The 54,799-nt window shown below is 72.2% G+C and carries 58 protein-coding genes and 1 pseudogene (2 of these 59 running past the window's edge); 39 read left to right on the forward strand and 20 right to left on the reverse strand.

Features of this window, described 5'->3' with window-relative positions; all coding sequences use genetic code 11:
- From typA to ACZ6ZI_RS31345, 12 genes are all read left to right on the forward strand, one after another.
- Positions 1-770, forward strand: partial view of a translational GTPase TypA gene (typA, locus tag ACZ6ZI_RS31290; RefSeq protein ID WP_469526450.1) — the 3' portion only. It extends 1,135 nt beyond the left edge of the window; the window shows 770 of its 1,905 coding nt (coding positions 1,136-1,905); the start codon falls outside the window, past its left edge; its stop codon occupies positions 768-770.
- 436 nt (positions 771-1,206) lie between these two features.
- Positions 1,207-2,826, forward strand: coding sequence for a peptide ABC transporter substrate-binding protein (locus tag ACZ6ZI_RS31295; protein ID WP_363053103.1), 1,620 nt, complete (start codon positions 1,207-1,209; stop codon positions 2,824-2,826).
- Positions 2,827-2,919: 93 nt separating this feature from the next.
- The gene (locus ACZ6ZI_RS31300) at positions 2,920-3,867 is read left to right on the forward strand and encodes an ABC transporter permease (protein WP_363053104.1); all 948 of its coding nucleotides are present in this window, start codon (positions 2,920-2,922) and stop codon (positions 3,865-3,867) included.
- A complete protein-coding gene (locus ACZ6ZI_RS31305; protein ID WP_469526453.1) occupies positions 3,860-4,816 on the forward strand; it encodes an ABC transporter permease in 957 nt (318 codons plus the stop codon). The genes ACZ6ZI_RS31300 and ACZ6ZI_RS31305 overlap by 8 nt, the downstream gene beginning before the upstream one ends.
- A 13-nt stretch (positions 4,817-4,829) precedes the next feature.
- Positions 4,830-5,885 (forward strand): ABC transporter ATP-binding protein, encoded by a 1,056-nt coding sequence (locus tag ACZ6ZI_RS31310; protein WP_469526456.1) that lies wholly within the window; start codon positions 4,830-4,832, stop codon positions 5,883-5,885.
- Complete coding sequence (locus tag ACZ6ZI_RS31315; RefSeq protein WP_469526458.1) at positions 5,878-6,924, forward strand: ABC transporter ATP-binding protein; 1,047 nt, start codon at positions 5,878-5,880, stop codon at positions 6,922-6,924. The genes ACZ6ZI_RS31310 and ACZ6ZI_RS31315 overlap by 8 nt, the downstream gene beginning before the upstream one ends.
- A 136-nt stretch (positions 6,925-7,060) precedes the next feature.
- Positions 7,061-7,999 (forward strand): GNAT family N-acetyltransferase, encoded by a 939-nt coding sequence (locus ACZ6ZI_RS31320; protein WP_469526462.1) that lies wholly within the window; start codon positions 7,061-7,063, stop codon positions 7,997-7,999.
- Between the two features lie 105 nt (positions 8,000-8,104).
- Positions 8,105-9,736: a peptide ABC transporter substrate-binding protein gene (locus ACZ6ZI_RS31325; RefSeq protein WP_469526465.1), complete on the forward strand. Its 1,632-nt coding sequence runs from the start codon at positions 8,105-8,107 to the stop codon at positions 9,734-9,736.
- Between the two features lie 31 nt (positions 9,737-9,767).
- Positions 9,768-10,691: an ABC transporter permease gene (locus ACZ6ZI_RS31330; RefSeq protein WP_363053110.1), complete on the forward strand. Its 924-nt coding sequence runs from the start codon at positions 9,768-9,770 to the stop codon at positions 10,689-10,691.
- Positions 10,684-11,697, forward strand: coding sequence for an ABC transporter permease (locus ACZ6ZI_RS31335; protein ID WP_469526469.1), 1,014 nt, complete (start codon positions 10,684-10,686; stop codon positions 11,695-11,697). Before ACZ6ZI_RS31330 ends, ACZ6ZI_RS31335 begins: the two co-directional genes overlap by 8 nt.
- A 15-nt stretch (positions 11,698-11,712) precedes the next feature.
- Positions 11,713-12,687: an ABC transporter ATP-binding protein gene (locus ACZ6ZI_RS31340; protein WP_469526472.1), complete on the forward strand. Its 975-nt coding sequence runs from the start codon at positions 11,713-11,715 to the stop codon at positions 12,685-12,687.
- A complete protein-coding gene (locus ACZ6ZI_RS31345; RefSeq protein WP_469526474.1) occupies positions 12,680-13,717 on the forward strand; it encodes an ABC transporter ATP-binding protein in 1,038 nt (345 codons plus the stop codon). Before ACZ6ZI_RS31340 ends, ACZ6ZI_RS31345 begins: the two co-directional genes overlap by 8 nt.
- Here the strand turns inward: ACZ6ZI_RS31345 and ACZ6ZI_RS31350 are convergent.
- Entirely contained in the window at positions 13,714-14,241 is a 528-nt protein-coding gene (locus ACZ6ZI_RS31350) for a DinB family protein (protein ID WP_469526475.1), read from the reverse strand. The genes ACZ6ZI_RS31345 and ACZ6ZI_RS31350 overlap by 4 nt on opposite strands.
- A gap of 335 nt (positions 14,242-14,576) precedes the next feature.
- Between ACZ6ZI_RS31350 and ACZ6ZI_RS31355 the strand changes: the two genes are divergently transcribed.
- From ACZ6ZI_RS31355 to ACZ6ZI_RS31390, 8 genes are all read left to right on the forward strand, one after another.
- Positions 14,577-14,771, forward strand: coding sequence for a hypothetical protein (locus ACZ6ZI_RS31355; RefSeq protein WP_045952243.1), 195 nt, complete (start codon positions 14,577-14,579; stop codon positions 14,769-14,771).
- Positions 14,772-14,794: 23 nt separating this feature from the next.
- Positions 14,795-15,697, forward strand: coding sequence for an N-acetyl-1-D-myo-inositol-2-amino-2-deoxy-alpha-D-glucopyranoside deacetylase (mshB, locus tag ACZ6ZI_RS31360; RefSeq protein ID WP_469526479.1), 903 nt, complete (start codon positions 14,795-14,797; stop codon positions 15,695-15,697).
- Complete coding sequence (locus ACZ6ZI_RS31365) at positions 15,694-16,074, forward strand: DUF6113 family protein (protein WP_469526482.1); 381 nt, start codon at positions 15,694-15,696, stop codon at positions 16,072-16,074. Before mshB ends, ACZ6ZI_RS31365 begins: the two co-directional genes overlap by 4 nt.
- A 208-nt stretch (positions 16,075-16,282) precedes the next feature.
- On the forward strand, positions 16,283-18,361 hold the full coding sequence (locus tag ACZ6ZI_RS31370) for a hypothetical protein (protein ID WP_469526483.1): 2,079 nt from the start codon (positions 16,283-16,285) through the stop codon (positions 18,359-18,361).
- Between the two features lie 166 nt (positions 18,362-18,527).
- Positions 18,528-19,475, forward strand: coding sequence for an ABC transporter ATP-binding protein (locus ACZ6ZI_RS31375; RefSeq protein ID WP_469526485.1), 948 nt, complete (start codon positions 18,528-18,530; stop codon positions 19,473-19,475).
- Positions 19,472-20,236, forward strand: coding sequence for an ABC transporter permease (locus tag ACZ6ZI_RS31380; RefSeq protein ID WP_469526489.1), 765 nt, complete (start codon positions 19,472-19,474; stop codon positions 20,234-20,236). Before ACZ6ZI_RS31375 ends, ACZ6ZI_RS31380 begins: the two co-directional genes overlap by 4 nt.
- 85 nt (positions 20,237-20,321) lie before the next feature.
- Complete coding sequence (locus tag ACZ6ZI_RS31385) at positions 20,322-21,419, forward strand: sensor histidine kinase (protein ID WP_469526577.1); 1,098 nt, start codon at positions 20,322-20,324, stop codon at positions 21,417-21,419.
- On the forward strand, positions 21,416-22,036 hold the full coding sequence (locus ACZ6ZI_RS31390; RefSeq protein WP_469526492.1) for a response regulator transcription factor: 621 nt from the start codon (positions 21,416-21,418) through the stop codon (positions 22,034-22,036). Before ACZ6ZI_RS31385 ends, ACZ6ZI_RS31390 begins: the two co-directional genes overlap by 4 nt.
- A gap of 193 nt (positions 22,037-22,229) precedes the next feature.
- On the opposite strand, the gene ACZ6ZI_RS31395 is transcribed toward ACZ6ZI_RS31390, so the two are convergent.
- Together ACZ6ZI_RS31395 and ACZ6ZI_RS31400 are read right to left on the reverse strand one after the other, a co-directional pair.
- Positions 22,230-23,024, reverse strand: coding sequence for a transglutaminase-like domain-containing protein (locus ACZ6ZI_RS31395; RefSeq protein WP_469526495.1), 795 nt, complete (start codon positions 23,022-23,024; stop codon positions 22,230-22,232).
- Positions 23,021-24,004 carry a GNAT family N-acetyltransferase gene (locus tag ACZ6ZI_RS31400; RefSeq protein WP_469526497.1) on the reverse strand — a complete coding sequence of 328 codons (984 nt, stop codon included), beginning with the start codon at positions 24,002-24,004 and terminating at the stop codon, positions 23,021-23,023. Before ACZ6ZI_RS31400 ends, ACZ6ZI_RS31395 begins: the two co-directional genes overlap by 4 nt.
- Before the next feature lie 116 nt (positions 24,005-24,120).
- Here ACZ6ZI_RS31400 and fdxA point away from each other — a divergent pair, with 116 nt between their 5' ends.
- Entirely contained in the window at positions 24,121-24,450 is a 330-nt protein-coding gene (fdxA, locus tag ACZ6ZI_RS31405) for a ferredoxin (protein WP_249767649.1), read from the forward strand.
- Between the two features lie 96 nt (positions 24,451-24,546).
- A complete protein-coding gene (gene dapC / locus ACZ6ZI_RS31410) occupies positions 24,547-25,641 on the forward strand; it encodes a succinyldiaminopimelate transaminase (protein ID WP_469526498.1) in 1,095 nt (364 codons plus the stop codon).
- Positions 25,642-25,725: 84 nt separating this feature from the next.
- Here the strand turns inward: dapC and ACZ6ZI_RS31415 are convergent, their stop codons facing one another.
- Together ACZ6ZI_RS31415 and ACZ6ZI_RS31420 are read right to left on the reverse strand one after the other, a co-directional pair.
- Positions 25,726-26,079, reverse strand: a complete 354-nt coding sequence (locus tag ACZ6ZI_RS31415; protein WP_469526499.1) for an ATP-binding protein — start codon at positions 26,077-26,079, stop codon at positions 25,726-25,728.
- A gap of 251 nt (positions 26,080-26,330) precedes the next feature.
- A complete protein-coding gene (locus ACZ6ZI_RS31420) occupies positions 26,331-27,329 on the reverse strand; it encodes a hypothetical protein (RefSeq protein ID WP_469526500.1) in 999 nt (332 codons plus the stop codon).
- An 87-nt stretch (positions 27,330-27,416) separates the two neighbouring features.
- Here ACZ6ZI_RS31420 and dapE point away from each other — a divergent pair, with 87 nt between their 5' ends.
- Entirely contained in the window at positions 27,417-28,496 is a 1,080-nt protein-coding gene (gene dapE / locus ACZ6ZI_RS31425; protein ID WP_363053126.1) for a succinyl-diaminopimelate desuccinylase, read from the forward strand.
- A 64-nt stretch (positions 28,497-28,560) separates the two neighbouring features.
- Positions 28,561-29,319, forward strand: coding sequence for an LOG family protein (locus ACZ6ZI_RS31430; RefSeq protein ID WP_363053127.1), 759 nt, complete (start codon positions 28,561-28,563; stop codon positions 29,317-29,319).
- 55 nt (positions 29,320-29,374) lie between these two features.
- Here ACZ6ZI_RS31430 and folP read toward each other — a convergent pair whose 3' ends face one another.
- Entirely contained in the window at positions 29,375-30,235 is an 861-nt protein-coding gene (folP, locus tag ACZ6ZI_RS31435; RefSeq protein ID WP_363053128.1) for a dihydropteroate synthase, read from the reverse strand.
- A gap of 76 nt (positions 30,236-30,311) precedes the next feature.
- On the opposite strand from folP, the gene ACZ6ZI_RS31440 reads away from it, so the two are divergent.
- Both ACZ6ZI_RS31440 and ACZ6ZI_RS31445 read left to right on the forward strand, forming a co-directional pair.
- Positions 30,312-30,695, forward strand: coding sequence for a DivIVA domain-containing protein (locus tag ACZ6ZI_RS31440; protein WP_469526501.1), 384 nt, complete (start codon positions 30,312-30,314; stop codon positions 30,693-30,695).
- Entirely contained in the window at positions 30,692-31,318 is a 627-nt protein-coding gene (locus tag ACZ6ZI_RS31445) for a DNA-3-methyladenine glycosylase I (RefSeq protein ID WP_469526503.1), read from the forward strand. The genes ACZ6ZI_RS31440 and ACZ6ZI_RS31445 overlap by 4 nt, the downstream gene beginning before the upstream one ends.
- Here the strand turns inward: ACZ6ZI_RS31445 and chcB are convergent.
- Positions 31,303-32,106 (reverse strand): 2-cyclohexenylcarbonyl CoA isomerase, encoded by an 804-nt coding sequence (chcB, locus tag ACZ6ZI_RS31450; RefSeq protein WP_469526505.1) that lies wholly within the window; start codon positions 32,104-32,106, stop codon positions 31,303-31,305. The two genes, ACZ6ZI_RS31445 and chcB, sit on opposite strands and share 16 nt — an antisense overlap.
- Positions 32,107-32,438: 332 nt before the next feature.
- Between chcB and ACZ6ZI_RS31455 the strand changes: the two genes are divergently transcribed.
- The gene (locus tag ACZ6ZI_RS31455; RefSeq protein ID WP_003966491.1) at positions 32,439-32,606 is read left to right on the forward strand and encodes a DUF3117 domain-containing protein; all 168 of its coding nucleotides are present in this window, start codon (positions 32,439-32,441) and stop codon (positions 32,604-32,606) included.
- Between the two features lie 178 nt (positions 32,607-32,784).
- On the opposite strand, the gene ACZ6ZI_RS31460 is transcribed toward ACZ6ZI_RS31455, so the two are convergent.
- Positions 32,785-33,447, reverse strand: coding sequence for an O-methyltransferase (locus ACZ6ZI_RS31460; protein ID WP_267012383.1), 663 nt, complete (start codon positions 33,445-33,447; stop codon positions 32,785-32,787).
- 167 nt (positions 33,448-33,614) lie between these two features.
- Between ACZ6ZI_RS31460 and sigE the strand changes: the two genes are divergently transcribed.
- From sigE to ACZ6ZI_RS31485, 5 genes are all read left to right on the forward strand, one after another.
- Positions 33,615-34,394: an RNA polymerase sigma factor SigE gene (gene sigE / locus ACZ6ZI_RS31465; RefSeq protein WP_469526508.1), complete on the forward strand. Its 780-nt coding sequence runs from the start codon at positions 33,615-33,617 to the stop codon at positions 34,392-34,394.
- Complete coding sequence (locus tag ACZ6ZI_RS31470; RefSeq protein ID WP_469526510.1) at positions 34,391-35,044, forward strand: zf-HC2 domain-containing protein; 654 nt, start codon at positions 34,391-34,393, stop codon at positions 35,042-35,044. Before sigE ends, ACZ6ZI_RS31470 begins: the two co-directional genes overlap by 4 nt.
- 153 nt (positions 35,045-35,197) lie before the next feature.
- Positions 35,198-36,664 (forward strand): S1C family serine protease, encoded by a 1,467-nt coding sequence (locus ACZ6ZI_RS31475; RefSeq protein WP_469526512.1) that lies wholly within the window; start codon positions 35,198-35,200, stop codon positions 36,662-36,664.
- 135 nt (positions 36,665-36,799) lie between these two features.
- Positions 36,800-37,258, forward strand: a complete 459-nt coding sequence (locus ACZ6ZI_RS31480) for a sec-independent translocase (protein WP_469526513.1) — start codon at positions 36,800-36,802, stop codon at positions 37,256-37,258.
- Between the two features lie 140 nt (positions 37,259-37,398).
- Entirely contained in the window at positions 37,399-38,130 is a 732-nt protein-coding gene (locus ACZ6ZI_RS31485) for a hypothetical protein (RefSeq protein WP_469526515.1), read from the forward strand.
- An 88-nt stretch (positions 38,131-38,218) separates the two neighbouring features.
- Here the strand turns inward: ACZ6ZI_RS31485 and ACZ6ZI_RS31490 are convergent, their stop codons facing one another.
- The 3 genes from ACZ6ZI_RS31490 to ACZ6ZI_RS31500 all read right to left on the reverse strand — a co-directional run bounded on the left by ACZ6ZI_RS31490 (position 38,219) and on the right by ACZ6ZI_RS31500 (position 41,366).
- A complete protein-coding gene (locus ACZ6ZI_RS31490; protein ID WP_469526517.1) occupies positions 38,219-39,379 on the reverse strand; it encodes an Mrp/NBP35 family ATP-binding protein in 1,161 nt (386 codons plus the stop codon).
- Between the two features lie 42 nt (positions 39,380-39,421).
- Entirely contained in the window at positions 39,422-39,928 is a 507-nt protein-coding gene (locus ACZ6ZI_RS31495; protein WP_363053417.1) for a DUF1003 domain-containing protein, read from the reverse strand.
- 166 nt (positions 39,929-40,094) lie between these two features.
- Positions 40,095-41,366: a magnesium transporter MgtE N-terminal domain-containing protein gene (locus tag ACZ6ZI_RS31500; protein ID WP_363053138.1), complete on the reverse strand. Its 1,272-nt coding sequence runs from the start codon at positions 41,364-41,366 to the stop codon at positions 40,095-40,097.
- Between the two features lie 199 nt (positions 41,367-41,565).
- Between ACZ6ZI_RS31500 and ACZ6ZI_RS31505 the strand changes: the two genes are divergently transcribed.
- Positions 41,566-42,441 carry a hypothetical protein gene (locus ACZ6ZI_RS31505; RefSeq protein ID WP_469526520.1) on the forward strand — a complete coding sequence of 292 codons (876 nt, stop codon included), beginning with the start codon at positions 41,566-41,568 and terminating at the stop codon, positions 42,439-42,441.
- 15 nt (positions 42,442-42,456) lie between these two features.
- Here the strand turns inward: ACZ6ZI_RS31505 and ACZ6ZI_RS31510 are convergent, their stop codons facing one another.
- Both ACZ6ZI_RS31510 and ACZ6ZI_RS31515 read right to left on the reverse strand, forming a co-directional pair.
- Entirely contained in the window at positions 42,457-42,969 is a 513-nt protein-coding gene (locus tag ACZ6ZI_RS31510) for a hypothetical protein (protein WP_469526521.1), read from the reverse strand.
- Between the two features lie 32 nt (positions 42,970-43,001).
- Entirely contained in the window at positions 43,002-44,117 is a 1,116-nt protein-coding gene (locus ACZ6ZI_RS31515) for a magnesium and cobalt transport protein CorA (protein ID WP_469526524.1), read from the reverse strand.
- Between the two features lie 388 nt (positions 44,118-44,505).
- On the opposite strand from ACZ6ZI_RS31515, the gene ACZ6ZI_RS31520 reads away from it, so the two are divergent.
- The 4 genes from ACZ6ZI_RS31520 (at position 44,506) to ACZ6ZI_RS31535 (ending at position 47,493) form a co-directional block, all read left to right on the forward strand.
- Positions 44,506-45,090, forward strand: a complete 585-nt coding sequence (locus ACZ6ZI_RS31520) for a suppressor of fused domain protein (RefSeq protein WP_469526526.1) — start codon at positions 44,506-44,508, stop codon at positions 45,088-45,090.
- 83 nt (positions 45,091-45,173) lie between these two features.
- Positions 45,174-45,830 (forward strand): DUF6758 family protein, encoded by a 657-nt coding sequence (locus ACZ6ZI_RS31525; RefSeq protein ID WP_363053143.1) that lies wholly within the window; start codon positions 45,174-45,176, stop codon positions 45,828-45,830.
- A gap of 103 nt (positions 45,831-45,933) precedes the next feature.
- Entirely contained in the window at positions 45,934-46,800 is an 867-nt protein-coding gene (locus ACZ6ZI_RS31530) for a PHP domain-containing protein (protein ID WP_469526529.1), read from the forward strand.
- A gap of 87 nt (positions 46,801-46,887) precedes the next feature.
- Complete coding sequence (locus tag ACZ6ZI_RS31535) at positions 46,888-47,493, forward strand: MarC family protein (RefSeq protein ID WP_363053145.1); 606 nt, start codon at positions 46,888-46,890, stop codon at positions 47,491-47,493.
- Positions 47,494-47,561: 68 nt separating this feature from the next.
- On the opposite strand, the gene ACZ6ZI_RS31540 is transcribed toward ACZ6ZI_RS31535, so the two are convergent.
- The 3 genes and pseudogenes from ACZ6ZI_RS31540 to ACZ6ZI_RS31550 form a co-directional block, all read right to left on the reverse strand.
- Positions 47,562-47,714, reverse strand: coding sequence for a hypothetical protein (locus ACZ6ZI_RS31540; RefSeq protein WP_249767672.1), 153 nt, complete (start codon positions 47,712-47,714; stop codon positions 47,562-47,564).
- Between the two features lie 95 nt (positions 47,715-47,809).
- Positions 47,810-48,670 (reverse strand): alpha/beta fold hydrolase, encoded by an 861-nt coding sequence (locus ACZ6ZI_RS31545; protein WP_469526533.1) that lies wholly within the window; start codon positions 48,668-48,670, stop codon positions 47,810-47,812.
- Between the two features lie 100 nt (positions 48,671-48,770).
- A pseudogene (locus tag ACZ6ZI_RS31550) lies at positions 48,771-51,058 on the reverse strand (DEAD/DEAH box helicase).
- A gap of 158 nt (positions 51,059-51,216) precedes the next feature.
- Here ACZ6ZI_RS31550 and ACZ6ZI_RS31555 point away from each other — a divergent pair.
- Positions 51,217-51,975 carry a ferritin-like fold-containing protein gene (locus ACZ6ZI_RS31555; protein WP_363053148.1) on the forward strand — a complete coding sequence of 253 codons (759 nt, stop codon included), beginning with the start codon at positions 51,217-51,219 and terminating at the stop codon, positions 51,973-51,975.
- Positions 51,976-52,097: 122 nt separating this feature from the next.
- Here the strand turns inward: ACZ6ZI_RS31555 and ACZ6ZI_RS31560 are convergent, their stop codons facing one another.
- The 4 genes from ACZ6ZI_RS31560 to ACZ6ZI_RS31575 form a co-directional block, all read right to left on the reverse strand.
- Positions 52,098-52,400: a hypothetical protein gene (locus ACZ6ZI_RS31560; protein ID WP_469526535.1), complete on the reverse strand. Its 303-nt coding sequence runs from the start codon at positions 52,398-52,400 to the stop codon at positions 52,098-52,100.
- A gap of 116 nt (positions 52,401-52,516) precedes the next feature.
- Positions 52,517-52,744 carry a DUF3107 domain-containing protein gene (locus ACZ6ZI_RS31565; protein WP_363053150.1) on the reverse strand — a complete coding sequence of 76 codons (228 nt, stop codon included), beginning with the start codon at positions 52,742-52,744 and terminating at the stop codon, positions 52,517-52,519.
- A gap of 120 nt (positions 52,745-52,864) precedes the next feature.
- A complete protein-coding gene (locus ACZ6ZI_RS31570) occupies positions 52,865-53,518 on the reverse strand; it encodes a TetR family transcriptional regulator (RefSeq protein WP_469526538.1) in 654 nt (217 codons plus the stop codon).
- A 147-nt stretch (positions 53,519-53,665) separates the two neighbouring features.
- On the reverse strand, positions 53,666-53,881 hold the full coding sequence (locus tag ACZ6ZI_RS31575; RefSeq protein WP_469526539.1) for a hypothetical protein: 216 nt from the start codon (positions 53,879-53,881) through the stop codon (positions 53,666-53,668).
- Positions 53,882-54,013: 132 nt separating this feature from the next.
- On the opposite strand from ACZ6ZI_RS31575, the gene ACZ6ZI_RS31580 reads away from it, so the two are divergent.
- On the forward strand, positions 54,014-54,799 hold the 5' portion of the coding sequence (locus ACZ6ZI_RS31580) for an alpha/beta fold hydrolase (protein WP_469526541.1). 198 nt of this gene lie beyond the right edge of the window; the window shows 786 of its 984 coding nt (coding positions 1-786); its start codon is at positions 54,014-54,016; its stop codon lies off the right edge, out of view.

Raw genomic sequence — 54,799 nt, forward strand, 5'->3', positions numbered from 1 at the left:
GTCCGGACGCCTGGGAGGTCCAGGGCCGCGGTGAGCTCGCGCTCGCCATCCTGGTCGAGCAGATGCGCCGCGAGGGCTTCGAGCTGACCATCGGCAAGCCGCAGGTCGTCACCCAGGAGATCGACGGCAAGGTCCACGAGCCGGTCGAGCGCATGACGATCGACGTCCCCGAGGAGCACATGGGCGCGGTCACGCAGCTCATGGGCGTCCGCAAGGGCCGCATGGACAACATGTCGAACCACGGCTCCGGCTGGGTCCGCATGGAGTTCGTCGTCCCGTCGCGCGGTCTGATCGGCTTCCGTACGGAGTTCCTGACCAACACCCGCGGCACGGGCATCGCCCACTCGATCCACGAGGGCCACGAGCCGTGGTTCGGCCAGCTGGTGACCCGCAACAACGGTTCGCTGGTCGCCGACCGCTCCGGTGCGGTCACGCCGTTCGCGATGATCAACCTCCAGGAGCGCGGTGTCCTGTTCACCGAGCCCGGCACCGAGGTGTACGAGGGCATGATCGTCGGTGAGAACTCGCGTTCCGACGACATGGACGTGAACATCACCAAGGAGAAGAAGCTCACGAACATGCGTGCGGCTTCCGCGGACAACACGGAGAACGTGATCCCGCCGCGCAAGCTCTCCCTGGAGCAGTCCCTGGAGTTCTGCCGCGACGACGAGTGCGTCGAGGTGACCCCGGAGGCGGTCCGCATCCGCAAGGTCGTCCTGGACCAGAAGGAGCGCTCGCGCACCGCCTCGCGTGCCAAGTCCGCCAAGTAGCGGTCCCTAGCACCTTGTTGCCGTCTGTCTGAGACTGGTACGGCCGAAAACGGCCCCTTCCCACACCGCTCGCGGTGAGGGAAGGGGCCGTTCGCGTTTGTCAAGCGGATTTAACGGTTCGAGTGTCCGCATACCGACCGTGACACTCCGGAAGGTGAGCTAACCGTCCGTTTCGCACGTGTCTGTCTCCTATCCGTTTGTCCGGATTTCGGGTTTTCGCCGTGCGGTGATGTTGTGAAAACGAGACCACTTAAGTGTGGTTTACGGTCGGGGTGTCCCTGAGGATGGCTCCATTGAGCTCGGGTCAATGGGTCACACGCTGTGGGGAGCGTCGACTCACGAGCACACACGATGGGACCGGATTTCGCTGTCAGGGGTGTCAGCGGGAACCGGGTCCTTCACGAATCGACAGTGACTCCTGAGGAGGCAAACACCCATGCGCGGAGCAACGAGCGCCAAGTGGGTCGCCGGTGCCGTCATCGTGGCGATGGCCGCTACGGCATGCAGCACCAGCAAGGACGACGCCGGCGCCGCCGGCGGCAAGATCACCGTTGTGCTCGGCGAGCCGCAGCACGGTCTGATCGGCCAGAACACCGCCGAGTCCGAGGGCGCCGAGGTCCTCAACGCGCTCTTCGTCGGTCTGGTCAAGTACGACAACAAGACCAACGAGCCGAAGCTGGCCGCCGCCGAGTCCATCGAGACCACGGACTCGAAGACCTGGACCATCAAGGTCAAGGACGGCTTCACCTTCCACAACGGTGAGAAGCTGGACGCGCAGTCCTTCGTCCGTGCCTGGAACTGGGGCGCCAACCAGGACAACGCCGCCGAGGGCATGCCCTTCTTCGCGAAGATCGAGGGCTCCGAGGAGCTCGCGCCGGGCAAGGACAAGAAGCCCACCTCCAAGGAGCTCAAGGGCCTCAAGGTCGTTGACGAGAAGACCTTCACCGTCACGCTGAAGGAGCCCTTCTCCCAGTTCAAGACCATGCTGGGCTACAACGCCTTCTACCCGCTGCCGAAGGCGTTCGAGGCGGACCCGAAGAAGTTCGGCGAGGCCCCCATCGGTAACGGCCCCTTCCAGATGGACGGCGCCTGGGACCACAACAAGCAGATCAAGATCAAGCGGTACGACAAGTACCCGGCCGAGGGTCGCGCCAAGCTCGCGGGCGTCACCTTCAAGATCTACGACAACCTGGACACGGCGTACAACGACCTGCGCGCCGACAACATCCAGATCGTCGACAAGCTCCCCGTCTCGGCGATGGCCACCGTCTCCCAGGAGTTCGGCGACCGCTACATCTACAAGCCGGAGTCGGGCGTCGGTTACCTCGGCCTCCCGCTGGAGCAGAACCCGGAGACCTTCGGCAAGCTGGAGATCCGACAGGCCATCTCCATGGCCATCGACCGGGAAGCCATCACGAAGACCATCTTCAACGGCACCCGCAAGCCGGCCGACGACTTCATCAGCCCGATCATCCCGGGCTACCGCAAGGGCGCGCTGGGCGAGATCGGCACCTACAACCCGACGAAGGCCAAGGAGCTCTTCGAGAAGGCCGGCGGTGTCCCGGGCAACAAGCTGGAGCTCGGCTACAACGCCGACGGCGGCCACAAGGAGTGGATCGAGGCCGTCGCGAACCAGCTGAAGTCGAACCTCGGCATCGAGGTCACGGCCAAGCCGTACGCCAAGTTCGGCGACATGCTGGACGACCTGGGCGCCTCGAAGTACAAGGGCGCGTTCCGCATGGCGTGGTCCATGGACTACCCGGCGGCGGAGAACTACCTGCGTCCGATCTTCTCGAAGGTCGCCATCGAGCAGGGCTCCAACTACGGTCACTACAAGAACGAAGAGTTCGAGAAGACCATGGCGGAGGCCGACCGTGCCACCGACGCCGCCGAGGGTCTGAAGCTGTACCAGAAGGCCGATGACATCATCATCAAGGACCTTCCGTACATCCCGGTGTTCACGTACATGTCTTCTTCGGCCTACTCCAAGTCCGTGAAGAACGTCGAGGTCGACGCCCAGGGCCGCATGGACCTGGCGAACGTCGAGCTCAACTAACACCCCTCTTCACTTAGGGGAATCCAGGGGGCGGGCTGACGGAATCAGGTTTCCGTCAGCCCGCCCTTTCCCCCTGTTCTTGTTGGAGGTCTGATGGGCCGCTACCTCATCCGCCGACTCATACAGGCGATCCCTGTACTGCTCGGTGCCACGTTCCTGATCTACCTGCTGACCTTCGCGATGCCCGGCGCTGACCCGATCCAGCTCCTGGCAGGCGAGAAGAAGGCAGACCCCCTCGTCGCGGCGATGCTGCGCGAGAAGTACCACCTCGACGACCCGTTCCTGCTCCAGTACTGGAACTACATCTCCGGTGTGTTCCAGGGAGACCTCGGCGAGACCCTCACCGGTCGCAAGGTCGCCGACATGATCGGCGAAGCCTTCCCCTACACGGTGAACCTCGCCATCTTCGCCTTCGTCATCGAGGCGATCGTCGGCGTCGCGGCCGGCATCATGGCCGCCCTGCGCCGCGGCAAGTTCCTGGACCAGCTGGTCCTGATCTCCACGCTGATGGTCATCTCGATCCCGGTCTTCGTCACCGGCTTCGTCCTCCAGCTGACCCTGGGCGTGCAGCTCAAGAACAACTGGGGCATCGAGCTCTTCTCCGTCTCCTTCAACGAGAACGACGGACTGCGCGCCTACCTCCTCCCGGCGTGGGTCCTCGCCTCCACCTCGCTCGCGTACGTGGCCCGACTGACCCGTACCAGCCTCATGGAGACCATGCGCGCCGACTACGTGCGCACCGCCACGGCCAAGGGCCTGCCCCGCCGTCGCGTCGTGGTCAACCACGCCCTGCGCAACGCGCTGATCCCGATCGTCACCTTCCTCGGTGCCGACCTCGGTGGCCTCATGGGCGGCGCGGTCATCACCGAGCGCATCTTCAACATCCACGGCCTCGGTGGCCTGCTCGCCCAGTCCGTGTACCTGAAGCAGGGTGCCGTCGTGGTCGGTGGTGTGACCCTCCTGGTCCTCATCTACCTCGTCGCCAACCTCCTGGTGGACCTGCTGTACGCCGTGCTCGACCCGAGGATCCGCTATGCGTGAGACAACTACGGTGGAGGGCTCGATGACCGACACCCAGATCGCCGGAGCCACCTCCACCGGCGCGGCGCCCGGTCAGGGCGACGGCAACAAGAAGGAGCGCGAGGCCAGCCTCTGGTCCGACGCCCTGCGCGACCTGCGCCGCAACCCGATCTTCATCATCGGTGGCGTCCTCGTCGTGTTCCTGTTGATCGTGGCCGCCGTGCCGCAGCTCTTCACCGACGGCAGCCCCTTCGACTCCGCCGCGTGCAAGCTGGAGGACTCGCTCAAGACCCCGAGCGCCGCCCACTGGTTCGGCTACGACATCCAGGGCTGCGACGTCTACATCCGCACGGTGTGGGCCGCCCGCAACTCGGTCATCGTCGGCATCGTCACCACCTCGCTCGTGCTGATCGTCGGCGGTGGCCTCGGCCTCGTCGCCGGTTGGGTCGGCGGCGTCGTCGACAGCGTCCTGTCCCGCTTCACCGAGATCTTCTTCGCCATCCCGCTGCTCCTCGGCGGCATGCTGATCATGTCCTCGCTGCCGGGCAACGCCTGGACCGTCTCCCTGGTGCTCGCCATCCTCGGCTGGCCGCAGATCTTCCGCATCATGCGGTCCTCGGTCCTGCAGAACAAGAACAACGACTACGTGGTGGCCGCCCGCGCCCTCGGCGCCGGCACCATGCGCATCACGATCCGCCACATCCTGCCGAACGCCGTCGCCCCCGTCATCGTGGTCGGCGCGATCAGCCTGGGTGTGTACATCTCCGCCGAGGCGGCCCTGTCGTACCTCGGCATCGGCGTCCAGCCCCCGGAGATCTCCTGGGGCCTGATGGTCAGCGACGCCTCCGTCCGCTGGCTCCAGGCTCCGCACGTACTGCTGTTCCCGTCGCTGGCGCTGAGCATCACCGTGCTCGCGTTCATCATGGTCGGCGACGCGGTACGTGACGCCCTCGACCCGAAGCTGCGCTGAGGAAGGGCGTACGTTGACCACCATCGACATGACCTCGAACGTCCCGGCGCCCCGCCCGGCCCCGGAGACCTCCCCCCTCCTCGAAGTGCGCGACCTGCACGTCGAGTTCCACACCCGCGACGGTGTCGCCAAGGCCGTCAACGGCGTCTCGTACTCGGTGAACTCCGGCGAGACCCTCGCGGTGCTCGGCGAGTCCGGCTCGGGCAAGTCCGTGACGGCGCAGGCCATCATGGGCATCCTCGACATGCCGCCCGGCAAGATCCCGTCCGGCGAGATCCTCTTCCAGGGCCAGGACCTGCTCAAGCTCCCGGCCGAGGAGTACCGCAAGATCCGCGGCTCGAAGATCGCCATGATCTTCCAGGACGCGCTGTCCTCGCTGAACCCGGTGCACACCGTGGGCGCCCAGCTCGGCGAGATGTTCCGCGTCCACCGCGGGATGTCCAAGAAGGACTCGCTGGCCAAGGCCGTCGAGCTCATGGACCGCGTGAAGATCCCCGCCGCCAAGGCGCGCGTGAGCGACTACCCGCACCAGTTCTCGGGCGGTATGCGCCAGCGCATCATGATCGCCATGGCGATGGCGCTGGAGCCCGACCTGATCATCGCCGACGAGCCGACCACGGCCCTCGACGTGACGGTCCAGGCCCAGGTCATGGACCTGCTCGCGGAGCTCCAGCGCGAGATGAACATGGGTCTGATCCTGATCACCCACGACCTCGGCGTCGTCGCCGACGTCGCCGACAAGATCGCCGTCATGTACGGCGGCCGGATCGTCGAGACCGCCCCGGTCCACGAGATCTACAGCCGCCCGGCGCACCCGTACACCCGCGGCCTGCTCGACTCGATCCCGCGCCTGGACCAGAAGGGCCAGGAGCTCTACGCGATCAAGGGCCTGCCGCCCAACCTGCTCAACATCCCCTCCGGCTGCGCCTTCAACCCGCGCTGCCCCAAGGCGCAGGACGTCTGCCGCACCGACGTCCCGGTCCTGCACCAGGTGACCGAGCAGGACGGCACCGCGCTCGCCGGTCGCGGCAGCGCGTGCCACTTCTGGAAGGAGCAGATCCATGGCTGACCTGACCACTCCCGAGGGCGAGCCGATCCTCCAGGTGCGCAACCTGGTCAAGCACTTCCCGCTGACCCAGGGCATCCTCTTCAAGAAGCAGGTCGGCGCGGTCAAGGCCGTCGACGGGGTCTCCTTCGACCTCTACCGGGGCGAGACCCTGGGCATCGTCGGCGAGTCCGGCTGTGGCAAGTCCACCGTCGCCAAGCTGCTGATGAGCCTGGAGAAGGCCACGGCCGGCGAGGTCTTCTACAAGGGCCAGGACATCACCAAGCTGTCGGGCAAGGCCCTCAAGGCCGTCCGCCGCAACATCCAGATGGTGTTCCAGGACCCGTACACCTCGCTCAACCCGCGCATGACGGTCGGTGACATCATCGGCGAGCCCTTCGAGATCCACCCCGAGGTGGCTCCCAAGGGCGACCGGCGCCGCAAGGTCCAGGAACTCCTGGACGTCGTCGGCCTCAACCCGGAGTACATCAACCGCTACCCGCACCAGTTCTCCGGCGGCCAGCGCCAGCGCATCGGCATCGCCCGCGGCCTCGCGCTCAACCCGGAGATCATCATCTGCGACGAGCCGGTCTCCGCGCTCGACGTGTCGGTGCAGGCGCAGGTCATCAACCTGATGGGCAAGCTCCAGGACGAGTTCGACCTGTCCTACGTGTTCATCGCGCACGACCTCTCGATCGTCCGGCACATCTCGGACCGCGTGGGCGTCATGTACCTGGGCAAGATGGCGGAGATCGGCACCGACACCCAGATCTACGACCACCCCACCCACCCGTACACGCAGGCCCTGCTGTCCGCGGTGCCCGTCCCGGACCCCGAGGCCCGCGCGCACCGCGAGCGGATCATCCTCACCGGCGACGTCCCCTCCCCGGCCAACCCGCCCTCGGGCTGCCGCTTCCGCACCCGCTGCTGGAAGGCCGAGGAGCGCTGCTCCACGGAGGAGCCGGTGCTGGCGATCCCGACGCGCTTCACGGGGCTGAACACCCCGGCCGCGCACGAGTCGGCGTGCCACTTCGCGGAAGAGAAGGCCGTACTGGCCGTCTGACCTCCCGCGCAGGCGTACCCGGGGCGCCCGGGACCGGATCCGTCCGGTCCCGGGCGCCCCGGCGCGTTCCGCCCGCACGGGCGCGCCCGGGGAAAGCCGGTTGCGCCCGCACGCCCGCGCCTTCGAGAGTGGGCGGATGAGCGACACGCTGACCGTCCGTCCGGCCGGGCCCGGGGACGCGCCCGACATCTGTGCCCTGCTCAACGCCGTCGACGTCATCGAGATCGGCAGACCCGAGACCGACCTCGGCACCGTCGAGGCCGACCTGAACCACCCCGACGTGGACCTCGCCACCGACTCCTGGCTCGCCTTCCAGGGGGGTCGCCTCGTCGCCTACGCCCTGGTGTGGGCCGACTCGGGGCCGGGCCGCGTCGACGGAGACCACTACGTCCTGCCCGGCCACGGGCCGGCCGCGCTGCGCCTGCTGGAGCTCATGGAGGCCCGCGCCCGCGAGCTCGCCGCCGGCGCCCGCCCGGCCCGCCTGCGCATCCAGCTCAACGTGGCCCCCACCCTCGACCTGTCCCTGCTGACCGGCCGCGGCTACCGCACCGTGCGCAGCTACCAGGTGTTGACCCGTCGGCTCGGCCGCGCCGACCGTACGCCGCCCCCACCGCCCACCGGCCTCGCCCTGCGCGACTGCGCCGCCGACGAGGCCGACCGCGCGCGGGCCCACCGCCTGGTCGAGACGACCTTCGCCGCCCACTTCGGCCATGTGGACCGCCCGTACGAATCCTGGCTCGACCACCTGGACGCCCGCCGCCTCGACTGGTCCCTCGTGTGGATCGCGAGCCTGCCCGCCGAGGGCGACGTCGGCGTCCTGCTCAGCCGCGACGACCGCACCAGCATGGGCTGGATCAGCCACCTCGGCGTACGCGAGGACCAGCGCGGCCGCGGCATCGGCGGCTTCCTGCTGCGCCACGGATTCGCCGCGTACGCCGCCCGGGGCCGCGAGACGGTGGGCCTGGGCGTGGACACGCACAACGAGACCGGCGCACTGGCGCTCTACGAGGCGCACGGCATGGGTCTGCACTACGCGGTCGACACCTGGGAGCTGAGTTTGCACTCGCAGGGGTGACAGCGGTGGGACGCGGGGGTGCAATCGGTCCAACCAGGAGTGTGACGGCCCCCACATGGGGTGACATTGGGCCCTGACGAGTCTCGGGACCCTAGGAGGCACTCCATGCGCGGAGCCACCCACGCCCAGTGGGCCGCATGTGCGGTGGCCGTCGCCCTCGCGGCGACGGCCTGCGGCGGCGGAAGCGACGGCGGCGACGGCGGCGACGGCGCGGGCATCGTCAGCTCCTCCTGGGGGGACCCCCAGAACCCGCTGGAGCCCGCCAACACCAACGAGGTGCAGGGCGGCAAGGTCCTCGACATGCTCTTCCGGGGCCTCATGCGCTACGACCCGAAGACCGGCGAGGCCGTGAACATGCTCGCCGAGAAGATCGAGACCACCGACAGCCAGAACTTCACGATCACCCTGAAGGACGGCTGGAAGTTCAGCAACGACGAGCCCGTCACCGCGAAGTCCTTCGTCGACGCCTGGAACTACGCGGCGGACGTCCGCAACAAGCAGAACAACTCGCCCTTCTTCTCCGACATCGTCGGCTACGCGGACCTGCACCCGGCCACCGGCGACCCCAAGACGAAGACCATGTCCGGCCTCGTCGTCAAGGACGACAAGACCTTCACCGTCGCCCTCAAGGAGAAGTTCTCCACCTGGCCGCAGACCCTCGGCTACCAGGCCTTCAGCCCGCTGCCCCAGTCCTTCTTCACCGACCACACCGCCTGGCTCGCCAAGCCGGTCGGCAACGGCCCGTACACGGTGGACTCGTACACCAAGGGCACCGCGATGAAGCTGCGCAAGTGGGACGGCTACCCGGGCGAGGACAAGGCGCAGAACAACGGCGTCGACCTGAAGGTCTACACCGACAACAACACCGCCTACACCGACCTGATCTCCGGCAACCTCGACCTGGTCGACGACATCCCCGCGCAGCAGCTGAAGAACGTCAAGAACGACCTCGGCGACCGCTACATCAACCAGCCGGCCCTCATCATCCAGACCCTCACCTTCCCGCTGTACGACCCGCAGTGGAACAAGGAGGGCATGGAGAAGGTCCGCCGGGGCATCTCCATGGCCATCAACCGCGACGAGATCACCCAGCAGATCTTCCGCGAGACCCGCACCCCGGCCAAGGACTGGACCTCCCCGGCCCTGGGGACCAAGGGCGGCTTCAACGCCACCCTGTGCGGCGAGGCCTGCACCTTCGACCCGGCCGCCGCGAAGAAGCTCATCCAGGAGGGCGGCGGCCTGCCCGGCGGCAAGGTCACGCTGACCTCGAACGTGGACACGGGCTCGCACCGCGACTGGATGGACGCCGTCTGCAACAGCGTCAACAACGCCCTCGGCGAGGGTCCGGTCTGCACCGTCAACCCGATCGGCACCTTCGCCGACTTCCGCAACCAGCAGAGCTCCTACAAGCTCACCGGCCCCTTCCGCTCGGGCTGGCAGGCCGACTACCCGCTGATCCAGAACTTCCTGGAGCCGCTCTACTACACCGGCGCCTCCTCCAACTACGGCAAGTTCAGCAACCCGGACTTCGACCGGCTCGTCGACGAGGCCAACCGCGAGAGCGACACCGCCAAGGCCATCGCCTCGTTCCAGGACGCCGAGAAGATCCTCGCCGAGCAGATGCCCTCGATCCCGCTGTGGTACCAGAACGGCAGCGCCGGCTACTCCGAGCGCATCTCCGACGTGACCCTGAACCAGTTCAGCGTCCCCGTCTACAACCAGATCAAGGTCGGCTGACCCCCGCGGGGGATCGAACCCGGAGCAGTCCATGGGACGTTATGTGATCCGGCGGCTGCTCCAGATGATCCCGGTGTTCATCGGCAGCACGTTCCTGATCTTCTTCATGGTGTACGCCCTCGGCGACCCGGTCGCCGCCCTCTTCGGCGACAAGGCGCCCGACCCGGCCACCGCCGCCCGCATCCGCAAGGACCTCTACCTCGACCAGCCCCTGTGGAAGCAGTACCTGCACTACATGGGCCAGATCTTCCAGGGCGACTTCGGCACCGCCTTCAACGGCCAGAAGGTCACCGAGCTGATGGCGAGCGCCTTCCCCGTCACCCTGCGCCTGACCTGCGTCGCGATCTTCTTCGAGATCGTCATCGGCATCACCCTCGGCGTCATCAGCGGCCTGCGCCGCGGCAGGGCCGTCGACACCACCGTGCTGGTCCTCACGCTGGTCGTCATCTCCGTGCCCACCTTCGTGACGGGCTACCTGCTCCAGTTCCTCTTCGGCGTCAAATGGGGCTGGGTCAGGCCCACCGTCTCGGCGGACGCCCCCTTCGGCCAGCTGATCCTGCCCGGCATCGTCCTCGCCCTGGTCTCCCTCGCCTACGTCACCCGCCTGTCGCGGACCTCCATCGCCGAGAACGTCAAGGCCGACTACGTCCGCACCGCCACCGCCAAGGGCCTGCCGCGCCGCCGCGTCGTCACCCGACACCTGCTGCGCAACTCCCTCATCCCCGTCGTCACCTTCATCGGCACCGACATCGGCGCCCTGATGGGCGGCGCCATCGTCACCGAGCGGATCTTCAACATCCACGGCGTCGGCTACCAGCTCTACCAGGGCATCCTGCGCAACAACGCCCCCACCGTCGTCGGCTTCGTGACCATCCTCGTCATCGTCTTCCTGCTGGCGAACCTGCTCGTCGACCTGCTCTACGCGGTCCTGGACCCGAGGATCCGTTATGCCTGATCCCGAGCGCCCCGAAGGCCCCGGCGGCTACGACCCGGTCGGTCCCCGCCCCCACGAGGCCGTCGCGCCCACCGGCCAGGGAGGTGCCATGGACCTCGCCCTGGAGGAGGCCGAGAGCCTCGAAGGGGTCACCGGCGCCCCGGGCCCCGGGCCGAGCGAGAAGGCCCGCAGCCTGTGGTCCGACGCCTGGCACCAGCTGCGCCGCAACCCCGTCTTCATCGTCTCCGGCCTGCTCATCCTCTTCCTCGTGGTCATCGCGATCTGGCCGCAGCTCATCGCGAGCGGTGACCCCCTCCAGTGCGACCTGTCCAAGTCCCAGGAGGGCTCCCAGCCCGGCCACCCCTTCGGCTACGACACCCAGGGCTGCGACGTCTACACCCGCACCGTCTACGGCGCCCGCGCCTCCATCACCGTCGGCGTCTGCGCCACCCTCGGCGCGGCCCTCCTCGGTTCCGCCCTCGGCGGCCTCGCGGGCTTCTTCGGCGGCTGGGGCGACTCCCTGCTCTCCCGGGTCGCCGACATCTTCTTCGGCATCCCGGTCATCCTCGGCGGCCTGGTCTTCCTGTCCGTCGTCACCAGCACCACCGTGTGGCCCGTCGTCGGCTTCATCGTGCTCCTGGGCTGGCCGCAGCTCGCCCGCATCGCCCGCGGCTCGGTGATCACCGCCAAGCAGAACGACTACGTCCAGGCGGCCCGCGCGCTCGGCGCCGGCAACGGCCGGATGCTGATCCGCCACGTCGCCCCCAACGCCGTCGCCCCCGTCATCGTCGTCGCCACCATCGCCCTCGGCACGTACATCGCGCTGGAGGCCACCCTGTCCTTCCTCGGCGTCGGCCTGCGCCCGCCGACGGTCTCCTGGGGCATCGACATCTCCAACGCCGCCTCCCAGATCCGCAACGCCCCGCACATGCTGCTGTGGCCTGCGGGAGCCCTGAGCCTGACCGTGCTCGCCTTCATCATGCTCGGCGACGCGGTGCGCGACGCCCTCGACCCCAAGCTGCGCTGAGGAGTGAGTCGGCAGATGCTGCTCGAAGTCCGCGACCTGCACGTGGAGTTCAAGACCCGCGACGGGGTCGCGAAGGCCGTCAACGGGGTGAACTACTCGGTCGACGAGGGCGAGACGCTGGCCGTGCTCGGCGAGTCCGGCTCCGGCAAGTCCGTCACCGCCCAGGCCGTGATGGGGATCCTCGACAGCCCTCCCGGCCGCATCACCGGCGGCGAGATCCTCTTCAAGGGCCGCGACCTCCTCAAGACCAAGGAGGAGGACCGCCGCAGGATCCGCGGCGCCGAGATGGCCATGATCTTCCAGGACGCCCTGTCCTCCCTCAACCCCGTCCTGACCGTCGGCGCCCAGCTCGGCGAGATGTACGAGGTCCACCGCGGCATGTCCCGCAAGGACTCCCGCGCCAAGGCCGTGGAGCTGATGGACCGGGTCAGGATCCCGGCCGCGCGCGAACGGGTCGGCGACTACCCCCACCAGTTCTCGGGCGGCATGCGCCAACGCATCATGATCGCCATGGCGTTGGCCCTGGAACCCTCCCTGATCATCGCCGACGAGCCGACCACGGCCCTCGACGTCACCGTCCAGGCCCAGGTCATGGACCTGCTCGCGGAGCTCCAGCGCGAGCTCAACATGGGCCTGATCCTGATCACCCACGACCTCGGCGTCGTCGCCGACGTCGCCGACAAGATCGCCGTCATGTACGCGGGCCGGATCGTCGAGACCGCCCCCGTCCACGCGATCTACAAGGAGCCCGCGCACCCCTACACCCGCGGCCTGCTCGACTCGATCCCGCGCCTGGACCAGAAGGGCCAGGAGCTGTACGCGATCAAGGGGCTGCCGCCCAACCTGCTGGCCATCCCGCCCGGTTGCGCCTTCAACCCGCGCTGCCCGATGGCCCGGGCCGCCTGCCGGGCCGAGGTCCCGCCCCTCGCGGACGTGGGCCCGGACCGCGCCAGCGCCTGCTTCTTCTGGAAGGAGTGCCTCGGTGGCTGAACCCCTCCTGGAGGTCCGCGACCTGGTCAAGCACTACCCGCTGACCCAGGGCATCCTCTTCAAGAAGCAGGTCGGCGCGGTCAAGGCCGTCGACGGGGTCTCCTTCGACCTCGCCGCCGGCGAGACCCTCGGCATCGTCGGCGAGTCCGGCTGCGGCAAGTCCACCGTCGCCAGGATGCTGGTCCACCTCGAACGGCCGACCGCCGGCGCCATCGCGTACAAGGGCGAGGACGTCACCAAGCTGTCGGGCAAGGCCCTCAAGGCCGTCCGCCGCAACATCCAGATGGTGTTCCAGGACCCGTACACCTCGCTCAACCCGCGCATGACGGTCGGCGACATCATCGGCGAGTCCTTCGAGATCCACCCCGAGGTGGCTCCCAAGGGCGACCGGCGCCGCAAGGTCCAGGAACTCCTGGACGTCGTCGGCCTCAACCCGGAGTACATCAACCGCTACCCGCACCAGTTCTCCGGCGGCCAGCGCCAGCGCATCGGCATCGCCCGCGGCCTCGCCCTGAAGCCCGAGATCATCGTCGCCGACGAACCCGTCTCCGCCCTGGACGTCTCCGTCCAGGCCCAGGTCGTCAACCTCCTGGAACGCCTCCAGGACGAATTCGCCCTGTCCTACGTCTTCATCGCGCACGACCTCTCGATCGTCCGGCACATCTCCGACCGGGTCGGCGTCATGTACCTGGGCCGGATCGTCGAGATCGGCACCGACACCCAGATCTACGACCACCCCACCCACCCGTACACGCAGGCCCTGCTGTCCGCGGTGCCCGTCCCGGACCCCGAGGCCCGCGCGCACCGCGAGCGGATCATCCTCACCGGCGACGTCCCCTCCCCGGCCAACCCGCCCTCGGGCTGCCGCTTCCGCACCCGCTGCTGGAAGGCCGAGGAGCGCTGCACGACGGAGGTCCCCCTCCTGGCCGTCCCGAAGGCCTTCCCGACGGGACCGGCCGCCCACCCCTCGGCCTGCCACTTCGCCGCCGAGAAGCAGGTGGTCCCGCCGGGCCCGGGGGAGACGGCCTAGGCGTCCCCGCGTCGCGGGAGGAGGAGGCCGAGCTGGCCCAGGTGGGCCAGGGTGTCCGCGAGCTGCGAGGCCAGGCGGGCCTCGACCGTCTCGGCGGTGCCCAGGGTCGGGCTCGGGGCGATCCGGTCGAGGTCCTCGTCCGGGGCGGCGGCGAGGTGGCGTTCGACCCGCTCCTCGAACACGGCGTCCAGGTACTCCAGGAGCGGGGTCGCCCCCGGGGCGTCCGGGCCGGCGAAGGCGGCGGCCTGCGCGGGGGTGTGTCCGTAGCCGGTGTCGTGGGGGTCCGCCGGGCGGCCGAAACGATCCGCCCAGCCGTCGGCCACCCAGAGCTGCGGCAGACCCGCGATCTCGGAGAGGTTGCGGTCCTCGCCGCGCGCGACGTGCCACAGCAGCCAGGCCGGGGTGTTGGCTCCGGCGATCCGGGCGCGACCGAGGTCCCGGGCGTCGGCGGAGCGGATCGCCGCCGCCAGTTCCTGGTGCGCCGCGTGGAACATCCGTCTCGCCAGCCCCAGTCGACCGATCATTTCAAGCCACCCCCGTCGGTGCGGTCCCGTACCTGCCGCCGACACCCTAACGCCCGTAACGTGAAGGCAACTTGACCGTTTCTGCCCCGACTTCCGGGCCCGGCAGCCTGGAGTCGGTGCGGCCGTGCGGGTGCCCACAACCGGCCGGGGAGGCGTGGAACCTCCCCGGCCGGTCCCCGTGTGCCCCCGGGCGTGCGCGGCATGCGCCCCTCGTGCTGCCGGAATTCGATCGATGCGCTGGTACGGATAGTTATGATCCGTAGCGCACGGTGGGTATGACTCCGCCGAGCACGAGTACGCGTACCGATGTCCGCTCGACGTGGAGGTGAAACGCCGTGGCACTATCGATCTCGGCCGTGGTGCTGCTGGCGATCGTCGTCTTCCTTCTGGTCCGGAGGTCGGGACTGAAGGCGGGGCACGCGTTCGTCTGCGTGCTGCTCGGGTTCTACCTGGCGAGCTCGACGGTCGCGCCCACCCTCAGTCAGCTCACGTCCAACGTGGCGAGCATGATCAGTGGCCTCAAGCTGTAGGTCCTGCTCGTAGGCTGACCCCTATGAACGGTCTTCCCGCCCGTCGTCTGCTCCTCGTGCACGCGCACCCGGACGACGAGTCGATCAACAACGGCGTCACCATGGCCAAGTACGCGGCCGAGGGCGCCCACGTCGCGTTGGTGACCTGCACGCTCGGCGAGGAGGGCGAGGTCATCCCCGCCGGGCTGGCCCACCTCGCGCCCGACCGCGACGACACCCTCGGCCCCCACCGGGTCGGGGAGCTCGCCGCCGCCATGAAGGAGCTGGGGGTCACCGACCACCGGTTCCTGGGCGGCCCCGGCCGCTTCCGCGACTCCGGGATGATGGGCGTCCCGCAGAACGACCGCCCCGGCGCGTTCTGGGCGGCCGACGTGGACGAGGCCGCCGGGTACCTCGTCGAGGTGATCCGGGAGCTGCGGCCGCAGGTCCTCGTCACCTACGACCCGGACGGCGGCTACGGCCACCCCGACCACATCCAGGCCCACCGCGTCGCGACGCGCGCCGCGGTGCTCGCCGCCGACCCCGCGTGGCGCCCCGAGCTCGGCGCCCCGCACGCCATCGGGAAGATCTACTGGAACCGGGTGCCGCGCTCGGTGGTCGAGGCGGGCTTCGAGCGGCTGCGCGAGGCCGGTGCCGCGCTGCCCTTCCCGGGGCTCGCGAGCCCCGACGACGTGCCGGGGGTGGTCGCCGACGAGCGGATCACCGCCGAGATCGGCGACGACGCGCAGGCGGGCCTGGCCGCGGCCAAGGCGGCCGCCATGCGGGCGCACGCCACGCAGATCGCCGTGGACGGCCCCTTCTTCGCCCTCTCGAACGACCTGGCGCAGCCCCTCTTCGCCCGGGAGTACTACGAGTTGGTCCACGGGACCCCGGGCGCCCCCGCGGGCACCCGCGAGCGGGACCTCTTCGCGGGGGTGGAGGCGTGACCACGGCGCTGACCCCCGGGCGGATCGCCGTCCTGCTGGGCCTGCTGGTGCTGGGCGTCCTGGCCGGCGGCGCCGGGTGGCTCGTCGTCGACCTGTGGCTGCCGGCCGGGCTGCTGCTCGCCCTGCTCGCCCTCTTCGGGCTGTTCCTCGGCGCGCGGCTCGTCACCGGGGGCGGCCTCGGTGTGGGAGTGGCGGCGGCCGGCTGGTTCCTGTCGTACGTACTGCTCGGGGTGCCGCGCCCCGAAGGGGACTTCCTGCTCGGTTCCTCCGGAATCGGTATGTACGCATACCTTTTGGGGGGAAGTATCGTCGCTGTGATCTGTGCCACGATGCGCGGTCCCGTCGATCGGCCCGTTTCGGCCCCGCGAGCCCGCTGACAGCGCTCCGTCGTCCCTGGCCGTCCTCCGATCAGGGACGGCTTGAGGGGGTTTGACGGGCCCTCGGAACGGTCCGTACCGGACGTCAAGAGGAACCTGGGATTCCCGGTGGACAGTTGCGCCCGGGTCGCGGCCAGTATGGTGGACGCGCCGCCGAGCTGCCCGCGCACGGTATGACGGGCGGCGGAGCCAACCGGGAGAACCTGCCTTGAGTCGTGAAACTGACAGTTCGTCCCCCGGGCCCCACGGCCACGGCGGAGCCGCGTACCCCTCGGGTACGCCGCCGTACGGAACCGGCCAGTATCCGTCCACGGCCGTGTCACCTCGGCCTGACGCGGAGACCGCCCCGGAGGAGAATCCTGTGACCTCGAACCCGTCCACGCCCGACAACGACGGGCCGAAGACCGAGACCACCCTGACGACCCGGATCCGGATCAACATTCCGGGTTCGCGGCCGATCCCGCCCGTGGTCGTGCGCAAGCCCGTCAAGGGCGGCGCCTCGGCCGGAGCCCCGGGGAACGCCGAGCCCGAGCCGGGCCCCGCGCCGACCCCGGCGCCGGCCCCCGCGTCGGCCCCGGCCCCCGTACGGGCCGCCCTGCCCGCGCGTCCCACCGACCGGACCCCGCCCCCGGCCGCCCCGGCACCCGCCGCCGGTCCCGCGGGCGGCTCCGGCTCCGAGCCGCCGGCCGGCGGCTGGTTCGCCCCGCGCAAGGCGACCCCGCCGCCCGCCCCCGCCCCGGCCCCCGCACCCCCGGCCGGCGCCGGCTACGGCTCCGCCACGCCCCCCGGCGGCACCGGCGCGGGCTTCGCGCCCCCGGCCGCCCCCGGACAGCAGCAGCCGCAGGCCGCGTACGGCACCGGAGCCGGCTTCGCCCCGCCGACCGTCGGCGGCCCCGGCGTCGGCGGCCGGCAGGACACCCCGCCGCCCCCGGCCTACGACACCTTCGACGGCTACGACGCGGGCCCCTCGACGGAGGCCTTCCCGGCCTTCTCCGACCCCGCCGGACCGACCGGCGGGCCCGCGCTGGGCACCGTACCGGTGGGAGCCGACGAGCCGTCCGGCTGGCCCGGCCCCCAGGCCCCCTCCGGGCAGGGCGTCGCCGCCGCGTACCCGCCCGGCGCGGACGCGTTCCCGCCCCTCGCCACCACCCCGAAGGTCCCGGCCCCCGGCCCGCAGCCCGACCGGCAGAGCCGTACGGTCCCGGCCCCGCCGGCCCCCGCCGGCAAGGGCGCGAAGGGATCCAAGGGCCCCAAGGGCGACGCGAAGCCCGCCAAGCCCGCCAGGCCCGCGAAGCCGGGCAAGCCCGCCAAGCCCGCCAAGGCGGCCGCGACGGGCAAGCCCGCCAAGAAGGGCCGCTCCAAGGTGGTCCTCCTCGGCGGCGGCCTGATCGCCCTCGTCGGCGTCGCGTACGGCGCCGGCCTGCTCATGAACCACTCCGACGTCCCCAAGGGCACCACCGTCCTCGGCGTCGACATCGGCGGCACCCGCGAGGAGGCCGTCGCCGAGCTCCAGAAGGCCTTCGGCACCCGCGCCTCGGCGCCGCTGCCGCTGACCGTGGGCGGCAAGCAGGTCGAGCTGAAGCCCGACAAGGCGGGCCTGACCCTCGACAGCCAGACCACCGTGCGCAACGCGGCCGGCAGCGACTACAACCCCGTCACCGTCATCGGCTCGCTGTTCGGCGGCGAGCGCACCGCCGAGGCCGTCATGCCGGTCGACGAGGAGAAGCTGCGCGTCGCGCTCCAGGAGGCGGCCGGCACCTCCGGCTCCTCCTCCGAGGGCACGATCCGGTTCGACACGGGCAAGGCCGTCGCCGTCCCCGGCAAGGCCGGCACCGGCCTCGACGTCGACGGCTCCGTCGACCGGGTCATCAAGGCCTTCCGGGAGTTCGTCGCGACCGGCAAGGCCCCCAGCGTCGAACTGCCCACCGCCACCAAGGAACCCAGCATCACCCAGGCCGAACTGGACCGGGCGATGAAGGAGTTCGCCGAACCGGCGATGTCCGCCCCCGCCACCGTCAAGGCCGGCGGCAAGTCCCTGCCCTTCGGCGCCAAGTCCCTGCCGAAGATCCTCACCATGCACGCCGTGGACGGCCGCCTCGTCGAGAAGTACGACCTGGAAGCCCTCAAGGCCACCTACGGCAACACCTTCGACGGGGTCCTGATCACGCGCGGCACCGGCGCCAAGACCCCCGTCACCCCGCAGGACGTCGCGGGCGCCCTCGGCAAGGCCCTCATCGGCAAGACCCCCGCCGAACGGACCGTCACCATCGACACCAACGCGGGCTGACACCCGCCCGTCCGCTCACGGCCCCTCCCCGCCCCGGGGAGGGGCCGTGGCGTACCCGGACCCCGGAGCGGCCCCGGGCGTCACGTCCACGGCATGACATCCGTCATGCCGCCCCCACGACGGCCGACACTGCCGCGCGCACCCCCGTCCGGGCGATCCTCGACCCATGACGACGACGACCGCGACACACCCCGCGAGCGCCCCCGCCGCCACCCACGGCCCGGTGGTGAGCTTCCGGAACGTGACCAAGAGCTACGGCGGGGTCCGGGCCGTGGACGGCCTCTCCCTCGAACTCCACCCGGGCGAGACCGTCGCCCTCCTGGGCCCCAACGGCGCCGGCAAGTCCTCCACCCTCGACCTCCTGCTCGGGCTGCGCCCCGCCGACTCCGGCACCGTCAGCCTCTTCGGCACCACCCCCCGCGAGGCGCTCGCGGCCGGCCGCGTCGGGGCCATGCTCCAGAGCGGCGGCCTGATGGAGGAGGTGACCGTACGCGAACTCGTCACCCTCGGCTGCGCCCTGCACCCCCGCCCGCACCCCGTGGACGAGGTCCTGCACCGCGCCGGGATCACCGAGATCGCCGGCCGCGTGGTCAACAAGCTCTCCGACGGCCAGGAACAGCGGGTCCGCTTCGCGCTCGCCACCGCCGGCGAGAACGACCTGATCGTCCTCGACGAGCCGACCACCGGCATGGACGTCACCTCCCGCCAGGCCTTCTGGGCCACCATGCGCGAGCAGGCCGACCGGGGCCGCACCGTCCTGTTCGCCACCCACTACCTGGAGGAGGCGGACGCCATCGCCGACCGGGTGCTGGTCCTCTCCAGGGGCCGGCTCCTCGCCGACGGCACCGCCGCCGAGATCAAGGCCAAGGCCGGCGCCCGCAGGATCGCCTTCGACCTCGACGCCCCCGTGGAGGAGGCGGCCCTGCGCGCCCTGCCCGCCCTGACCGCCTACGAGCGCACCGGCACCACCGTCCGCCTCCAGTCCCGCGACGCCGACGCCACCGTCCACGCCGTGTACGGGCTCGGCCTGTACCCCCGCAACCTGGAGGTCGCGGGCCTGGGCCTGGAGCAGGCCTTCATCGCCCTCACCGAGGCCGAGGAGGCCGCCCGATGAGGCGCGCGTCCACCGCCGGGACCCTGAGCCTGGTCCGCCTGGAGATCACCCGCGCCCGGCGCAACAAGAAGTACCTGTTCTTCAACGTCCTCTACCCGGCCGCCCTGTTCCTGATGCTGGGCGGCACCATCCCCGGCGACACCGAGGTCCTCGGCACCCAACTGGGCATGCCGGCCTTCTACATGGTCGCCATGGCCTCCTTCGGAGCCCTGACCGCCGTCCTCATGGGCAACAGCGAACGCATCGCCAAGGAACGCGAGCGGGGCTGGGTCCGCCAGCTGCGGCTGACCGCCCTGCCCGGACACGGCTACGTCCTCGCCAAGACCGCGAGCGCCGGCGTCCTGTCCCTCCCCTCGATCCTCGTCGTCTTCGCGGTGGCCGCCGGCGTGAAGGGCGTACGGTTCGAGGCCTGGCAGTGGCTCGCCCTGACCGGCGCCATCTGGGCCGGCAGCCTCGTCTTCGCCGCGCTCGGCGTGGCCATCGGCTACCTGGCGAGCGGCGACACCGTCCGCCCGATCAGCATGCTGTTCTACTTCGGCCTGTCGATCCTCGGCGGCCTGTGGATGCCCACCGCCAACTTCCCGCAGTGGCTGAGCGCCCTGTGCGAATGGCTGCCCACCCGCGCCTACGCCGGACTCGGCCAGGCCATCGAGCTCGGCGGGGCGCCGCGCGTCGAGGACGTGGCGATCCTCGCCGGGTACTTCGTACTGTTCACCGGTGCGGCCGCCTGGCTGTACCGCAAGGACTCACTGAAGGCGTGAACCCGTGGCGCTGAGGAAACAGGCCGGGGGCGCGGACCGGCCCGCCCGCACGGCGGACGACACCCGCCACCGGACGGCGCGCGTCGTGTGGACCGGCATCTGGCTGTTCTACCTCGGCGCCCCCGTCGCCGACCTGATCGGCGGCGGCCACGGCACCGGCGCCCGGGTGCTGGGCGCCCTCGGCCTCGCCGCCTTCGTCGCCTGGTACCTGGTCCTGGTCCTGCGCACGGGACCGGAGAGGGAGACCTCGCGCGTCCTGCTCTCCCTGGGCGTGCTCGCCGCGCAGGCCACGCTCCTGTCCCTGACCCTGGGCCGCGAATGGCTCGTGCTGTTCGTCTACGTCGCCATCGCCTCCGGAGCCGCGCTGCCCGGCCCGATCGCCCGTTGGACGGTCCCCGGCAGCACGGCCCTGCTGGCCGTCGTCGCCAACGCGGTCCCCGACGGCACCGCCTACCTCTTCGGGCTGCTCATCCCGGCCCTGATGGGCGGCTTCGCGATGATCGGGGTCCGCGCCATGATCCGGACCACCGTCGAACTGCGGGAGGCCCGGGCCACCGTCGCCCAGCTCGCCGCGAACGAGGAACGTCTGCGGATGGCCCGCGACCTGCACGACCTGCTCGGCCACTCGCTCTCGCTCATCACGCTCAAGAGCGAGCTGGCGGGCCGCATGCTGCCCGACCACCCCGACCGGGCGGCCCAACAGGTCGCGGACATCGAGCAGGTCGGACGGCAGGCCCTGGCGGACGTACGGGAGGCCGTGAGCGGCTACCGCAGGCCGACCCTGCCCGGCGAACTCGCCGGCGCCCGCACCGCCCTGACGGCCGCCGGCGTGGCGGCCGACCTGCCGGTCGACGCCCCCGAGGACCTGCCGCAGGAGGCGGAGGCCGCGCTGGCCTGGGCGCTGCGCGAGGCCGTGACGAACGTCGTCCGGCACAGCGGCGCCCGGCGCTGCACGGTGACCCTGCGGATCGCCCAGACCCTCGCCGGGGCCGTCCTGGAACTGTCGGTCACCGACGACGGGGCGACCGGCGCGGCGAGCGCCCCCGGCAACGGCCTCACCGGCCTGACGGAACGTCTGGAGGCGGTCGGCGGCACCCTGTGGGCCGGCCCCGTCGCGAGGACCGGCTTCCGCCTGCTGGCCCGCGTACCCCTGGCCGGACACCCCCTAGGATCCCCCTCATGACCGAAGCCGCGCCCATCCGCATCCTGCTGGCCGAGGACCAGTCGATGGTCCGCGAGGCCTTGGCCGCCCTGCTCGGGCTGGAGCCCGACATCGAGGTACTGGCCCAGGTCGCCCGGGGGGACGAGGTCGTGCCGGCCGCCCGGACCCACGACGTGAACGTCGCGCTCCTGGACATCGAGATGCCGGGCATGACGGGCATCGAGGCCGCCGCCGCCCTGCGCGCCGCCCTCCCCGCCCTCAAGATCGTCATCCTGACCACCTTCGGTCGCCCCGGCTACCTGCGCGGGGCGATGGAGGCCGGCGCCTCGGCGTTCCTCGTCAAGGACGCCCCGGCCGCCCAACTCGCCGCCGCCGTGCGCAAGGTGCTGGCGGGCGAGCGCGTCATCGACCCCACGCTGGCCGCCGCCGCCCTCGCCGAGGGCGCGAACCCGCTGACCGAACGCGAGCGGGAGGTCCTGCGGGAGGCGGAGTTCGGCGCGACCAACGCCGAACTGGCGGCCCGCCTGCACCTCTCCCAGGGCACGGTGCGCAACTACCTGTCCACGGCGATCCAGAAGCTGGCCGCCCGCAACCGCGCCGAAGCGGTGCGCGTGGCCCGCGACAAGGGCTGGCTCTGACCCGTCACGCCGCCCGGCGCCCGGGCCGCCCACCGCCCGGCGCACCGGCCGCCCGACGCACCGACGCCGGGGCGTGCCCGCCCCGGCGCCCCGCCCGGCGCCCCGCCCGGCGCCCCGCCCGGCGCCCCGCCCGGCGCCCCGCCCGGCGCCCCGCCCGGCGCCCCGCCCGGCGGGACGCCGGGCGGGGCGGGGGTCAGTTCAGCAGGGCGCGGGCCGAGACGGCCTCGGCGCGGATGCGGGCGGCCTCGTCCTTGTCCACCGCGTCCATGACCTCCGCGTACGACTCCAACTCGCGCGCGCCCTCGCGGAACGCGCCCCGCTCCACCAGCAGCCGTGCCCGCTCGCAGCGCAGCGCCGCCGGATGCGACGGCAGCAGCAGCGCCAGGTCCAGCGCCCACAGCGCCACCCCCGACTGCTCCGGCCGCGACGCCGCCCAGGCCCGGATGTTCCGCAGGATCCGCAGCACGATGTCCAGCGTCCGCGCCGGCGTCCTCGGCCCCCGCGCCGCCTCCGCCGGGCCCGCCCCGAGCGAGGCCCCGCCCGCGAACGGGTCCGCGACGACGCCCTCCTCCGGATCCCCGAAGCCGACCACGAAGTGCCCCGGCAGACCCAGGCCGTACACCGGCGCCCCCGCCCGCCGGGCCACCTCCATCCACACCACCGACAGCAGGATCGGCAGCCCCCGCCGCCGCCGCAGCACCTCGTGCAGCAGCGAGGACGACAGCCGCTCGTAGTCGCCCGGGGTGCCGTGGAAGCCCATCCGGCCCCCCAACAGCTCCGTCACCGCCGAGGCCCACGCCCGCGCGCCCCGCAGCCCGTACGGCAGCATCCCGGCGAGCCGGTCCAGCTCGATCTGCGCCCAGTCCCTGCCCCGCTCGTCGTCGAGCTGAGGATCCGCCTCCGCCGCCAGCAGCAGGCACAGCAGCGCCAGGTCCGGCCGCTCCGAGCGGGCCTCCGCCGCGAACAGCTCCCGCGACCCGGCGCTCACGGGGCCGCCCGGAAGTGGTGGTAGGAGTGGTGCGTCACGAAGCCCATGCCGTCGTACAGCGTCCGCGCCCCGGGGTTGTCCGCCTCCACCTGGAGCCAGGCCGCCGAGGCGCCCTCCTCCAGCGCCCGCCGGGCCAGCGCCGTCATGACCGCCGTCGCGAGACCCCGCCGCCGGTGCTCCGGGTCCACCGTCACCGCGGCGAACCCCGCCCAACGGCCGTCCACCACGCACCGCCCGATCGCCCGACCCGAGTCCAGCGAGGCGAACCACACCGACGGCCCCTCCACGAGCACGCGCCGGGCGACCCCGGGGTCCCGTACCCGCCCGTAGCGGCCCAACCAGTCCTCGTCCGGCTCCCGCGTCAGCCGTACGGCCGACACGTCCGCGTCCACGTCCCCGACCGGCGCGAGCGCCCCGACGCGGACCTCCGCCGAGACCTCGTTGACCCAACCGCGCGCCTCCAGCTCCGCGCAGAGCACCTCCTGCGTGCCGAGCGCGCCCGTCGCCGCCTGCGCGTACGCCGGAAGCCCACGCTCCGCGTACCAGGCGGTCACTCGCGCGAGTGCTTCGTCCAGGGGTATCCCGGGCTCCCCCAGCGGTAGCACGGAATTCGCCCGCCGGGTGAACCCACCGGCCGCCCGCAGCGTCCAACCGCCCAGCGACTCGCTCTCCAGCGGTCTCCAGGCCCGCGCGCCGACCCTCGTCAGCTCCTCGAAGGAGGCGGCCGGACCCCGCCGCCGGGCCGGCGCCGGCGGCACCGTCTTGCCCGCGACCAGCGAGGATTCCGAGATGTGGACGGACACGCCGTCCTTGCGTGTGATCGTCAGCACACCCCCGGTCCAGGATGTGAGCACCCCGACCGTGTCGAGGAAGGCCGGGGCATCGCTCCGCCCGCCCTCCACCCGTCGTACAGAGACTCGTTTACCCACGTCAGCCGGGGTGATACGGATCTCCAGCAGCCCTCCGGCAGTGATTTCCACAGCTCTGCCCGCCCCTCCTGTTCGGATCGTGCCCGGGAACGGAGATACTAGGTGCGGGCATCGACGACGCCGCGCTCCCGCGCGAATGGACAGCCCTACCGAGGAGGAACGAGAGCGTGACCTACGTCATCGCGGAGCCTTGTGTCGACGTCAAGGACAAGGCATGCATCGAAGAGTGCCCCGTCGACTGCATCTACGAGGGCCAGCGGTCCTTGTACATCCACCCGGACGAGTGCGTCGACTGCGGCGCCTGTGAGCCGGTCTGCCCGGTCGAGGCCATCTTCTACGAAGATGACACCCCGGAGGAGTGGAAGGAGTACTACAAGGCGAACGTCGAGTTCTTCGACGAGCTCGGTTCGCCCGGTGGTGCCTCCAAGCTCGGCCTGATCGAGCGCGACCACCCCTTTGTCGCCGGCCAGCCCGCCGACATCAACGCCGGGCACTGACCGTCCCCGGCTGACGCGCACCTCGGTCCCGTACGGCACTCACGCCGCGCGGGACCGAGCCGTTTCACCCACCCAGCGCACAGAGAGCAGAGAACCGTGGCCGCAGTTTCCGACCGTCTTCCCGCCTTCCCCTGGGACAAGCTGGAGCCGTACAAGGCCACGGCGGCGGCCCACGCGGACGGCATCGTCGACCTCTCCGTCGGCACGCCCGTGGACCCGGTGCCCGCCCTCGTCCGGCGGGCCCTGACCGACGCCGCGGACTCCCCGGGCTACCCGACGGTATGGGGCACGCCCGCGCTGCGCGACGCGATCACCGGCTGGCTGCGCGACCGCCTCGGCGCGAGCGCCGCCGGCCACCGCAACGTCCTGCCCGTCGTCGGCTCCAAGGAACTGGTCGCCTGGCTGCCCACCCAGCTCGGCCTCGGCGCCGGCGACAAGGTGGCCTACCCGCGCCTGGCCTACCCGACGTACGAGGTCGGCGCCCGGCTGTGCGGCGCCGAGCCCGTCGTCTACGACGACCCGACCGAGCTCGACCCGACCGGCGTCCGGCTGCTGTGGCTCAACTCCCCGTCCAACCCCACCGGGAAGGTCCTCCCCAAGGAGGAACTGATCCGCGTCGTGGCCTGGGCGCGCGAGCACGGCGTCCTGCTGTTCAGCGACGAGTGCTACCTCGAACTGGGCTGGGAGGCCGAACCGGTCTCCGTCCTCCACGACGACGTCTGCGGCGGCTCCTACGAGGGCATCGTCGCCGTCCACTCCCTCTCCAAGCGCTCCAACCTGGCCGGATACCGCGCCGCCTTCATCGCGGGCGACGCCGACGTCCTCGGCGAACTCCTGGAGATCCGCAAGCACGGCGGCATGATGACTCCCGCCCCCGTCCAGGCCGCCGTCGTCGCCGCCCTCGGCGACGACGAGCACGTCCACGAACAGCGCGCCCGCTACGCCGCCCGCCGCGACGCGCTGCGCACGGCCCTGGAGGCCCACGGCTTCCGCGTCGAGCACAGCGAGGCCAGCCTCTACCTGTGGGTCACCCGCGACGAGCCCTGCTGGGACACCGTCGCCCACCTCGCGTCCCTCGGCATCCTCGTCGCACCGGGCGACTTCTACGGGGAGGCCGGCGCCTCCTTCGTCCGCGTGGCCTTCACCGCCACCGACGAACGGGTCGCCGCCGCGGTCAAGCGCCTGGGCTAGCTCCCGCGGCCGGACCGGAACGGCCCGAAGGGGGCCGGGAGTTCGCACTCCCGGCCCCCTTCGGCTTCCGCGGGGGACGGCGGATCAGCCGCCCAGCGGCAGGGAGCCCACCGGGAGCTGCGACACCGGCAGCTCGGAGACCGGGAGCTGCGACACCGGCAGCTGGGAGACGGGCAGACCGCCCAGCAGCTGCCCCGCGCCGCCCGCCACCTCGGCGGCGGGAGCGGCGGCCGGCAGGGCCTCCGTGGCGGTGCCCGCCACGTCGCCGGCGGCGGCGGTGGGCGCGGCGGCCGCGTCGGAGGCGTCCGGGGCGGTGAGCGTGCCCAACTGCGGCAGCTCCGCGGCGCCCGCGGCGCCGGCCGCACCGACCACGGGCGCGGTCCCGGCTGCGACGAGCAGCGCGGCACGGGCGATCCGACGGGTCAGGGGGAGGGACATGATGCTCCTAAGCGGTAGCGGCTGAGTACGCCGTGTACAACCGCTGCCGGGGTGGGTGGAGTTGCGGACCCCCCGGGTAAAGGATCGGTAACGCATCGTTTAATCGGCTTCCGCGACAAACGCACCGGACGCGCGCCCACCAGGGCGTCTGTCGCCCGTCACGGCCCCGCCGCGGCCACGCGGCACCCCCCGGACGGGTGATCACTCGTACGCGCGACCGGCGGCGGACCGGGCCCCCGGAGGGGGTGCGTTCAGCGGCCCACGGAGATGCGCACCTCGCCGGGCGCCGCACCCGGGACGTCCGCCTTCGCCTCACGCTGCTTCCACCGGCCCCGGTCCTTGCCGGCCGTCCAGTCCGCGCGGTCGTACGCCACCCCGGAGATCCCGAGCTGCGAGGACCGGGCCACCGCCCAGTGCGCCACCGCCCGGGCCCGCCGCTCCCGCCCCGGCCCGTCGTCCGCCTTCGGCCGCACCACCAGGACGTCGCCCGCGCCACCGGCCCGCGCGTCCGAACCCGCTCCGGCCCGTGCGCCCGCCTGCGCGCCCGACTGCCCCGCGGCCGGCGCCGCCACCGTCGCCTCCTTGCCGAAGTCCCGGGCCAGCGCGGCCCGGACCTCCTCCGGGTCACCCGGCTTCGGAGCCGGTCCGGAGCAGGACAGGGTGGCGCCCGTGGCGCCCTCGCCGAAGGCGGCCGTCAGCACCGTCGCGTCCGGCTCGTGCTTCGCGTAGGCCTGCGGGAAACCGCTCAACTGCACGCGCTGCGCCGCCACGGTCAGCGGCAGGCGCGTGTACCCCTTCACCTCGACGAGCCGGTCGTAGAAGATCCCCGCCGAGTACACGGGGTCCTGGATCTGCGCCGGGGTGCCCCAGCCCTGCGAGGGCCGCTGCTGGAACAGGCCCAGCGAATCCCGGTCGCCGTGGTCCAGGTTGCGCAGCGCCGACTCCTGCATGGCCGTCGCCAACGCGATCGTCACCGCCCGGTCCGGCAGCCCCTTGGAGATCCCGACGGCCGCTATCGTCGCCGCGTTCGCCGCCTGCTCCGGGGTCATCTCGTACGTCCGCACCGCGTCCCCGTCCGAGGACCCGACGGCCGTCCCCGGGGCCGAAGCCGTGCAGTACGGGGCGCCGCCCCCGCTGGAATCGCGCTGGGCGACGCAGTAGCCGATCACGGCACACAACACGAGCAGACCGCCCGCGACCCTGCGCAGGGGTCGGCGACGGCGAGGACGGGAGCGATCGGTCTCGGACACGCGGCCCACCGTACTTCAGTCATATGACGCGTCCATGGGCCGGACGCACCCGGTTCCCGCCCATCCCGGGGCGTTAGGGTCAGCTCCATGTCCGAATCCGAGCTGGACCTCACCCTGGACGCTGCCGAGCTGACCGCCCGGCTCGTCGACATCCCTTCCGTGAGCGGCGACGAGAAGGTCCTCGCCGACCTCGTGGAGGACGCCCTGCGCGCCCTGCCGCACCTCACGGTCGACCGCCACGGCAACAACGTCGTGGCCCGCACGGCCCTCGGCCGCGCCGAGCGCGTCGTCCTCGCCGGGCACCTCGACACCGTGCCCATCGCCGACAACGTCCCCTCCCGCCTGGACGAGAACGGCGTCCTGTGGGGCTGCGGCACCACGGACATGAAGTCCGGGGTCGCCGTACAGCTGAGGATCGCCGCGACCGTCCCCGAGCCCAACCGCGACCTCACCTTCGTCTTCTACGACCAGGAGGAGGTGGCCGCCGACCTCAACGGCCTCGGCAAGGTCGCCGAAGCCCACCCCGACTGGCTGGCCGGCGACTTCGCCGTCCTGCTGGAGCCCTCCAATGCCGAGGTCGAGGGCGGCTGCCAGGGCACCCTGCGCGTCCTGCTGCGCACCCGCGGCGAGCGCGCGCACTCCGCCCGCAGCTGGATGGGCTCCAACGCCATCCACGCGGCGAGCCCGATCCTGGAGCGGCTGGCCGCGTACGAACCGCGCAAGCCCGTCATCGACGGCCTGGAGTACCACGAGGGCCTCAACGCCGTCCGCATCGAGGGCGGCGTCGCCAACAACGTCATCCCCGACGCGTGCACGGTGACGGTCAACTTCCGCTACGCCCCCGACCGCAGCGTGGAGGAGGCCATCGCCCACGTGGAGGAGGTCTTCGAGGGCTGCGGCGTCGACGAGTTCGTCATCGACGACTTCTCCGGCGGGGCCCTGCCGGGCCTGGCCCACCCGGCCGCGGCGGCCTTCATGGAGGCGGTCGGCGGTCGCGCCATGCCCAAGTTCGGCTGGACGGACGTGGCCCGCTTCAGCGCCCTCGGCGTACCGGCGGTCAACTACGGCCCGGGCGACGCCCTGCTGGCGCACAAGGTCGACGAGCGGGTCGACACGAAGGCGATCCTCCACTGCGAGGAACGACTCCGCGCCTGGCTGACCTCCTGAATTCCGCTTGTCGTCACCTTCGTGAGCCTACCCTGATCCAACGATCAGCAGGAGGGAGCACATCATGGGCAACCCCGAAGGCACCGCTCGTCGTCGGCCCGAGGAGCAGCAGCTCGGGCCGGTGTTGCGCAGGCGGGGCCAGGTCCAGGCGGGCAGCACGACGGACCAGCGGCTGCTGGATTCGGCCGGGCCCTCCGAGTGGGTGCACACCGATCCCTGGAGGGTCCTGCGCATCCAGTCGGAGTTCATCGAGGGCTTCGGCACGCTGGCGGAGCTGCCGCCGGCGATCAGCGTGTTCGGTTCGGCCCGCACCCCGGTGGACTCGCCGGAGTACGAGGCGGGCGTACGGATCGGGCGCGCGCTCGTCGACGCCGGCTTCGCCGTCATCACCGGCGGCGGCCCGGGCGCGATGGAGGCCGCCAACAAGGGCGCGCGCGAGGCGAACGGGATCTCCGTCGGGCTGGGCATCGAGCTGCCCTTCGAGCAGGGCCTCAACCAGCACGTCGACCTCGGGCTGAACTTCCGGTACTTCTTCGTCCGCAAGACGATGTTCGTGAAGTACAGCCAGGGCTTCGTCGTCCTGCCGGGCGGGCTCGGCACGCTGGACGAGATGTTCGAGGCGCTGACGCTGGTGCAGACGCAGAAGATCACCCGCTTCCCGATCGTGCTGTTCGGCACGGAGTACTGGCGCGGGCTGATCGACTGGCTGCGCGACACGGTGATCGCCCAGGGCAAGGCCTCGGAGAAGGACCTCTACCTCTTCCACGTCACCGACGACGTGGACGAGGCGATCGCCCTGGTCACGAAGGAAGCCGGCAAGTAGCGGGCACCCGGCCCGCCGGGGCACCGCCCCGGCGGGCCGGACGGTGGCGTGACGGTCAGGCCAGGCCCCGGCGGGCGACCGCAGGCGGGCGGTGCCCCCGGATGGACGCCACCATGTCCAGCACCTGACGGGTCTCGGCGACCTCGTGGACGCGGTAGACCCGCGCGCCCAGCCAGGCCGAGACGGCCGTGGTCGCCAGGGTGCCCAGCAGGCGCTCCTTGACCGGCTTGTCGAGGGTCTCCCCGACGAAGTCCTTGTTGGACAGCGACACCAGCACCGGCCAGCCGGTGTCCGCCATCTCCGCGAGCCGCCGGGTGGCCTCCAGGGAGTGGCGGGTGTTCTTCCCGAAGTCGTGCCCCGGATCGATCATGATCGACTCCCGCGGCACGCCGAGGGCCGCCGCCCGCTCGGCGAGCCCGACCGTGACGCGCAGGATGTCCTCCATCACGTCCTCGTACGTCGTGCGGTGCGGCCGCGTCCGGGGTTCGACCCCGCCCGCGTGGGTGCACACCAGCCCGACGCGGTGACGGGCCGCGACCTCGGCGAGCTTCGGGTCCACACCGCCCCACGCGTCGTTCAGGAGGTCGGCCCCGGCCTCGCACACGGCCTCGCCGACCTCGTGGCGCCAGGTGTCCACGCTGATCACCACGTCAGGGTGCCGGCGGCGCACCTCCGCCACGAAGCCGACCGTGCGCCGGGCCTCCTCGGCCGCGTCCACGTGCTCGCCCGGCCCGGCCTTGACCCCGCCGATGTCGATGATGGCGGCGCCCTCGGCCACCGCCCGCTCCACCCGCTCCAACGCGGGCTCGTCGCGGAAGGTCGCGCCCTGGTCGTAGAAGGAGTCAGGAGTCCGGTTCACGATGGCCATGATCACCGGCTCGTGGGTGTCGAACTCGCGCCTGCCCAGTCGCAGCATCCCGCTCTTTCCTCCTTCGGCGACCCTCGCGCCTCGTCTGCGACCTTAACCTGGTGGCCGGAGTCTCTCAGGGGAGTTGATCGTGTTCTGGTTCTTGCTGATCGCGCTGGTCGTGGTCGTGGCCGCGGTCACCCTCGCGGTGGTCGGCGGCGGGTCCGAGGCCGTTCTGCCCGAGGCGGAGCCGGACCGGGTCGTCGACGCCCTCCCGGAGACCCGCCCCGTCGAACGGGCCGACATCGACGCCCTGCGCCTGCCGGTCGCGCCGCGCGGCTACCGGATGGCGGAGGTGGACGACGTACTCGACCGACTCGCCGCGGAGCTCGCCGAGCGCGACGCCCGCATCGCCGAACTCTCCGCCCTCGTGACCCCGGCCGCCGCCGGGACCACGACCCCGACGCCGGCCGCCGACCGGCAGCCGGACGAGGCGCCCCGCGTCGACCTCGGGAAGGACGGGCGATGAGCGACCTCGGCCTGCTCCCCGGACCGGACGGGGAGCCGCGCTGCGCGTGGGGCCTGGCCACCGAGGACTACGTCGCCTACCACGACACGGAGTGGGGCCGCCCGGTCCACGGCGACGACGCGCTGTACGAGCGGCTGTGCCTGGAGGCCTTCCAGTCCGGGCTGTCCTGGCTGACGATCCTGCGCCGCCGCGAGGGCTTCCGCAGCGCCTTCGCCGGGTTCGAGATCGCGGCCGTGGCGGAGTTCGGCGAGGCGGACGTCGAACGGCTCCTCGCGGACGAGGGGATCATCCGCAACCGGGCCAAGATCGAGGCCACCCTCGCCAACGCGCGGGAGCTGGCCGGGTGGAAGCCGGGGGAGCTGGACGCGCTGATCTGGTCCCACGCCCCGCGCCGACGGGGCCGGGCCCCGAAGCGCCTGGCCGACGTACCGGCCGTCACCGACGAGTCCACGGCCCTGGCCAAGGCCCTGAAGAAGGCCGGCATCCGCTTCGTGGGACCGACCACCGCCTACGCCCTGATGCAGGCGTGCGGCCTGGTCAACGACCACCTCGCGGGCTGTGTCGCCCGCGAGGCGCAGGCCGTCTCCGGGCCCTCGCCCGCCCCGGGTCAGCGACCCAGGTAGACCGGCGGCCGCTTCTCCAGGAAGGCCTGGACCGCGATGGCGTGGTCCTCGGAGGCGCCGGCGCGGGCCTGGAGCACGTCCTCGCGCTCCAGGGCCTCGGAGAGCGGGTGCGAGGTCCCGTAGGCCAGGGACTCCTTGATCGCGGCGTAGGCCACCGTCGGACCGGCGGCGAGGGTGCGGGCCACCTTCTCGGCCTCCGCGCGCAGGGACTCCGAGGGCACCAGGCGGTTCACGATGCCCAGCTCGTACGCCTCCTGCGCCTTGACCGAGCGCGGGAAGAGCAGCAGGTCCGAGGCGCGGGAGGCGCCGATCAGGCGGGGGAGGGTCCAGGACACCCCGGAGTCGGCCGTCAGCGCCACGCCGGCGAAGGAGGTGTTGAAGGACGCCGTGTCGGCGACGACCCGGAAGTCCGCCGCCAGCGCGAAGCCGAAGCCGGCGCCGGCCGCGACCCCGTTCACGCCCGCCACCACGGGCTTGGGCATCTCGGTGAGGGCCCGGACGATCGGGTTGTAGTGCTCGGCGACGGTGCGCATGGTCAGGGTGGAGCCGTTCTCGCGGTCCGCCGCGAGGTTGCCGATGTGCTCCTTGAGGTCCTGGCCCACGCAGAAGGCCCGGTTGCCGGAGGCGGTGAGCAGGACCGCCCGTACCGCCGCGTCGGCCGCCGCGGCCGCGACCGCGTCGCGGAGCGCGACCTTGGCCTCGGTGTTCATGGCGTTCATCGCGTCGGGCCGGTTGATCGTGATGGTGGCGAGTCCGTCGGTCACTTCGTAGAGCACGCTGTCGGCCATGGCGGGGGTCCCCCTTCGTCGCGGGCTTGGCTACCGGCCGGTACCGGCCGGTCCAAGGGTCAGCATGGCGGACGGGGCGACGGCCGGGCATGTGATGTGCGTCAAACGGAACGGACGGAGTCTTCAGGGGGCGGCGGCGAAGTATCGCAGGCCGGTCCCCGAAATGAGTGGTTTTGGTCGAGCGCGTTGCGCAAGCGTTCCCATCCGATGTTGGTCATCGGGTCCTGACATGCGGGATAATGGCCGGGAAGCAATGTGTTCGATGCCGGGTACTAGGCGCCTGAACGGGGCCGTCGGCTGACGATGAGCTGGTTTCAGGAAGGGGAACGAGCATGGCGGCCATGAAGCCGCGGACGGGCGACGGCCCGCTCGAGGTCACCAAGGAGGGGCGGGGCATCGTCATGCGCGTACCGCTCGAGGGCGGCGGTCGGCTTGTCGTCGAGCTGACTCCGGACGAGGCGGACGCCCTGGGTGACGCCCTGAAGAAGGTCGTCGGCTGAAGCGCCGGCACCCCAGGCAACTCTGCACCGCCCCGGTCGCCCCTGGCGCCCGGGGCGGTGTTGCGTCCAGGCCCGGCCCGCCCCGGTCCGCGACCCGGTCCGCGCGACCCAGGGTCTGTCGTCACACTCCTGTTGTCGCCCGGACGCCGCGGGGCAGACAGGAGTGTGACGACAGACCCTAGCGGCGGACCGCGCAAAGCAGGCCGTCCCCGACCGGGAGCAGGGCCGCCTCCAGGGCGGGGCTCTCGCGGACGCTGCGCAGCAGCTCGCGGACCCGGATCACCTCCACCGGCTGGGCCGCGGAGTCGACGGTGCGACCGTCGGAGAAGACCCCCTCGAAGCACACCAGCCCACCCGGGCGGAGCAGCCGCAACGATTCGGCGAGGTAGTCGAGGGACTCGGCCGGGTCCCCGTCGCAGAAGACCAGGTCGTATCCGCCGTCGGCGAGCCGCGGCAGCACGTCCAGGGCCCGGCCGGGGATGAAGCGGGCCCGGTTGCCCGCGAAGCCCGCCGCGCGGAACGCCTGCCGGGCGAAGGCCTGCCGGTCGGCCTCGGGATCCACCGTGGTGAGCACGCCGTCGGGGCGCATCCCGTGCAGCAGGTGGATGCCGGAGACCCCGGTGCCGGTGCCGATCTCGGCGACCGCCTTCGCGTCCGCCGTGGCGGCGAGCAGACGCAGCGCGGCCCCGGTGCCGGGGGACACGGACCGCAGGCCCGCTTCCCTGGACCGGTCGCGGGCCCATCGCAGAGCGTCGTCCTCGGCGACAAACGCGTCGGCGAACGCCCAGCTCGTCTGCCGGTTGCCGCTAATGACCCTCTCCTGTCCCCATAGTTGGCGCAACGGTGACTGTATCCGCTGACGTCGGGAACCCGCAGATGGGACCGGGCGTTGGGAGGGGTGGAGGCGGGATAGAGGGGACGGCACCGGGCAGATCGACGGCCCGGGACCCGAGGCCCGTGCAAAGTTAATGCAAAAAGGCTTATCCAGAGCTGACGGGAGGGGTGGTTATGGTAGGGGCTCCACTGGACACCACCAGAGCCGATAGGGGAGGTGCGGCTGCGCCTGTGGATCGTGGGGGCGTGCTCAGACGCCTCTTCTGGTCGGCGGGTGAGCCGAAATCCGTGACCGACATTGCTGACCGCTTCCACACCGCCACCGCCGCGACCACCGCGACCTTCACCGCCGAGGCGGGCCCGCAGGCGTGGACCCCTCCCACGTGGGAGGAGATCGTCAGCACGCACAGCGCGCGCGTCTACCGTCTCGCCTACCGCCTGACGGGCAATCAGCACGACGCCGAGGACCTGACCCAGGAGGTCTTCGTCCGCGTCTTCCGCTCGCTGTCGACCTACACGCCGGGCACCTTCGAGGGTTGGCTCCACCGCATCACGACCAACCTCTTCCTGGACATGGTGCGCCGCAAGCAGCGCATCCGCTTCGACGCCCTCGCCGACGACGCCGCCGAGCGGCTCCCGAGCCGTGAGCCGTCCCCCCAGCAGGTCCTCCACGACACCCACTTCGACGCGGACGTGCAGCAGGCGCTGGACACCCTCGCGCCCGAGTTCCGCGCCGCCGTGGTGCTCTGCGACATCGAGGGCCTGTCCTACGAGGAGATCGCCGCCACCCTCGGCGTGAAGCTCGGCACCGTCCGCAGCCGCATCCACCGGGGCCGGTCGCACCTGCGCAAGGCGCTCAAGCACCGGTCCCCCGAAGCCCGCGCCGAGCAGCGCGCCCTCGCAGGGGTGGCGGTGGGCGCTCCGGGCGCCGGGGGAGAGGGCGGAGCCGAGTGAGCGGCGTCAGTCCGTCCCCCGCCGAACAACACCTGGGCGACCGGCTCGCGGCGCTGGTGGACGGGGAGCTCGAACACGATGCCCGCGAGCGGGTACTGGCCCACCTGGCGACCTGCGCCAAGTGCAAGGCCGAGGCCGACGCGCAGCGCCGGCTCAAGAGCATGTTCGTGGAGAGCGCCCCGCCGCCGCTGTCCGCCGGGCTGCTCGCCCGGCTCCAGGGGCTGCCGGCCGGTGGTCCCGAGGGGCCGACCGGGCCGCCCGCGACCGAGCTGCCGACGACGTTCGGATACGTCCCGCCGGCCGTGTCGCCCGGCGCGCGCGAGGGGTTCCGCATCCACGAGGTGGGCCGCCCCCGGCGCCGCTTCGCCTTCGTCGCGGCGGGAGCCGTGTCCCTGGCGGCGATCGCGCTCGGCGGTTCCCTCCCGCTGGAGGCCATCGAGCCGAACGCGCGCGGTGACGCCCCCGCGGCCCGCCCCGGACCCTCGCTCCCGTTGACCGACGCGGTCGTCCGCGACCGGCTGCCCAGTCCGGGGGTGCCGCCCACCCTGGGGCCCGCCGGACAGTTCCCCACCGCCGCCGTCTCGGCCTCGGTCTCGGCCTCCGCCTCCACCGCGCCGACGACCGCGCAGCCCGTGTCGCTGTCGCGCTGAGCGCTCGGGGCCCGGCGCGGGCGACCGGGGCCGCCGGGCGCCCGCGGGCCCCTCGGGTGACGGGCCCCTGGCACCCCGGGGGGCCGTTACCTGGTTGAATCGGCGGCAGGTGCGCCGCGTGCGGCGCGACAGGCAGGCCTGCGGGGAGCGTCCATGTCCGACAGTCAGCAGACCGATCCGGCTCCGTCGTGGTGGAGTCGACCGCGGCCCCCGGCGGACGCGCCGCCCGCCGGTCCCGCGCCCGCCGGTCCCGCGCCCGACGCCCCGGCCGACGGGGCGGTCCCGGACGGGATCCCCTCCGCGGACGCGACCGGCCGCGAAGCCCCCGCCGAGCCGCCCGCCGCGACCGGCCCCGAGGTCGCCGCCGAGCCGCCCGCGGAAGCTCCCTACGGAGACGGCGCGTCGATCCGTACCGACCCCGACACCTTCGCGCCGGAAGGCGCCGCGCCGGCGTCCGTCCCCCGCTACGACCCCTGGGCCGCGGGTCCGCTCCAGCAGGCCGACACCGGCCGCCGCCGCCGCGCCCCCGTCGGCCGGGCGGTGGCCCTCGTCGTCCTCGTGGGCCTCCTCGCGGGCGGGGTCGGCGGCTACCTGGGCATCCTCACCGAGCGCGCCGCCAACACCCGCCTGGAGCTGCCCCAGGCCGCCGCCGAGAGCAAGAACCGGGCCCCCGACAGCGTGGCCGGCATCGCCGCCACCGCCCTGCCCGGCGTGGTCACCCTGCACGTGCGCGGCGGCGCGGGCGGAGGCACCGGCACCGGTTTCGTCCTCGACGACCAGGGCCACATCCTGACCAACAACCACGTCGTCGCCGACGCCAAGGACATAACGGTCACCTTCAGCACCGGCGAGAGCGTCGTCGCCGAGCTCGTCGGCCGCGACAGCGGCTACGACCTGGCCGTCGTGAAGGTCTCGGGCGTGCGGGGCCTGCGTCCCCTGGCGCTCGGCAACTCCGAGAACGTCCGCGTCGGCGACCCGGTGGTGGCCATCGGCGCCCCCTTCGACCTCTCCAACACCGTCACCGCCGGCATCATCAGCGCCACCGGACGCCCCATCACCGCGGGCGGGGACAAGGGCGACGGCAGCGACATCAGCTACGTCGACGCCCTCCAGACGGACGCCCCCATCAACCCGGGCAACTCCGGCGGCCCCCTCCTCGACTCCCGCGCCCACGTCATCGGCATCAACAGCGCGATCCGCGGCGCGGACAAGGGCGAGGACGGCGACGGCGGCCGCCAGAGCGGCAGCATCGGCCTCGGCTTCGCCATCCCGGTCAACCAGGGCAAGCGCGTCGCCGAGGAGCTCATCCGCACCGGTCACGCCACCCACCCGGTGATCGGAGTCACCCTCGACATGCAGTACACGGGAGACGGAGCCCGGGTCGGCGCCAAGGGCGAGGACGGCAAGCCCTCCGTGGTGGCGGACGGCCCCGGCGCCCGCGCCGGGATCAGGCCCGACGACGTGATCACCAAGGTCGACGGGGTCCGCGTCCACGGCGGCGACGAGCTGATCATCAAGATCAGGGCCCACCGCCCCGGTGACCGCCTCACCCTGACCGTGCTCCGCGAGGGCCGCGAGCGCACCCTGGAAGTGGTGCTCGGTTCCGCCGACGGATCGTGACCGGAGGGATCACGACACGAATGGCACGTGACGGCGGGGTGAATCCCGAACCGGGATAGCACCGGCGTAGGGGACGGAGGGCAGGGCCGGGTACCGTTGACCGGGCCCGACTGCAGAGAGCCGAGGAGCGGCAAGGTGTTCAACGACATAGGCGCACTCGAGCTGGTCACGATCGTGGTGCTCGCCATCCTGATCTTCGGGCCGGACAAGCTCCCGAAGGTGATCCAGGACGTCAGCGGAGTGATCCGCAAGATCAGGTCGTTCTCCGACAGCGCCAAGCAGGACATCCGCTCCGAACTGGGCCCGGAGTTCAAGGACTTCGAGTTCGAGGACCTCAACCCGAAGACCTTCATCCGCAAGCAGCTCACGGAGAACGAGGACCTCAAGGAGATCCGCACGAGCTTCGACCTCCGCAAGGAGCTGAACGACGTCACCGACGCCGTCAACAGCAAGGAGGAGGCGGCCGCCGCCGCCCCGGCCGCCCCGGCCGCCCCGCCCGCCGCTCCCGCCGCCGGAACCGGCCCCGACCTGCTGAAGAAGCCCGCGACCCCCGCCGCCGAGTCCCGCACCCCCTTCGACGCCGACGCCACCTGAGCCCCTGCCTGCCCGGCGATCCGCGGTCGGATGGCTATCCTCCATCTGTTGTCCGGACCGAGGACGCCCGAGGGAGGGGGTCCCCCCAGCGAGGCGAGGGGGAGGGCCGTTCCGGACCCACGGAACGAGAGGCCGCCCTGATGGAGACGACGAGCAGTAGCCGGGTGGGCGCACAGCCCGCCGACACCCCGGCCGCCGCCGAACCCCCGCAGTCCGAGCAGAACCCGCAGGCGACGCCCCCGGGGTCGTCCCAGGAGGGCGCCGCGCCCGTCCCGGCGGCCCGCCGGGCGGCCGAGCGGTTCCTGGCGGCCGACTTCCCCTGGTACGGCCTCGACGGCGCCTTCACCGGCCCCCGCCGGCTCATGCAGGTCGGCACCGGCGCCGACGGCTCCGTCGAGCACGGCTCCGTCGGCCACGGCGACGAGCCCACCGCCCGGGGCGAGATCGCCACCGGCGAGAAGGAACGCTTCGCGGTGGTGGTCACCGTCGCCGGCAACCCGAACCGCCGCAGCGGCGACGGCACCGGCGTCCTGGAGGCCACCTCGGTCTCCTCCGCCGCCTGGCTCGCCGGCTCCGGGCTGCTCTCCTACAGCTGGCCGCAGCAGATGGACCACGGCCTGCGCGACCACTGGCTCGACCAGCAGACCGAAGCGGCCTGGGAACTCGCCGACGACCTGACCGGCCCCGACTGGTCGACGCTGTCGCTGCCCGTGGACGGGGAGCCGACGCCCTTCCACTACCGCGAGTCCGAGTTCGGCTGGGTGCTCGCCGGGACCACCGGCCGCGGCGTCCACCTGGGCGCGTACGGGCGCGGCATGAGCGCCTACGGCCTGGGCTTCTGCGCCATCACGGACCTCGCGACCTACGAGTAGCCGGCGGCCCCGTACGGGCACGGGAAAGGGCACCGCCGACCGACGGTGCCCTTCGCGCGGAGCGCCCCGCCAAGGGGGCGCGTCCGGACTAGAACTTGTTGCGCGGGGTGATCCCCAGCGACATGCCCGACAGGCCGCGGGCCCGGCCGCCCAGCTTGCCCGCGATCGCGCGCAGCGCGGCGCCCGCCGGGGAGTCCGGGTCGGACAGCACGACCGGCTTGCCGTCGTCGCCGCCCTCGCGCAGGCGCACGTCGATCGGGATGGTCCCCAGCACCGGCACGGACGCGCCGACGGTCTTGGTCAGCCCGTCCGCGACCTTCTGGCCGCCGCCCGAGCCGAACACGTCGACCATCTCGTCGCAGTGCGGGCACGGCAGCCCCGACATGTTCTCGACGACGCCGACGATCTTCTGGTGGGTCTGCACGGCGATCGACCCGGCCCGCTCGGCGACCTCGGCCGCCGCCTGCTGCGGGGTGGTCACGACGAGGATCTCGGCGTTCGGCACGAGCTGCGCCACGGAGATCGCGATGTCGCCGGTGCCCGGCGGCAGGTCCAGCAGCAGCACGTCCAGGTCGCCCCAGAACACGTCCGCGAGGAACTGCTGGAGCGCCCTGTGCAGCATTGGGCCGCGCCAGACCACCGGGGCGTTGCCCGGGGTGAACATGCCGATGGAGATGACCTTCACGCCGTTCGCGGACGGCGGCATGATCATGTTCTCGACCTGGGTCGGACGGCCCTCGACGCCGAGCATGCGCGGCACGCTGTGGCCGTAGATGTCCGCGTCGACCACGCCGACCTTCAGCCCGTCGGCCGCCATCGCCGCGGCCAGGTTGACCGTCACGGAGGACTTGCCGACGCCGCCCTTGCCGGAGGCCACCGCGTAGACGCGGGTCAGGGAGCCCGGCTTGGCGAAGGGCACCTCGCGCTCGGCGGTGCCGCCGCGCAGGGTGGCCGCCAGCTCCTTGCGCTGCTCGTCGCTCATCACGTCGAGGCCGACGGCGACCGAGGTGACGCCGGGGACCCTCTCGACGGCCTCGGTGACGTTCTTGGTGATGGTCTCGCGCATGGGGCAGCCCGACACCGTGAGGTAGACCGTGACGGCGACGGCACCGCCCTCGCCGATCTCCACCGATTTGACCATGCCGAGCTCGGTGATCGGCCGGTGGATCTCGGGGTCGTTCACCGTCGCCAGCGCGTCCAGGATCGCGTCCTGCTCGGGCACGGCGGCGGAGCTTGTGTCGGTAGCCATGTCCCGATGGTACGGCTCGGTAGCGTGCCCGAGGAAAGCCCGCTAGCGGTCGCCTTCGTCACTCTCCGACGGGAATAGGCGACGCTCGTCCATCTCCTTGATCAGGTCCTGGAACTCCGACCTGATCCAGTCGCGGGTGGCGACCTCGCCCAGGCCCATCCGCAGGGCCGCGATCTCCCGCGTCAGGTACTCGGTGTCCGCGATGGACCGCTCGTTCTGCTTGCGGTCCTGCTCGTGGGTGACGCGGTCCCGGTCGTCCTGACGGTTCTGCGCGAGGAGGATCAGCGGGGCGGCGTAGGAGGCCTGGAGGGACAGCATCAGCGTCAGGAAGATGAAGGGGTACTGGTCGAAGCGCAGGTGGTCCGGGGCGAAGATGTTCCACAGCACCCACACCACGATGACCAGGGTCATCCAGACGATGAACCGGCCCGTGCCCAGGAAGCGGGCGACCCGCTCGGACAGCCGGCCGAAGGCCTCGGGGTCGTACTCCGGCAGCAGCCTGCGCCGTCCGGCGCGCGGCAGGTCCAGCCGTACGCGCGGCCGCGACAGCGCGCTCGATCCGGCGCCGGCGCCGGCCCGCGCCCGTTCGGCGGAACGTTCCGGCCGGTCGGCGCGCAGCCGGTCCGCCGCCTCCTCCAGCCGCTCCGACAGGCCCTCCCGGGCGTGCTCGCGCCGCTCGCGGCGCCGCTCGCGCGCCGCCTCTCCACGGCCCCGCTCAGTGGCCACGTACGGCCTCCTCGGAGTGGAAGTCCGTCTCCCGCCAGTCGTCCGGCAGCAGGTGGTCCAGTACGTCGTCCACGGTGACCGCGCCCAGCAGCGAGCCGCTCTCGTCGACGACGGGCACCGCGACCATGTTGTACGCGGCCAGGTAGCTGGTCACCACGGGCAGCGAGGCGTCCGGACGCAGCGGGGGCAGGTCCGTGTCCACGATCGAGCTGACGAGGGTGAACGGGGGGTCCCGCAGCAGCCGCTGGAAGTGCACCGTGCCCAGGTACTTGCCCGTCGGGGTCTCGTCCGGCGGCCGGCACACGTAGACCTGCGCGGCCAGCGCCGGCGACAGGTCCGACTGGCGTACGCGGGCCAGCGCGTCGGCGACGGTCGCGTCGGGCCGCAGCACGATCGGTTCGGTGGTCATCAGGCCGCCCGCGGTGCGCTCCTCGTAGGAGAGCAGGCGGCGCACGTCGGCCGCGTCGTCGGGCCGCATCAGGGTGAGCAGCCGTTCCTTGTCGTCCTCGGGCAGTTCGGACAGCAGGTCGGCCGCGTCGTCCGGGTCCATCGCCTCCAGGACGTCCGCGGCGCGCTCCTCCTTCAGCTTGCCGAGGATCTCCACCTGGTCGTCCTCGGGGAGCTCCTCCAGGACGTCCGCGAGCCGGTCGTCGTCGAGGGCGTTGGCGACCTCCGCGCGCCGCTTGGGCGTCAGGTGGTGCAGGACGTTCGCGAGGTCGGCGGGGCGCATCTGTTCGAAGGTGGCGACCAGGCTCTCGGCTCCCTGCCCGTGCTCCTCCAGGGAGAAGCCGGTGACCGCCGACCACTCCACGGTCAGGGTCTCGCCGCGGCGGCGCAGGGCGCCGCCCTTGCCCTTGCGGACGAAGATCCGGTCGATCTCCCAGTCGCGGCGGGCCGGCAGTTGCTGGATGGCCACGTCGAGGACGGTGACCTCCTCGCCGGTGGCGACCAGCGTGACCCGGCGGTCCAGGAGTTCGCCGAGGACCAGTCGCTCGGTGGGGCGCTGTTCGAAGCGCCGCATGTTGACCACGCCGGTGGTGATGACCTGTCCGGACTCCACCCCGGTCACCCGGGTCATGGGCAGGAAGATCCGGCGCCGGCTGACGACCTCGACGACCAGTCCCAGCAGCCGCGGCGGGCGCCCGCCGACGCGCAGCATCGCGACGAGGTCGCGCACCCGGCCGACCTGGTCGCCGTTGGGATCGAAGACGGGCACACCCGACAGATGCGATACGAAGATCCGCGGGGCGCCTGCAGCCATCCGAGCGCCTCCTAGAGCGTCCATCAACAGTCCTGCCGTGCCTCAGGCTAGCCCGTGCGGTGGGCAAGCGTCCTGGTGGGGCCGTCCGCCCGGGGGTGGCGGGGGGCGTGTGAGGGTGCCGCGGGGGCCCGGTGGAGCCCGCGGCGCCGCCGGGTACGCTGCCTGCTGCCCGCAGACCACCGACGAGAGGTCCCCGCCCGTGACCGCCCACACCCCCGCCGCACGGCTGCGCCGGGCCACGGCCATCGGCGCCCTGTGCGCGGGCCTCGCCGTCGCCGGCACCGGCTGCGGCGCCAAGGAGGACCCCGACAAGGGCACGAACGGCGTCGGCAAGCTCAGCGCCGAGAAGATCGAGTCCCAGGCGAAGGCCGCCGCGGGCGGCGCCGCCTCGGTCCACCTGTCGGGGACCCTGGTCACGGGCGGCAAGTCCTACACGCTCGACATGCGGCTCAAGGCGGACGGCGGTTCCGGCGAGGTGAAGTCGCAGGACGACACCACCTTCCAGCTGCTGCGGGTGGGGGAGGAGCTGTACCTGAAGGCGGGGGCGGCCTTCTGGGGGACGTCGGACTCGGCGGGCAAGCTCGGCGACAAGTACGTGAAGGTCCCCGAGAACGACCCCTCGTACAAGCAGTTCCGCGGTTTCACCGACATGCGGGTCCTGCTCGACGGGCTCCTCGGGCTCCAGGGCAAGCTCACCAAGGGCGCGTACGCGAAGGTCGGCCAGACCCGGGTGGTACCGGTGTCGGCGGACGCCGGCAAGGGCGGCAAGGTCTCGGTGTCCCTGGACGGCACCCCGTACCCGGTGCTGATGGAGCGGGCGGGCGGCGCGGGCCGGGTGGAGCTGTCGGAGTGGGGCAAGCCCTTCCCGCTGGACCCGCCGACGCAGGACCAGACCGTGGACTACGGCTCCCAGCTGCCGACCACCAAGGACGGGAAGACCGGCACCGGCACGGACGGCGCCGCCGCGGGCACCGGCACGGGCTCGGGCGGCGGCGGCACGGGCACGGGCGGCCCGGCGCCGTCCAGGGGCACCGGGTCCGGCACGGGCCAGGGCGCGAACCCGACCGGGGGCTGAGCGCGCCTCAAGCGGTCAGCGCCTGTTCTTCTTCCGCTTCAGCAGCAGCTTCGGCAGCGCCGCCGGGATCGCCCGCCGGGTGAGGGCGGGAGAGGGCAGCGGGGCCGAGACCAGCGAGCCGGTCGGCAGCTCCTCGGCGACGGCGACCGGCTCCAGGCGCAGCAGCCGGCACTCGCGCGCCCAGCGCCGCGTCATCTGTTCGGAGTCGGGCGCGTTCAGCCGCTTGCCCTTCAGCTCGGCGACGGCGGACTCCCAGGGCTCGCTGCCGGGCGCCAGTTCCCGTACGGCCGCCGTCCAGGCGACGAGCCGGCCGCCCTTGTCCTTGCTGCGCACGGTCACCTCGGCCGCCGACCCGTCGGCGAGCCCGGGGAACGGCTGCTCGCCCGGCCCGTCGCCGAGGACGTGCGCGGCGCCGTCCACCCAGGCGTGCCACAGGGCCCGGTCGGCGCCCGCGCCGCGGACCCAGATCAGGCCGGACTTCTTGGAGGCCTCCTCGACGAGGGCCAGGTCGAGCGCGCTGAGAGTCATGCGCACAGGGTAGCCACCCGGTCGGGCGCGGCCTACAGCCAGCCGTGGCGCCGCAGGGCCCGGTGGATGGTGAAGCAGATCCCGACGATCGAGGCCATCACCATCGGGTAGCCGTACTTCCAGTGGAGTTCCGGCATGTGCTCGAAGTTCATCCCGTACACGCCGCAGATCATCGTGGGCACGGCGATGATGGCCGCCCAGGAGGTGATCTTGCGCATGTCCTCGTTCTGGGCGACGGTCGCCTGCGCGAGGTTGGCCTGGAGGATCGAGTTCAGCAGCTCGTCGAAGCCGATGACCTGCTCGTGCACCCGGGCGAGGTGGTCGGCGACGTCACGGAAGTACTTCTGGATGTCCGGGTCCACCAGGCGCATGGGCCGCTCGCTCAGCAGCTCCATCGGCCGCAGCAGCGGGGACACCGCCCGCTTGAACTCCAGGACCTCGCGCTTGAGCTGGTAGATGCGGCCCGCGTCGCCGCCCCGGCCGACGCCCTTGGCGGGAGCGGCGAAGACCTCGCTCTCCACCTCGTCGATGTCGTCCTGCACGGCCGCCGCGACCGCGATGTACCCGTCGACGACGTGGTCGGCGAGGGAGTGCAGCACGGCCGAGGGGCCGCGCGAGAGCAGCTCGGGGTCGTCCTGGAGGCGGTGGCGCAGCCCCTTGAGGGAGCCCTGTCCGCCGTGGCGGACCGTGATGACGAAGTCGGTGCCGGTGAAGCACATCACCTCGCCGGTCTCCACCACCTCGCTGGTCGCGGTGAGTTGGGCGTGCTCGACGTAGTGGATCGTCTTGAAGACCGTGAAGAGGGTGTCGTCGTAGCGCTCCAGCTTCGGCCGCTGGTGGGCGTGCACCGCGTCCTCCACGGCGAGCGGGTGCAGTCCGAACTCGGCGGCGATGCCCGCGAACTCGGCCTCGGTCGGCTCGTGCAGCCCGATCCAGGCGAAGCCGCCGCTCTCGCGCACCCGCCGCATCGCCTCGCGCGGCGACAGACAGGCGGTGCCCTCCACGCGTCCGCCGTCGCGGTACACGGCGCAGTCGACGACCGCGCTGCTGGCGGAGGGGTCGCGGGTGGTGTCGTAGCCGGGCTGGACGGGGGTGGACCTGCGCAGGGCAGGACGGACGGCGGCACGGAGGTAGGGCAGCATCGACATGGCAGGCTCCTTCGCGCGCACGGCTGCGGGCCGTACGGGTGGGAGGCCTTCCGCGACCGGGGCGGGACGGCCCGGGACGTACGGAAGGAGACAGGACGGGAGGGGACGAAGTTCCGCCGTCGCTCTTCTACTGGTCCTCTGCTGATCCGAAGATCACAGGGGGCGGGAGGCGCCCGCCGGTGGAGCGGAAGAGCGATCGGTACTGCACGATCGACTTCGATCCATCGCAGCCCCACCTCCTCCGGCCGGTCCTCCGTGGAGGACGTCCTGACGCCGGTGCCCCGAAACATGCTTCTGCATGCGGCCCCGAACAGCTGTCAACACTATCAGCCGACGGATGGTCAGGGGCCTGCCTTTACCCGCCTGATACGAGTTCTATGCTCGGTGCATGGCAGAAATTCTGGCCCTCGTCGAAGCCCGGCTGCACAGCGCGTTCGGCGAACCCGACGCCCGCGCCGCCGTCACCTTCCTGGGCACCGACCGCATCGAGGTCCTCCGCTTCGCCTCCGACGACCTCGTCCGGTACGCGACCCTCGGCATGTCCGCCCACCCGATGACCGACCCCACCGACATGGTCGCGGACCCCGTACGGGGCCCCCGCGCCGAGCTGGTCCTGACCGTACGGGCCGGCCTCGCCCCCACCGACGGACTGCTGCGCCCCCTCGCGGTGCTGGCGGCCTCGCCGGTGGTCGAGGGGCTGATCGTCGCCCCCGGCGCCTCGCTGGACGTGGGCGAACCGCTCTGGCAGGGGGCCTCGTTCAGCTCGGTCCTCGTCGCGGAGCCGGGCGGGCTCGTCGGGGACCTGGCCCTGGACGAGCCGATGGACCCGGTCCGCTTCCTGCCCCTGCTGCCGATGACGGCGAACGAGGCCGCCTGGAAGCGGGTGCACGGCGCAGCGGCGCTCCAGGAGCGCTGGCTCGCGCGCGGCACCGATCTGCGGGACCCTCTGCGTACGGCCGTCGCGCTGGACTGAGCCGCGCGCCCGCGGGTACGGATGACATCCGGACGGGTGATCGCGTCTTGACGGCGCGCCGGGCTGGGAGGAGCGTGCTTCTTATGAGGGGCGAACCGAGTTGCCCGAAGTGCGGTGGCCGGGTCCGAGCGCCCGGCCTGTTCGCCGACTCCTGGCAGTGCGCGGTGCACGGACCGGTCCATCCGCTACAGCCTGTCATCCCGCCCAGCGTCGAGGGCCTGGGCGTGGTGGTGAACCGGGCGCAGGTGCCGGTGTGGATGCCGTGGCCGCTTCCGGTGGGCTGGCTGTTCACCGGGATCGCGACCGCCGGCGACGACCGCAGCGGGGGACGGGCGACCGCCGTGGCCTGTTCGGGCCCGGGCCCGCTGGGCGGCATCGGCGAGCTGTTGCTGATCGCGGAGGAGCTGGGCGTCGGACTGGGCTCCCGCTTCGCCGGCATCGACGCGCCCGACCCGGGCCCCCACATCAACGTCTCCGCGCCGCCGCACACGAAGGTCGTCGCGGCGGGGCGGCCGACTCCGCTGTGGCACCTGTCCGGGGTCCCGGACGACCGGGCGGTGTTCGCGGGCGAGGCGCGCGGGCTGTGGTTGTGGGCCATCGTGTGGCCCGAACAGTCGGGACTCCTCATGTACGACGAGCTGGTCCTCACCGACCTGCGCGACGCGGGCTCCGAGGTGGAACTCCTGCCCTGCGGCGCCCTCAGCCCCCGCATCCTGAGCCCCGACGGCGGTACGCCCTGACGGTGCCCGCGCCCCGTCACCGGCTCGGGGGCGGCCCGGAGGGGTCCGCGGCGGCGGTACCCTGGAGTGTCCCCCCGTCCGCCCGAAGCCCTGGAGTCCGGCTGTGCGCATCGACCTGCACGCGCACTCCACCGCCTCCGACGGTACGGACACCCCGGCCGAGCTGGTGCGCAACGCCGCCGCCGCCGGGCTCGACGTGGTCGCGCTGACCGACCACGACACCGTCGGGGGACACGCCGAGGCCATCGCCGCCCTGCCCGCCGGACTCACCCTGGTGACCGGTGCCGAGCTCTCCTGCCGCCTCGACGGGATCGGCGCGCACCTGCTCGCGTACCTCTTCGACCCCGAGGAGCCCGAGCTCTCGCGCGAGCGCGAACTCGTCCGCGACGACCGCGTGCCGCGCGCCCAGGCCATGATCGGCAAGCTCCGCGAGCTGAGCGTGGACATCACCTGGGAGCAGGTCTCCCGGATCGCGGGCGACGGTTCCGTCGGCCGCCCGCACATCGCCACCGCCCTCGTGGACCTCGGCGTCGTGCCCACCGTCTCCGACGCCTTCACGCCGCAGTGGCTCGCCGACGGCGGTCGCGCCTTCGCCCACAAGCACGAGCTCGACCCCTTCGACGCCGTCCGCCTGGTCAAGGCGGCCGGCGGGGTCACCGTCCTCGCGCACCCCGCCGCGGTCAAGCGCGGCGCTTGCGTCCCGGAGTCCGCGATAGCCGCGCTGGCCGCAGCCGGTCTCGACGGCATCGAGGTCGACCACATGGACCACGACGCGCCGACCCGCGACCGCCTGCGCGGCCTCGCGAAGGACCTGGACCTGCTGACGACCGGATCCAGCGACTACCACGGCAGCCGCAAGACCTGCCGCCTCGGGGAGTACACGACCGACCCCGAGATCTACGGCGAGATCACGCGCCGCGCCTTCGGGGCCTTCCCCGTGCCCGGCGCCGGTGGAGACGCCCGCGCGTAACCGCCGCGCCCCTTCGGCCCCGCGTCACGCCCGCCCCGCCCTCCCACGTCTTCTTTCGACACACCCCTCTCCCTGCAAGGCATCACTGTGTTTGATTTCGCCGTCTTCGGATCCCTATTTCTCACGCTTTTTGTGATTATGGACCCCCCGGGGATCACGCCGATCTTCCTCGCCCTGACCTCCGGGCGCCCCGCCAAGGTCCAGCGCCGCATGGCCTGGCAGGCCGTCTGCGTGGCCTTCGGCGTCATCGCCGTCTTCGGCATCTGCGGCCAGCAGATCCTGGACTACCTGCACGTCTCCGTGCCGGCCCTGATGATCGCCGGTGGTCTGCTGCTCCTCCTGATCGCCCTCGACCTGCTCACCGGCAAGACCGACGAGCCCAAGCAGACCAAGGACGTGAACGTCGCCCTCGTCCCGCTGGGCATGCCGCTGCTGGCCGGTCCCGGTGCGATCGTGTCCGTCATCCTGGCCGTGCAGAAGGCCGACGGGGTCACCGGCCAGGTGTCCGTGTGGTGCGCGATCGTCGCCATGCACGTCGTGCTGTGGCTGACCATGCGCTACTCGCTGGTGATCATCCGCGTCATCAAGGACGGCGGTGTCGTCCTGGTGACCCGCCTCGCGGGCATGATGCTGTCGGCCATCGCCGTCCAGCAGATCATCAACGGCGTGCTCCAGGTCGTGCGCGGCGCCTGACCGCCGCCTTCCGCGCGCATGCGAACGCCCCCGTCACCGGGTTCCGGTGCGGGGGCGTTTCGGAAGCGTCAGGAGGACGCCGTCTCGGCCGGTCGGATCAGAATGCGCTGGCCGATCGAGGCGGCCTGCTGCACGATCCGGTTGACGGAGGCCGCGTCCACGACGGTGCTGTCCACGGCGGTCCCGTCGACGTCGTCCAGGCGCAGAATCTCGAAGCGCATGGCTTCTCCCTTCGTCAGTGTTCTCCTTGCACAGGGATCAACGAAGTGTAGACCGCAAACATTCCCTACGCTAAGGAAATTTTTTCCTTAGCTAACTACTGCCCGGTCGAGCCGCCCCAGAACGCCACTAGAGCACCCGCCGTGACCTGCGGATTCTCCGCGTTGGGGGAGTGCTCCGCGCCCTCGACGACCACCCGCGCCGCGCTCAAGCGCGCGGCCATGTCGTCCATCAACGGCACCGGCCAGGCGTAGTCCACCTCGCCGGACAGCACCAGCTTCGGCAACGGCACCGCCGCCAGCTCCGCCACCCGGTCCGGCTCCGAGACCAGCACCCGCCCGGTGGCGATCAGCTGCTCCGGGACGGTGGCCATCCACCGCTCCCGCAGGAACCGCGCCAGCTCGGGGGAGTCCGGCGCGGTGTCCGGAGCGTCCTGGGAGCGCATCGCCGCCCAGACCGTCGCCATGTCCTCCCGCAGCTCCTCCAGCGCCGCGACCAGCAGGCGCGTACGGTCCTGCTGGGCCCGCGCGATCGCGGCCGGACCACTGCTCATCAGCGTGAGGGAGGCGAACCGCGCGGGCTCGCGCAGGACGGCCGCCCGCGCCACCAGACCGCCCAGCGAGTGCCCGACCAGGTGCAGGGGCCCGGCCCCGTCGACCGCCGCCGCCTGGGCCAGGACGTCGGCCGCCAGCTCCTCCAGCGCGTACGCCTCCTCCGTGCGCGGCCCGGGGCTCTCGTGCTGGCCCCGCCCGTCGACGGCCACCACCCGGTAGCCGGCCGCGGCCAGCGGCTCCAGCAGGGCGATGAAGTCCTCCTTGCTGCCGGTGAACCCGGGCACCAGCAGGACGGTGCCGCGCGCGGCCTCCCCCGCCTCGTGCACGGCGAACTCCCCGCGCGCGGTGCTCAGGCGGTACGCGCGGGCCACGGACGGCAGGACCAGAAGCGGCGGCTTGCTCATGCCCCGAGGCTACCGGCCCGTAGCCCCGCGCACGAGAACGGCCCCGACCCCCTGAACAGGGGATCGGGGCCGTCCTCGTACGGGATCGGGTGCCCGCGGGCTACGCCTCCGGCGCGGCCTCGGCGACCTTGCGGGTCCGGGTGCGCTTCGGCTTGACCGGGGCCTCGGCCTCGGCCGGGGCCGCGGTCTCCGCCACCGGGGCGGCGGCGGCCTTGCGGGTCCGGGTGCGCTTCGGCTTGGCCGGCGCCTCCGCCTCGACCGGGGCCTCGACGACCGGGGTCACCGGGGCGGCCTCGACCGTCTTGCGAGGCCGGGTCCGGCGGGCCCTGACCGGCTCCACCAGCGGCGGGGTCTGGAAGTCGGGCTCGTCGACGGCCGGCGCGACGACCCGGCGGACGCGGGCCCGCTTCGGCTTGACCGCGGCCTCCTCCACCACGGCGGGAGCCTCGACCACGACGACCGGGGCCTCGGCCTCGGCGACCGGCGCGGCGGCGGCCTTGCGGGTGCGGGTCCGGCGCGGCTTGGCGACCGGAGCCTCCTGCACCGGCTCGACCACGGAGACCTCGACCGCGGGGGCCTCGACCACGACCGGGGCCTCGACCACGGCCGCCTCGGCGACCACGGCCGCGGCCTGCGCACCCACGCGGGTACGGCGGCGGCGCGGCCTGCGCGGCTCGTCGGCGGCGGGGGCCTCGACGGCCGGGGCCTCGGCGACCGGAGCCGCCGCCACCTCCGCCGGGGCGCCGAGCTCGGAGCCGCCGCGGGTGCGACGACGCTGACGCGGCGTACGGGTCCGGGCCGGACGCTCCTCCGTCGCGACGGCGGGCGCCGGGCCACGACCGCCGCGGCCACCGCGACCGCCGGTCTCGCCCAGGTCCTCCAGCTCCTCGGCCTTCAGACCGGCCCGCGTGCGCTCGGCGCGCGGCAGGACGCCCTTGGTGCCGGCGGGGATGTTCAGCTGCTCGTACAGGTGCGGGGACGTGGAGTACGTCTCCTCGGGCTCGTGGAAGTCGAGCTCCAGCGCCTTGTTGATCAGCTGCCAGCGCGGGATGTCGTCCCAGTCGACCAGGGTGATGGCCGTGCCCTTGTTGCCCGCGCGGCCGGTGCGGCCCACGCGGTGCAGGAAGGTCTTCTCGTCTTCCGGCGTCTGGTAGTTGATGACGTGGGTCACGCCCTCGACGTCGATGCCGCGCGCGGCGACGTCGGTGCACACCAGCACGTCGACCTTGCCGTTGCGGAACGCGCGCAGCGCCTGCTCGCGCGCGCCCTGGCCGAGGTCGCCGTGGACGGCGCCGGAGGCGAAGCCGCGCCGCTCCAGCTGCTCGGCGATGTCGGCGGCGGTGCGCTTGGTGCGGCAGAAGATCATGGCGAGTCCGCGGCCTTCGGCCTGCAGGACACGGGCCACGAGCTCCGGCTTGTCCATGTTGTGCGCACGGAAGACGTGCTGCTTGATGTTGGCGACCGTCACGCCCTCGCCCTCGGGGGAGGTGGCGCGGATGTGCGTCGGCTGGGACATGTACCGGCGGGCCAGGCCGATGACCGCGCCCGGCATGGTCGCCGAGAACAGCATGGTCTGACGCTTCGGCGGCAGGTAGTTGATGATCTTCTCGACGTCGGGCAGGAAGCCCAGGTCGAGCATCTCGTCGGCCTCGTCCAGGACGAGGGCCTTGACGCGCGACAGGTCGAGCTTCTTCTGACCGGCGAGGTCCAGGAGACGGCCCGGGGTGCCGACGATCACGTCGACGCCCTTCTTGAGCGCCTCGACCTGGGGCTCGTACGCGCGGCCGCCGTATATGGCGAGGACGCGGACGTTGCGGACCTTGCCCGCGGTCAGGAGGTCGTTGGTGACCTGGGTGCACAGCTCGCGGGTCGGAACCACCACGAGGGCCTGCGGGGAGTCGGTCAGCTGGTCGGGGCGGGCCCGGCCGGCCTCGACGTCCGCGGGGACGACGACCCGCTCCAGCAGGGGAAGGCCGAAACCGAGGGTCTTGCCGGTTCCGGTCTTGGCCTGGCCGATGACGTCCGTGCCGGAAAGGGCGACGGGGAGGGTCATCTCCTGGATCGGGAAGGGGGACACGATGCCGACGGCCTCAAGGGCCTCGGCCGTCTCGGGAAAGATCCCGAGGTCTCGGAACGTAGTCAGGGTGCTGCCTCTTCTGTGAGACGCGGCGCGAGGCGGCGAGGGGGGTCGTACCGTGCCGGGCTTGCCGTTGTGCGCCCGCCCTGGTTCGGGCGGGCCGTGCGAAGCTGCGCGGGACCACTGGCCTTCGCTCAAGCGCTCATGCCGCTGAGGGGGCCCCTCGTGCGGAGGCGGTACGCATGGACGTACGCACCACACCGAGGGCGGTCGGGTTGGAGCCGATCGGGCCACCGACCGGGCATCCTCATTCGGATGGCCCGCCGAGTATTCGGCAGGCGCATTACCACTGTACCCCGGAATCGCGCAGGTGTGTCGGGTGAATTCACCGGGTAGGCGTGTTTACGTGCGCGGACAGCGCAAAGGTGGGGTGGTCGGCGCGGCCTTTCGGACGGCTATTGTGCGGAGCATGTCGACCGTTGAAAACGCATCTCCCGCCGACGACAACACCCCCGCCGAAGGGGTCGGTATCGCCGCCCAGGACTGGGCCGCCGCCTCGGCCTCGCCGCAGTACCGGGCCGCCGTCGTGGACCTGCTCGGCGCGCTGGCGTACGGAGAGCTCGCGGCCTTCGAGCGCCTCGCCGAGGACGCCAAGCTCGCGCCCACCCTCGGGGACAAGGCCGAGCTCGCGAAAATGGCCTCCGCCGAGTTCCACCACTTCGAGCGGCTGCGCGACCGGCTCGCGGCGATCGACGCCGAGCCCACCGCCGCGATGGAGCCCTTCGCCAAGGGCGTCGACGACTTCCACCGCCAGACCGCCCCCTCCGACTGGCTGGAGGGCCTGGTCAAGGCCTACGTCGGCGACTCCATCGCCAGTGACTTCTACCGCGAGGTCGCCACCCACCTCGACACCGACACCCGCGCGCTGGTCGTCGGCGTCCTCGACGACACCGGCCACGGCGGCTTCGCCGTCGAGAAGGTGCGCGCCGCGATCGAGGCCGACCCGCGTGTCGGCGGTCGCCTCGCGCTGTGGGCCCGCCGCCTGATGGGCGAGGCGCTCTCGCAGGCCCAGCGCGTGGTGGCCGAGCGCGACGCCCTGTCGACGATGCTGGTCGGCGGCGTGGACGGGATGGCCGCGGGCTTCGACCTGGCCGCCGTCGGCGAGATGTTCACCCGGATCACGAAGGCGCACACCAAGCGGATGGCCGCACTGGGCCTCGCCGCCTGAGCCACGGGTCCCGCGCCCCGGGCCCCCGGGAGGGGCGGAGGGCGGGCCGGCCCGGTCACCGGGCGGGGCGCTCGGGGCCGGACCCTGGCGGGGGTCCGGCTCCGGCCTCGCCCGAGCGGGACTCAGCCTCGCGACGCGACCGAAAGCGGAGCGCGGCGGGGCGACCTCCCGGAGCGGGCGGCCGGACGCAGCAGCAGGGACAGGACCACCGCCGACACGCCGACGCTGCCGAGGAAGGTCGCGAGGAGCGTGTTGTGCCCCGGCCCCAGGGCCGTGTGCGTCAGATACGCCCCGAACAACGCGCCGACCACCCCGCTGACCAGGACGATTCTGGCGGACGGAAGTCGCTTCGCGAGTACGCGGACGGCGGCCCCCGCCAGAGCGAGGCCCAGCAGACCGGAACCGAGCGCCTCCATCAACACCATCTGGTCACTCCCATGCGTCGGGCGAACCGGGTCACTGCCGTCCTACCCGAAGCGGAAGAAAGGGAAACGGCCCGGCGGAACCAACCGCCGGGCCGTTTCTCGTCGTTCTCGGTGCCTCAGAGCGCCCCGAAGCCCACCTTGCGCGCGCTCGGCTCGCCCAGGTCGACGTACGACAGGCGGTCCGACGGCACGAGGACCTTGCGGCCCTTGTTGTCGGTCAGGCTCAGCAGCGGCGACTGGCCGGACAGCGCGGCGGCGACGACGCTCTCCAGCTCCTCGGCGCTCAGGTCGCTCTCCAGCACGATCTCCCGGGGTGCGTGCTGCACGCCGATCTTGACCTCCACGGCTTTGTCCCTCCGACGGTCCGGTTCGCGCGATCAGCCGCGCCGTACGCGGTCCACATTAGCCCGGAGAGGGGACACGATCGGCTCGCGGCGGACACGCTCGCAGCGAACAGCGCTCCCTCAGGCCTCGGTGCCGTGCCCCTCGGTGCCGTGCAACGGGAACCCCGCGATGCCGCGCCAGGCCAGCGAGGTCAGCAGGCCCACCGCCGTGTCCCGGGCCACCGGGCTCTCGCTGGAGAGCCAGTACCGCGCCACGACCTGCGAGACGCCGCCCAGACCGACGGCCAGCAGCATCGACTCGTCCTTCGACAGGCCGGTGTCCTCGGCGATGACGTCCGAGATGGCCTCCGCGCACTGGAGCGAGACCCGGTCGACGCGCTCGCGCACCGCCGGCTCGTTCGTGAGGTCGGATTCGAAGACCAGGCGGAACGCGCCGCCCTCGTCCTCGACGTACGCGAAGTAGGCGTCCATCGTCGCCGCCACGCGCAGCTTGTTGTCGTTGGTCGACTCCAGGGCCGTGCGCACCGCCACCAGCAGGGCCTCGCAGTGCTGGTCCAGCAGGGCCAGGTAGAGGTCGAGCTTGCCCGGGAAGTGCTGGTAGAGCACCGGCTTGCTGACGCCGGCGCGCTCCGCGATGTCGTCCATCGCGGCCGCGTGGTAGCCCTGCGCCACGAAGACTTCCTGGGCCGCGCCCAGGAGCTGGTTGCGCCGGGCACGGCGCGGCAGTCGCGTGCCCCGCGGACGCGTCGCCTCGGTCTGCTCGATGGCTGTCACGCCGCCTCCCACTTTCTCTAAGAACACAGTGCGCTCTGCGCCGCGCGGCCATCGTACTTTTCGGTAACCGAATCTGGTGGGTTCAAGCCGAGTTTTCTCGCGGTACGGACCGCCCGGACACCCCCCGGACACGCTGGTCAGGGGCGCTCAGCGGTAGTCCTCCTCGTCCAGCGGGACCACCCGGGCCTGGTCGGCGGCGTCCGCGTCGGCGGCCTCGCCGGGATCCCTGAGCAGCACCGGATCGTCGTCCCGCGGCTGGAGGTCGGTGCGCTGCTCGGCGGCGTCCGCCTCCGGGGCCTCGGCGTCGAGGCCGTCTCGGATCTGCTCCCGGAAGGTGTCCGGTTCCGCAGGGTCGACAGTCATCGCGCTCCCCTCGCCTTCGCTCGTCTCACTACGAGCCTAGGAGGATCGGAGGTGGGCCGCCAGACGTTCCTGTGACTGCCAACACAAGCGAAGACACGGGGCTCGGCGTGATCCTCTCGTAACATTGCCCGCATGTCTTCGACCGAGCTGCCGGGCGTACGGTCCACCGCGACGCCGACCTCCCTGCCGGAGGCGGACCGGGTGGACGGGGGAGAGCGGCTGCGCACGGTCGCGCTGCCCGGCCTGGAGATGAACGTACGTTTCCGGCCGGCGGAGCGTGAGGGCCTGCCGGCCGCGCTGTTCGTGCACGGGCTCGGCGGCTCCTCGCAGAACTGGTCCGCGCTGATGGAGCGGCTGGCCGACACCGTCGACGGCGAGGCCGTCGACCTGCCCGGCTTCGGCTGGTCCCCGCCGCCGGCCGACCGGAACTACTCCGTGACCGCGCAGGCCCGCGCCGTCATCCGCCACCTGGACGCCGCCGGGCGCGGGCCGGTGCACCTCTTCGGCAACTCCCTCGGCGGGGCGGTCTCCACCCGGGTCGCGGCCGTCCGCCCCGACCTGGTGCGCACCCTGACGCTGGTCTCGCCGGCCCTGCCCGAGCTGCGCGTACAGAAGTCGGCCGTGCCGACCGCCCTGCTGGCGGTGCCCGGGACGGCCGCGCTGTTCGGTCGCCTCACCCGCGGGCTGACCGCCGAACAGCGCACCCGAGGGGTGACGGACCTCTGTTACGGAGACCCCGCACGGGTGACGCCGGAGGGGTTCCGCGGCGCCGTCGAGGAGATGGAGCGGCGGATGGCCCTGCCGTACTTCTGGGACGCGATGAGCCGTTCCTCGCGCGGGATCGTCGACGCGTACACCCTCGGCGGCCAGCACGGACTGTGGCGGCAGGCCGGGCGGGTGCTCGCGCCGACCCTGTTG

The sequence above is a fragment of the Streptomyces sp. NPDC103540 genome (assembly GCF_055584445.1).

Excerpts from the sequence above, each read along its gene's own strand:
- sigE (WP_469526508.1), top strand. The coding sequence starts at position 33,615 with ATGGTAGGGGCTCCACTGGACACCACCAGAGCCGATAGGGGAGGTGCG.
- ACZ6ZI_RS31325 (WP_469526465.1), top strand. The coding sequence starts at position 8,105 with ATGCGCGGAGCCACCCACGCCCAGTGGGCCGCATGTGCGGTGGCCGTC.
- ACZ6ZI_RS31390 (WP_469526492.1), top strand. The coding sequence starts at position 21,416 with ATGACCGAAGCCGCGCCCATCCGCATCCTGCTGGCCGAGGACCAGTCG.
- ACZ6ZI_RS31445 (WP_469526503.1), top strand. The coding sequence starts at position 30,692 with ATGAGCGACCTCGGCCTGCTCCCCGGACCGGACGGGGAGCCGCGCTGC.
- ACZ6ZI_RS31520 (WP_469526526.1), top strand. The coding sequence starts at position 44,506 with ATGGCAGAAATTCTGGCCCTCGTCGAAGCCCGGCTGCACAGCGCGTTC.
- ACZ6ZI_RS31350 (WP_469526475.1), bottom strand. The coding sequence starts at position 14,241 with ATGATCGGTCGACTGGGGCTGGCGAGACGGATGTTCCACGCGGCGCAC.
- ACZ6ZI_RS31500 (WP_363053138.1), bottom strand. The coding sequence starts at position 41,366 with ATGGCTGCAGGCGCCCCGCGGATCTTCGTATCGCATCTGTCGGGTGTG.
- ACZ6ZI_RS31415 (WP_469526499.1), bottom strand. The coding sequence starts at position 26,079 with ATGTCCCTCCCCCTGACCCGTCGGATCGCCCGTGCCGCGCTGCTCGTC.
- ACZ6ZI_RS31575 (WP_469526539.1), bottom strand. The coding sequence starts at position 53,881 with ATGACTGTCGACCCTGCGGAACCGGACACCTTCCGGGAGCAGATCCGA.
- ACZ6ZI_RS31455 (WP_003966491.1), top strand. The coding sequence starts at position 32,439 with ATGGCGGCCATGAAGCCGCGGACGGGCGACGGCCCGCTCGAGGTCACC.
- ACZ6ZI_RS31340 (WP_469526472.1), top strand. The coding sequence starts at position 11,713 with ATGCTGCTCGAAGTCCGCGACCTGCACGTGGAGTTCAAGACCCGCGAC.
- ACZ6ZI_RS31320 (WP_469526462.1), top strand. The coding sequence starts at position 7,061 with ATGAGCGACACGCTGACCGTCCGTCCGGCCGGGCCCGGGGACGCGCCC.
- ACZ6ZI_RS31380 (WP_469526489.1), top strand. The coding sequence starts at position 19,472 with ATGAGGCGCGCGTCCACCGCCGGGACCCTGAGCCTGGTCCGCCTGGAG.
- ACZ6ZI_RS31545 (WP_469526533.1), bottom strand. The coding sequence starts at position 48,670 with ATGAGCAAGCCGCCGCTTCTGGTCCTGCCGTCCGTGGCCCGCGCGTAC.
- ACZ6ZI_RS31375 (WP_469526485.1), top strand. The coding sequence starts at position 18,528 with ATGACGACGACGACCGCGACACACCCCGCGAGCGCCCCCGCCGCCACC.
- ACZ6ZI_RS31430 (WP_363053127.1), top strand. The coding sequence starts at position 28,561 with ATGGGCAACCCCGAAGGCACCGCTCGTCGTCGGCCCGAGGAGCAGCAG.
- ACZ6ZI_RS31330 (WP_363053110.1), top strand. The coding sequence starts at position 9,768 with ATGGGACGTTATGTGATCCGGCGGCTGCTCCAGATGATCCCGGTGTTC.
- folP (WP_363053128.1), bottom strand. The coding sequence starts at position 30,235 with ATGCTGCGACTGGGCAGGCGCGAGTTCGACACCCACGAGCCGGTGATC.
- ACZ6ZI_RS31555 (WP_363053148.1), top strand. The coding sequence starts at position 51,217 with ATGTCGACCGTTGAAAACGCATCTCCCGCCGACGACAACACCCCCGCC.
- mshB (WP_469526479.1), top strand. The coding sequence starts at position 14,795 with ATGAACGGTCTTCCCGCCCGTCGTCTGCTCCTCGTGCACGCGCACCCG.
- ACZ6ZI_RS31515 (WP_469526524.1), bottom strand. The coding sequence starts at position 44,117 with ATGTCGATGCTGCCCTACCTCCGTGCCGCCGTCCGTCCTGCCCTGCGC.
- ACZ6ZI_RS31560 (WP_469526535.1), bottom strand. The coding sequence starts at position 52,400 with ATGGTGTTGATGGAGGCGCTCGGTTCCGGTCTGCTGGGCCTCGCTCTG.
- ACZ6ZI_RS31490 (WP_469526517.1), bottom strand. The coding sequence starts at position 39,379 with ATGGCTACCGACACAAGCTCCGCCGCCGTGCCCGAGCAGGACGCGATC.
- ACZ6ZI_RS31485 (WP_469526515.1), top strand. The coding sequence starts at position 37,399 with ATGGAGACGACGAGCAGTAGCCGGGTGGGCGCACAGCCCGCCGACACC.
- ACZ6ZI_RS31315 (WP_469526458.1), top strand. The coding sequence starts at position 5,878 with ATGGCTGACCTGACCACTCCCGAGGGCGAGCCGATCCTCCAGGTGCGC.
- ACZ6ZI_RS31305 (WP_469526453.1), top strand. The coding sequence starts at position 3,860 with ATGCGTGAGACAACTACGGTGGAGGGCTCGATGACCGACACCCAGATC.
- ACZ6ZI_RS31475 (WP_469526512.1), top strand. The coding sequence starts at position 35,198 with ATGTCCGACAGTCAGCAGACCGATCCGGCTCCGTCGTGGTGGAGTCGA.
- chcB (WP_469526505.1), bottom strand. The coding sequence starts at position 32,106 with ATGGCCGACAGCGTGCTCTACGAAGTGACCGACGGACTCGCCACCATC.
- ACZ6ZI_RS31295 (WP_363053103.1), top strand. The coding sequence starts at position 1,207 with ATGCGCGGAGCAACGAGCGCCAAGTGGGTCGCCGGTGCCGTCATCGTG.
- ACZ6ZI_RS31300 (WP_363053104.1), top strand. The coding sequence starts at position 2,920 with ATGGGCCGCTACCTCATCCGCCGACTCATACAGGCGATCCCTGTACTG.
- ACZ6ZI_RS31540 (WP_249767672.1), bottom strand. The coding sequence starts at position 47,714 with ATGCGCTTCGAGATTCTGCGCCTGGACGACGTCGACGGGACCGCCGTG.
- ACZ6ZI_RS31525 (WP_363053143.1), top strand. The coding sequence starts at position 45,174 with ATGAGGGGCGAACCGAGTTGCCCGAAGTGCGGTGGCCGGGTCCGAGCG.
- ACZ6ZI_RS31335 (WP_469526469.1), top strand. The coding sequence starts at position 10,684 with ATGCCTGATCCCGAGCGCCCCGAAGGCCCCGGCGGCTACGACCCGGTC.
- ACZ6ZI_RS31510 (WP_469526521.1), bottom strand. The coding sequence starts at position 42,969 with ATGACTCTCAGCGCGCTCGACCTGGCCCTCGTCGAGGAGGCCTCCAAG.
- dapE (WP_363053126.1), top strand. The coding sequence starts at position 27,417 with ATGTCCGAATCCGAGCTGGACCTCACCCTGGACGCTGCCGAGCTGACC.